Source organism: Pseudomonas sp. GW821-FHT10C09, from assembly GCF_059415465.1.
Window position 1 is genome coordinate 171,619 of record NZ_JBWKNG010000008.1, and the last position, 57,671, is coordinate 229,289.

The window sequence follows — 57,671 nt, forward strand, 5'->3', positions numbered from 1 at the left end:
TGGATCGCACGGTGGTGTGGTCGACCAATCCACAAATGATCGGTATGCGCGTCGAAGGCGACGAAGAACTGGACGAGTCCTTTGAAATGAAGGAAACCGTCTCAACCAGCTATCACCAGATCGACGAGGAACGTCCCGAACAGATGCTGTTGCGCGAGCCCAAATATCTGTTCGTCGAGAACTACATCCCGATGTTCAACGCCGACAAAAGCAAAGTGATCGCGATGGTCGAGATCTACAAGGAGCCGGTGGACCTGGTGGAACGCATCCAGCGTGGTTTCAAGGCAATCTGGATGGCGACAGTGCTCGGCGGCCTGGTCATTTACCTCGGGTTGTTCTGGATTGTGCGCCGGGCCGCGATGTTGCTGCAGAGCCAGCAACAGCAACTGATTACCAATGAGACTTTTGTTGCACTGGGGGAAATGTCATCGGCGGTGGCGCACAGTTTGCGCAACCCGCTGGCAAACATTCGCTCCAGCGCCGAACTGGCCCAGGAAATCGCCAGCCAGAGTGCGCAGAAGAACATCGGCGACATCATCAACCAGGTCGATCGCATGTCGCGTTGGGTCCGGGAGTTGCTGGTGTCGTTGCGGCCCATGAATGATGACTACGAGACGGTCGACCTGGTGCTGGCCATCGATGACACCCTGAGTGCTTTCGATGCGCTGATCAGACGTTCGAACGTGGAGGTGCATTTCACACCTCAAACCTGCCCACCGGTCGTCAGCCAACAGGTGCTGCTCACGCAAATTCTCAATAGCCTGTTTGCCAACGCCCTCGAAGCCATGCCCAAGGGCGGCCACTTGACCGTCGACATTGAACAGCCACAACCCGGCCATGTGCGCATGACCCTCAGTGACACCGGCAAAGGCATGACCAAGCAGCAGCAACAGATGGTCTTCAAGCCGTTCTTCACCACCAAACAAGGCGGGTTGGGCGTCGGCCTGGCCCTGGTCAAACGAATAATGGAGCGTTTCGAAGGCTCGGTCGAGCTGACCAGCCAGGAGCAGGAGGGAACCCGCGTCTGTCTCAATTTTAAAGTGGCAACGGGAGGGGAATATGGAGCACAGCATATTGCTGGTCGAGGATGATGAACTCCTCGCCGAGAATATTCAGACCTACCTGGAGCGCAAAGACTTCGAGGTGACGGTCTGCCACTCTGCTGAAGATGCATTGGAGCAATTGAGTACGTTCGCCCCGGATGTGGTGCTGACCGACAACTCGTTGCCGGGTATGAGTGGTCACGACCTGATCCAGAAGCTGCGCATCAGCGCGCCGGATCTGAAAGTGATCATGATGACCGGTTACGGCAACGTCGAAGATGCCGTGGTGGCGATGAAAGAGGGCGCTTTTCATTACGTCACCAAACCGGTGGCCCTGCCCGAGCTCAAGCTGCTGCTCGACAAGGCGCTGGCCACGGACCGCATGGAGCGCACGTTGTCGTTCTATCAGGAACGCGAAGCGCAGAAGTCCGGCGTGCAGGCCTTGATCGGCGAATCGGCGCCGATGAACTACCTGAAGAACACCATCGCCCAATTGCTCGATGCCGAGCGCCGCATGGCCAACACCGACCTGCCGCCGGTGCTGGTCGAAGGCGAGACCGGCACCGGTAAGGAACTGGTGGCGCGGGCGTTGCACTTTGACGGCCCGCGCAGCAAAGGCCCGTTCATTGAATTCAACTGCGCATCGATCCCGTCCAACCTTGTGGAATCGGAACTGTTCGGCCACGAGAAGGGCGCCTTTACCGACGCCAAGGACCGCCGGACTGGCCTGGTGGAAGCGGCCGATGGCGGTACGTTGTTTCTCGATGAAGTCGGTGAAATGGACCTGATACTGCAAGCCAAACTGCTCAAGCTGCTGGAAGACCGAACCATTCGCCGGGTCGGTGCGGTGAAGGAGCGCAAGGTCGATCTGCGGGTCATCAGCGCCACCAACTGCAACCTCGAACAAATGGTCCAGCAGGGCAAGTTTCGCCGTGACCTGTTCTTCCGGCTGCGGATCATTTCCATCAAGGTGCCGCGCCTGTATGCCCGTGGCGAAGACATCCTGCTGCTGGCCCGGCATTTCCTGTCGATTCACGGCAAACGCTATGGCAAGCCGAACCTGCATTTCAGCGATCAGGCTGAAGAGCTGCTTCTGAGCTACAGCTGGCCGGGCAACGTGCGCGAGCTGCGCAACATGCTCGAGCAAACCGTGCTGCTGGCCCAGAGCGATACCATCGCCGCGCATCAGTTGAACGTCTGCCTGAGCCTGGTGGACGACCCGCCGATGTATCAGCATGAGCCGCAACACCACGAGCCGCGCCCGGTCTACAGCGGCACCGAGTCGATGAACCTGCCGGAAGTCGAGCGCGACATGGTGCGCAAGATGCTCGACAAGACCGACTGGAACGTCACCAAGTCCGCTCGGCTGTTGGGCCTTAGCCGCGACATGTTGCGTTACCGGATCGAAAAACTCGGCCTGGCACGCCCGGATAAGCGCCAGTGGTGAACCTTATTGCAGCACAGGCCCCTGACGACTGAGGCATTCGAGCAGGCAGCCCGGGTCGATGACTTCTTCGTTCACATACACGCCGTGCTCGGCGTCGTACGTGCGAATGAACACCCGGGTGGAGGCATCGGCGATGGTCGGCAAGCGTGAATCGTAGAACACGTGCTCGCTGGAAATCGGCACGAAATCCTGGGGCGAAGTCGGGATGTACGACCCCGGCGGAATGATGTTCATGGAGGGCGGAACCGGGTGAGCAAAGGGCTGGTCGGCTCCGTAATAATTGAATTCACTGCTGTAGTCGGTGGTCGGCGTCAGGCTGTCGTCCGCGTGGGCGACGCTCGCCAGCGTCAGGCAGACAGTGAACAGCATCAGATCGGTTTTTTTCATGGCAACACCTGTGCATTCGGTTTTCGCGCAATTCCCCAAGGTCATTAACTATAGCTGCCGTACGGGTAGCGCGTTCGCCATGGCCGGTTTACAAGATTCCAACAGGTTTTTTCAGCGCTTCGATCTAGACTTGGCCCGGTCAATCAAGACCCGAATCTGGAGCGTGCAATGGAAATGCCGACGCAAGAACAAGCCATCGCCAGCAACCGCGAGGCGTGGAACGATTCCGCCCGACACCACAAAGACACCCGCGAATGGCACGAGATGGTGAGTGCTGTGGGGCAGAGGGATTTTACCTGCCTGGATGCGACGTTGACTGGCGTGCTGGAACAGGTAGGCGTCGATGGCAAGGACGTGGTGCAACTGGGCTGCAACAACGGCCGCGAAAGTCTCTCGCTGTATGCGCTGGGTGCCCGCAGCGTGGTGGGGGTCGATCAGTCGGCTGCGTTTCTCGATCAGGCGCGGGAGTTGGCGTCGCGCTCACCCCATCAGCCTGAATTTATCGAAGCCGATATCCATCATTTACCGACCTCGTTGCATCAGCGTTTCGACGTGGCCCTGATCACCATCGGCGTGTTGAACTGGATGCCGGACATTGGCGAGTTCATGCGGCATGTCGCGCAAACCCTCAAGCCGGGCGGGGCGCTGGTGGTGTACGAAACCCATCCGTTCCTGGAAATGTTCGACCCCGAATCGGCTGATCCGTATCGCCCCGACAGCTCGTATTTTCGCCGCGAGCCGTTTGTGCAGAATCAGCCGATCGTTTATGAAGGCAAGGTCGAGCAGCAGGCTGCGGCGTCCTACTGGTTTGTTCACACCCTGGGAGACATCTTCACCGGTGCCCTCGATGCAGGGTTGCAGATCAGCCACTTCAAGGAATACCCGCACTCGAATCGGGAGGAATTGTATGACCGGTATGAGCGGCAGGTGGCGCAGTTGCCGATGTGTTTTACGTTGGTGGTGAAGCGCTGAGAGAAGTAGTGCCGCTTCCGGCCCCTTCGCGAGCAGGCTCGCTCCCACAGTTTTGATCTTCATCAGGCACAGATTTTGTGTCCGGCGTAGATCCCTGTAGGAGCCGAGCTTGCTCGCGATGGCCGCACTACGGTTTATCTGTCAGCCATCAAACCTTTTTCAGGTGTTCAAATCATCAGCCTCATGCCGTTCAGGCACCTGGCTTTCCTCATCGCCCCACGTACGGTTGACGCGCTGTCCGCGCAGGACCGCAGGGCGCTTGGCGATTTCCTCCGCCCAGCGCTGCACGTGGGTGTATTCGTGTGCAGACAGAAATTCGGCCGCCGAGTACACCTTGTCTCGCACCAGTTGGCCATACCAGGGCCAGACCGCAATGTCGGCGATGGTGTAGTGATCGCCCGCCAGGTAGGCGCTTTCGGCCAGTCGGCGATCAAGGACATCCAGCTGCCGCTTGGTCTCCATCGTGAAGCGGTTGATCGGGTACTCGAGTTTCTCCGGCGCGTAGGCATAGAAATGCCCGAAGCCGCCGCCCAGATAGGGGGCCGCGCCCATTTGCCAGAACAGCCAATTCAAGGTTTCGGTGCGTCCTGCCGCATCGGTGGGCAGGAAAGCGCCGAATTTTTCCGCCAGATACAGCAGGATCGAACCGGATTCGAAAACGCGGATCGGCGGCTTCGCGCTGTGGTCCAGCAATGCCGGGATCTTCGAATTCGGGTTGATCTCGACAAAGCCGCTGGAGAACTGATCACCGTCGTTGATGCGGATCAGCCAGGCGTCGTACTCCGCGCCGGTATGTCCAAGCGCCAACAACTCTTCCAGCAGGATGGTCACTTTCACGCCGTTGGGCGTGGCGAGGGAGTAGAGCTGCAATGGATGCTTGCCGACCGGTAAGGTCTTGTCATGGGTCGGCCCGGCGGTTGGCCGGTTGATGCTGGCGAATTCGCCGCCAGACGGGGCGTTGTGTTTCCAGACCTTGGGCGGAATGTAGGACGCTTTGCTCATGAGACGGACCCCCATTGTTGGCGTGCTGTGATCACAGACTGCAAATGGACAATGCTGTGAACCATGGCAGAAGGTCGTTCAGATGTCACTGATGTCTGGCCTGGAAGATCCCCTGTGGGAGCGAGCCTGCTCGAGAAAGCGGTGTCACTGACACCGCAATGCTTAAGCGAACATCAAGCCTGCGCCGCACTCGTCACCACTGGCCGGCCCGGTTTGCGCAGTGGGTCCAGGCGTGAACCGGTATAGGTGGATTGGCGGTAGAAGCGCCAGCGGCCGAACAGGCCATAGACGTGGGTCACGCGCCCCTGTTCGTGATACCCCATGCGGATGTGCAGCTTGAGGGCCGGGATGTTGTGGGTTTCGCAGGTGTCCACCACCTTGTTGCAGCCTTGTGCCTGCATCGCTTCCCACAGGGCGACCTGGACATCCACCGACAGGCTGGTGCCGAAGTAGGCGCGGGTCATTTCGCCGCCGAATTCAAAGAACTCACCGGGTTTGACCGGGAACCAGCAGCCGTAATAGTGACGGTCGTGATAGTCGCGGGTGCTGCCCCAGATGAACGCGCAGGCGTGGCCTTCGTCGTCCAGGTACATGTGCCCGGTGTGACCTTCGGCGGCAAGTTCGGCCATGGTGCCGACGCGGTCACCAAAATGCTTGGCAAATGCCGTGGCGTTTTCCGGGGTGATGTCCACCTTGCGTAAACCCGAATAGGGACGCAGTTTGTGCGGCGGCACCGGACTGACCAGGTCGCGCTCCATCCACAACAGTTCCCAATGGAAAAACACATAGCGCTTCCACAGGGTGTTGAATGTGCGGCTCAGACCTTTTTGTTTGATGCGTTCGCGAAGCTTGTCGAGTGCGTTCATGAAGCCCTCCTTGACGAAGGAAATGGTCGTGCGTGGATGAATGTAGTGTGGGTATAGATCACAGTGGCCATTTCATGGCGCTGCCATCTCCGGCCTTTTGTTTCAACGTGTGTAACAGTTCAGACACAATTTCAGGCGTCAAAAAACCGTGTTGTTTTTTATTCCAGCACCGCCTCCGCACGCTCGCTGAACGACTTGCCCACCACGGTGTAGGCGACGCGTTCCACCCCCGGCAAACGCTGCTCCAGCAGGGCGCTCAACGACTCGCCCTGATCCAGATAAGCATCGCCAAAATCGGCACCGAGCTGATTGGGGTGCGCGACAATCTCCAGCAACCCATCCAGCGGCGGCGCCGCATTGCGCAGATCAACCGGGGTGCACACATAGTCAGCGGTGGCGCCGGCCAAGTGGTTTAGACGCCGATTGAGCAGCTCCTTGAATACGCGTTTGGGCAGGCTCAGGTTTTGCCCCAGGTTGCGCGCCAGCCGTACCGGCACGCCTTGACGGGCAGCGAAGCGGGCGACGATTTCACCGATGGGCCAAATGTTGTGTACGTGCTGATGGGAGTCCAGATGGCTCGGGCGTACGCCGTTGTCCAGGCAACGCTGCCATTGCGCTTCGAGTTCTTCGAGCACCGCCGCACGATCCCGGCGACTGAGCCAGAGACGGTGGCGGGGCAGGTTGAGGTCGAACACGCCGGCGCTGTCGCAGAACGTCCTGCGGTTCAGAATCGACTGGCTAAGGGGCCGGCCGTAGGTGAGGTTGAAGTGCAGCCCGATCCGCCCTTCGAGCATCGGGTGCCGCGCCATCACACACGCCGCTTCGAAGGCCGGCATGTTGGCCATGGCCGTGGCGGAGCTGATGACCCCGGCCTGGAAGGCCCCGAGGATCACCGCATTTTCGCAGGCACTGAGGCCGAAATCGTCAGCGTTGACTATGACTTGGCGAGGCATGTTCGCTCTCCATGATGGTTTTTGCCGGCTCGACGGCTTTGGCGACTGGCGCGGCAACCGGAGCGGGTTTTACCGCTGCTGCCGCACGCCGGGCTTTCCACTGTTGCCACAAAGGCTTGAGCCGCTGCCAGAAGCGCAACGCCAGGCCCAGGACGAGACCGCTCGGGCGCCAGGAATAGAAACTCCAACGCCAGTGTTCCAGCTGTCCGGTCATGCGTTCGTGCAGTTGATGGCTGGAGTTTTCCAGGCTGACCCGTGAGGCATCGATCCAGCGCCAGTTCTCGTCCAGCCCCCAGCGAATCCATTCTTCCAGCAGTACCCGGCCGCTGCCCAGATCGGCGTATTGCGGCAGAAAGGCCAAGTTGTAATCGTACAGCCGACCTTGCTCCAGCAAGCCGAGGCGGTAGCTGATGCAACGGCCGTCCAGTTCCAGCACGACCACCCGCACCAGTCCTTGTTCGGCGAGGGCGGTGAAGGCGCGGTCCATCCATTGTCGATGACGCTCGTCAGAGAAAATCCCGACGCCTTCGTCACCTTTCCAACTCACCGCTTCGACTTCGCTGATCGCCTGCAGCAACGGGCCCATGGTCGAGGCATCCGGGGTGATCCGTCGAACCTGAGCACCACAGGCGGCGATGCGTTTACGCGCACGCCGCAGTTTGTAGCGCGGGTCGCCGGAGACTTCCTGATGGTCGGCCTCGCTGATCAGGTGCACCGGCACCCGGCAGCTGAGCCGGCGTTCACCGGTCGAGCTGTGGACCATCCATTGCGTCAGCACGCTTTCTTCGCCGACCGGTTCCGACAGCTCATTGAGTTGCAGCAAGGCATGGGGCAAGTGTCTACGGATCTCGACAAAAGCCTTTCGCGTGTCCTCGGCGTCCATGCAGGTGAGTAAGGCGAGACGGTCGGCGAGGGGGTAGCCCAAGTGATGCAGCGTCCGAAACGGCAGCCCGGCGAACCGCTCGACGGACGCCACCAGCGGCAGGCACAACTGCAACTCATTGCCTTCCCAGCCCAGCAGCACGTGCAGGCGCTGCCCGGCGGTCAATGCTTGTTCAGACGCGGCCATCCAGGCCAGCGTGTTGAACGGCGTGTGGTCCGTCACCCGCAGACGCAGCGCTTCGTAAGCCGCTGCCGGGAAGTCAGCGGCGCACAGTGACGTGCGCCATTCCAATCGTGCCGCCATAAGGTCAGGTCGCCGAGGCTGGGACAGGTTCACGGGCCGGTTTGCGCAAGGCATCCAGACGCGAGCCTGTGTAACGGGTTTCGCGGAAGAAGCGCCAGCCGAACAGGCTGTACACGTTCATGATCCGCCCTTGCTCCTGATACCCCATGCGCATGTGCAGCTTGAGGGCCGGAATGTTGTGGAACTCGCAGACATCCACCACCTTGTTGCAACCCTGGGCCTGCATCGCTTTCCACAGCTCCAGTTGCAGGTCCACCGAGAGCGTGGTGCCCCAATACGCGCGGGTCAGTTCGCCGCCGAATTCGAAGAACTCGCCTTCCTTCACCGGGAACCAGCAGCCGTAGTAATGCTTGTCGTTATAGTTGCGCGCCGCGCCCCAAATAAACGCTACCGCGTCGCCCTTATCGTCCAGGTGCATGTGCCCGGTGTAGCCCTCGCGGGCCAGTTCGGCCATGGTCTCAACACGATCACCGAAGTGGCGGGTGAACGCCACGGCGTTCTGCGCGGTAATGGTTTCAACCCGCAGTGGCGGGTACGGCCGTAGCTTGTGTGGCGGCACCGGGCTGACCAGGTCGCGTTCCATCCACAACAGTTCTTCGTGGAAGAACACGTAATGCTTCCAGACTTTTTTCAACGTGGCGCTCAGGCCTTTTTGTTTGATCTGTTCGCTGAGTTTGTGCAAAACACTCATGTTATGTCTCCTGACGGCGGTGGCCGTGGTGGGAGTGATGCATCGCGCGGCAAGGGCCGGCGCGGCAAAGCAATTCAAGGTGTTCATGAGGCGCTCCAGCCCAGAGCGAACAGGGTTTCCCCTGGCAGGTCGAAACTGACGCGCCCGTTCTGGCAGTTGAAAGGCGCGTCGCGGCTGCGGTTGTCCGCGCCGAAGTAACGCAATGAACCCTTGAGCAGCGGGCACGTGGTGCCGGCCAGGTTCACATGCTGCAAACGCTTGCCTTTGTTGACCCCCAACAGGCTGCGTTGCGCGTCGTCGGCCATCGCCAACACGTCGACTTCGAAGGCGTCGTTTTCCACGCGCACCACGTTGGCGAGCCAGTGCTGCTGAATGAACTGCTGGGCAAAGCCCACCGGTTTCAATTCGAAGTGATCGTCACCCAGGACCTTCAACATGCCCTTGGGGTAGTTCGGTTCATCGGCGGCCTGGAACCAGTTGAGCATCTCCAGCAAACCGTCCTGGGACGAGTTGATGACCACAGATGCCCACCACAGCGAGGCGAAATGGGTGTCCTGATCGTAGGGGCTCAGGCTGGAACCGCTGGACATGTTGGTCTGGTCCAGCAACAGGGCTTTGCGTGGCCGGCCCTTGCCGTCGAGGCCGACCAGATCAGCGGCGCGACGCACGCTGTCACGGTAGACCCGGGTCGCCAGCAGGTCGCGAATCATCCATTCGTGCCAGGCCAACGCATCGACGTTGTCACCCGATTCCGCCAGCAAACGCCTGGCCCAATCGATGCCGCGTTTGTCGGCGGCGTTGTCGGCGAACGGGCCGTTGACCAGCCGTGAACTGGCCGGCATGGCGATGCGCACACCAGCCTTGGCATTGGCCGGATCGCTGCGCACTTGCCGGGCCATGCTATTGAAGATGCTTTGGTACTGGGCGTAGCTCGAATAGTTGAGGTTCGGCTCGTCAGCGAAACCGATGTAGTGCGTGCCCTTGCCACCGAGCGCGCGGGTCGAGGCGAGCCAGGCGTCGAGGCCGGCGTTGCTCATGGTGTCGGCGCGCAAATCGGCCTGGCGCTGGCTGCCGGCCAACAGCGTGATGTCCTGATAAATGCCGAAGCGGTCCTGATACACCTGGCGCAACGCATCTTCGTACTGTGGCTTTTTCGCGGTGACGTCAACGAAGGTGTAATAAGCACCCGCTTGCGGCTTGAGCGCATCGAGCACCGCATAACTGGAGGGCGGCGGCATCACGTAGGGCAGGGCGATGCCCAGGTTCGGCGTGGGGCCGAGCACGTCTTTGCTGAGCGTCAGGCGCACATCACCCGCGTCTTCGCGCAACGGTTTTAGCTGCTGCGGGTCCTGCGCGAACAGGTTGGCGGTGCCGTCGAGCCAGAACGCGACTTTGCCGCTGCCTTGCAGGCGCAGGCGCCACACTTGTTCGCTTGAGGTGACCGGTAACTCGACCTGATCGAACTGCCAATAAGCCCGATAAGGTTTCAGCGCGACCGACAACTGTTTGCCGTCGCCCACCCGCTGCGCTTGCAGCGCATTGACACCGCCATGGAACTTGCCGGCCAGCACCGCGTGTTCACCCGGTGCGACCTTGAAAAACAACTCGTCGCCGTCATGGGTTTCGGCGCTGAAATGCACCTTGGCCGGGGCGAACAACGCCACCGTGCTGTCGTCGTGTTCAACCTTGTAGCGGCGAAAGCTGTAACCCGGAATCTCCAGTTGATAGCTGGCGGCATTCGGCGCCAGCGGCCAGCTCTGGGTGCCGCTCAATTCACTGGCGGCGATCTTGCGCTCAGCTTGAAGCTTGCCTTTGCCGTCGAGCAGGTACAGCTGTTCTTCGTTGGCATCCGCCTGCCACGCCGGGGTCCAGCGCACCGTCAGCGTGTCGGGGCGATCCGCTTGCAGGTACAAGCTGCCGTCGCGAATGTCCGCCCAGCGCATCGGCCCGGCGTAGACGTCGACCGAAAGCCCCAGGCTCACCAGCAGGGCGAAATACCTCATGCCGACTTCCTTTGCAGCATCAGCAGCATCGGTGCCACGTCGCTGGGCAGGATGATCAGGGTTTGCCAGACCGGCACGCCGCTCAAGCGGCAGTACATCACCAGCAGTGCAATGGTCACCGCCAGATAAGCGATGGACGACGCGGCCGCCGCGCCGACGATGCCGTACGCCGGGATCATGACCAGGTTCAGTGCGAGGTTGAGCAGGGCACCGAGGCCCATCAACAGTGAGATGGTGCCGGGACGATTCTTGCCCAACAAATCGAGGCGCAGGATGCTTGCGTAGCACAGGCCGAGCAGGCCCGGCAGCAATGCCAGCAACGCTGGATACGCCGGTTGATACGCCGCGCCGAACAGCGTGACGATCAGCCATTCACCGATCACCGCCATGGTCAGGCAGGCGCCGAGCATCACCGTCGCAGTCAGGCGCAGCGCCAGTGGCGTGACCTTGTCGATGCCTTCTTCCTGTTGCAGCAGGCGTTTCATCAGCGGCGTGGTGACCGCTTCCGGCACGATCAGCAGCAACTCGGCGGCGGCGCTGGCCATGGCGTAATGACCGAGCGCGGTACTGCCGAGCAGAGCGCCGATGAACAGGTAATCGGAACGCAGGATCACTTGCTGGAACAACAGGTCCGGATGGCTGCGAGCGCTGTAGCGCAGCAGTTCGTTCTGGCTGGCGCGGTCCCATTGCAACTTCAGCGGCTGATCACGTTTGAGCCAGACCCAGCCCGCCAGCACCACCAGGCTGATCCCCGCCAGCCAACTGATCAACGCAGCTTCGAGGGCCGACTCTTTCCACATCCAGAACAGCGCGAGGAACAGCAACAGCGGCGCGAGGGATTCCACCAGGCGCAAGGCGTTGAAGGCGACCACGCCGCCCGAGGCGTTGTGCAGGGTCAGCAACCCGCTCTTGAGCACGGTCAGCGGCACCGCCAGCAACAACAGCCAGGCGAGGAGCCCCAGTTGCGTGGTGATGTCGAGTTCGCTGCCGAATTCGCGCACCAGCGCCACCACCAGCAAGGTCAACATTGCCGCCAGCAGGCAGCCGAACACCAACACTTGGCTTAGCAACAAACCCATCGGCCGCTGTTTGGCCGCTTGATAACCGACCGCCGAGTTCAGCCCACCGCTGGTGGCGGCGCTGATCAGGTCGGGCAGGGTGCTGAGCAGGGCAAACAAGCCGCGCTCACTCGGGCCGAGAATCCGCGCCAGCAACACGTTGCGCAGTAGCCGCAGCGCAATCATCGCCAGTTTGGTGCCCATGCTCAGGGCCAGGTGCTTGAGGTAATGGCTACGGCTCATGCGCGGGCTCCGCGATACAAACGCCATGACAGCAATTGTGGATTGCGCGCTACGCGTTGACTGACGCCGAAACGCGGCAGGTTCAAAGGGTCATCGCTGCCGCGATAAATCCCGGTGCCGGTGCCCAATGCAAACGGGAAGTCATGCAAGGCGACCTGATCGCGCACCCGCGCATCGTTGTCGCCGTTGGGGTAGCAATAAACCGGCAACGGCCGGTTGCAACCGTGTTGCAGCGCATCGCGGCTGCGGCTCAGCTCTTCATGCAAACGTTGATCGTCGAGGCCGGTCAGGATCGCGTGACTGGCGCCGTGCGGGCCGAAACGCACCAGCCCGGAAGCTTCCAGCGAGCGCACCTGATGCCAGTCCAGCGCCTGGGGCAACGACTCGTCCGGGCAGGCATCGGTCAGTTGGTTCAGCGTCATCGGGCTCAGGCTTTTCAGGCTTTGCAGGAAATGCAGCAGCGCCAGACTGCGGCGTTCTTCATCCAGCTCCGCGAACGGCACCGGCAACGGACAACCGGCCTGTTGCAGGGACTCGATCAAGCGGACTCGGGCGGATTCACCGTGGCTGCCCCACAAGGTTTCACCGATGCTTTCCCACCAGAACCGTTGACGGCTGCCGATGAAATCGGTGGAGAGAAAAATGCTCGCCGGCACCTGGTATTTTTGCAGCAGCGGGTAGGCATTCACCGCGTTGTCGCGCCAGCCGTCGTCGAAAGTCAGGGTGATTTTCGGCCGGTCCGAGCGGATTTTCCCTGGGTGCAGAATCTCCATCAACGGCACACAGTCGAAGTGTTTTTTCAGCCACGCCAGCAAGTGCTCGAACGCCTTGGGCCCGACGCACAATTCATTGCGGTGGGGCAGGGCCGCGGCCTGATCGTCGGCCAGCACCCGGTGCAGCATCAGGATCACGCCGGCGCCTTGCAGCTGACTACGTCCGACCGGCGAATTGAGGTAGAGCCAACCACTGGTGCGCTTTAAGAGTTGTTTGATCGCCATGGCTCAATCCTTTCAACGATTCTGTTCGGGGTTCCACTGGGCGTAGCGCTGGCCGCGCAGGAACTGCCACAAGCCGATGCTCATGCCGGCCAGCGTCACCAGCAGGAACGCGGCGAGGCGAAAGGGCTTGGGCAAGCGGTGTTGCGAATCCAGCAGGCCGGCGATGGCGATGGCATAACCGAACAGTTGCGCGATCAGGCTCAGGCGATAAAAACCGTGGTCGTCCCACAACCAGAAATTGCTCAGCAGCAACGGCAACAACAGGATCGGTGCCAGACGCCGGATCAGCTTGTGGCTGATCAAGGCAATCGAATACAGGCCATGCTTGAGCGGATTGAGCAGCTCGCTGCGCTGCGCCAGGCTTTGCAAGCCGCCGACGGTGACACGCTGGCGGCGACGGAACTGCTTGTCGGCTTCATCGACGCCCTGGTCGATCACCTGCGCCTCGGGCACATAGACGATGCGTTTGAACGCGACGGGTGCGCAGGTGCTGATGAAGAAGTCGTCGTTGACCTCCGCCGGCACGTTCTGGAACAACTCGCGACGCAAGGCCAGCAATGCGCCGTCGGCGGAGACCATGCAGCCGGTGCGATTTTCGACCCGGCGCAGCCAGCCTTCGTAATGCCGATACAGGCTGTCGCCGACGCTCAGGCCACCGCCCGTCACGGGGATCACCATGTGCCCGGCACAGGCGCCGACCTGCGGGTCGCTCAGCGGTGCGAGCAAATGGCCGAGGGTGTCGCGCGACCATTGGTTGTCGGCATCGGTGAACACCAGAATATCGCCGTTGCTCAGCGCCACGCCGGCATTCAGGGTCGCGGCTTTGCCTTGGCGCGGCAGGTCGAGCACGGTGATGCGCGGGTCAATCACTTTGCGTGCGCAGGCCACGGTGTCATCGGTCGAACCGTCGCTGGCCAGAATGATCTGCAGCGAGGCGGGCGTGTAGTCCTGGGCGAGCAGGGTGCGCAACTTGTGTTCGATGTGCCGCGCTTCGTTGTGCGCGGCAATCACTACGCTCACGTTCAGTGGCTCCGGCGCGCCATGACGCCGCGCCGCGAACATCGGCGACAGCAGCGTCAGCAACAAGGGATAACCGAGGTAGGCGTAAACCGGGAGCAGCAGGCACAACCAGAAAATGAATTCAGCCACGGGCGGGCCTCCTGGCATTCCAATGACACAGGCTGAGAACGAGCGCGGCACCGGCCAGGTGCAGACGCACCCAATGCAAGCCCCAGAGTTGCAGGGTCAGGCCGACGTCGCGGTGTTTGCGGCTCTGGCGCAGGCTCATGATCAGCGCCGGCACCGTGGTGATGGCCAACATGACCGCGGCGTGATGCGGAAAGCCGTCGCACAGGGCCGAGACCGCCATCAGATCGAGAAACCACGCTGCCAGCGACAACAGCGGAAAGCGCAGCAGTCGCAGGCTCGCGCCATGGGTGCGGAGCAATTGCACGTGGCTGCTCTGGCGCCACATTTCCTTGCCCATCCACTCGCGCCAGTTCATTTCGTAACCCCAATGCAGGGCCACGCATTCATTGACCGTGAGGTTCCGCGCGCCGGCCTGGTGTTGGCGCAGGGTGAAATCCTTGTCCTCGCCGGTGCGCAGGCTTTCATTGAAGCCATCGACCTTGTCGAACCAGCTGCGTCGCATCAGCAGATTGGAGCTGGGCAGCCAATCCACCGGGCGAGAGCCCTGGGACGAGGGGCGCAGCGTGCGGCGTTGCCAGGCCGTGGCGTACCACGGCGCTGCGGCCGGGGTGTGCAAATCCAGGCCGAACACATCGGCCTGCCCCTTTCTTTCGAGAGCGATCAGTTTTGTCAGCCAGTCTTCAGGCATTTCGACGTCGGCGTCGATGAACGCCAGCCACTCACCGGTGGCAATGGCCGTACCCCGATTGCGCAGGGCGCCGATCAGGATCCCCGGCTGCACCAGCACCTGTGCACCAAACTGCCGTGCAATCTGCGGGCCTTCATCCTGCGAGCCGTTGTCGACCACGATCAGCTCGCAATCGAGACCGGCCGCGTGCGCGGCTTTCTGCGCGGCGAGCAAGGTGCGGGCGATGTGGCGCGCTTCGTTGTACATCGGAATCACAATGCTGATTCGGCTCATGCCTTGGCCTCCCGTGGCGGACTTTCTTCGGCTTTCACACGCAGCACGCTGGTCAGGGCGAGCATGATCCACACGTACTTCTGGTTCGGTGCACTGAGGAACATCAGGAACAGGGTCAACGACAGAAAGCTCATCGCCAGGTGCGTCATCAAGTCCGCTTGCTCGCGGTTGTCTCGCTGCATCCAGAGGCGCCGGGCGCGGATCAGGTTGTACAGGCCGAGGGCGAGCATGCCGACGAACAGCAGGCCGGCCGGAATCCCCAGTTCACTGAAGATTTCCAGGTAGGTGTTGTGGGCGCGGCGGTACAGATCGCCGATTTTGCGGTTGGCCGAAAACGCCTTGGCGTACCCAGTGGTGGCGTAGTGCAGCGGAAAGGTGCCGGGGCCGGAGCCGAGCAGCGGGTTCTCGCGGATCATCGCGCTGCCGACCACGATGTAAGAGGCGCGGCGACCGAGGGATTCGTCCTGACTCTTGGCCCCCGCGCTCAAGATACTCAGGGACTGGATGCGGGCGACATAGCCGGCGGGCATCGCATAAATCGCCAGTGGAATCACGATCACTGCGCCGAGCATGGCAAACCCCAGGTGCCGCGGGCGGATACGCGTCAACTCGGCGCGGTAGTGCCAGGCGCCGATGATCAGGCTGAGAAACAACACCACCAGCCCGGAGCGCGATTCAGTCTTGGTCATGCCGCCGAGCAACAGCACGCAGCAACCACCCCAGACCAGACGGTGCAACAGGTTCGGGCTGCGGATCACCAGCCACAGGCCGAGCGGCACGGCGAAGGCGATCAGCATGGCGAAGGCGTTCGGGTCTTCAAGCAACCCGGCGGCACGCCCCTGATCCTGATATTTGCTGGAGAACATCGCCAGTACGCAGGTCATCGTGACGCTGGCGGTGACCAGTTTGGCGAACAGGTCCAGGTTCAAGTCACGGCCAATCAGCAGGGTAATCACAAACAGGATCAGGCCGACACTCAACTCGCGCAGATGCCCCAATGACATGCCCATGTCATCGGTATTGAGCAGGCTGAGCAGGTACAGCACCAGAAACCAGATCAGGTAGCGCCAGGTATTGCTGCGCAGGCGCTCGGACGGAATCTGCCGCAGGGCCAGTTGCAGCATCAGGATCACTGCCAGCGACGCGCCGAGGAACTTGGTGCCCGACAGTGAACTGTCCTTGAAGAACCCTTCGAACGGCACCAGCGCCGCAATGCCGAGCAGGCCCCAGGTGGGTTTGCGGTACAGCAGCGCGACACCGACCAGGCCCAGCACCGCTCCCGGCGCCAGAAAGGGATAAGGGCTGGCCAGCAAACCGAGGCAGACCAGGCCGAGCAGACTGACGATCGAGAGCGGAAAGATCACGCGCGTGCCTCCCGTGCAGTACGGATATAAAGCTGCGACCAGCGTTCGGCCAGGGCCTTGAGGTCGTAACGGTCCAGTTGGGTACGTTTTGCGTTGTCGATCAATTGCACAGCGAGTGCCGGTTCCGTCAGCAAGGTATCGATCTGGCGGGCGAGGGCGGCGCTGTTGGCGGGTGTTGCCAGCAAGCCGTTGTGCCGGTCTTGCAGCACATCGGGAATGCCGCCGACACCGAACGCCACCACCGGCACTCCGGCCTGCATCGCTTCGAGCAGAATCATTGGCGTGCCTTCGGTGCGCGAGCTGATCACCAGCGCATCGAGTTGGCGCCACCACAGCCCCATGTCGGTCTGATAACCCGGCAAGGTGATGCGCGATTGCAAACCGGCGGCGTTGATCCGTGCCAGCAGCGTCTCGCGTTCAGGGCCGTCGCCGAGCATCACGGCGTCCAGTTGCGGGTGTTGCTGACACAACGGGATCAGCGCATCGAGAAACAGGTCCGGGCCTTTTTCACTGCTCAGGCGCCCGACGTAACCGGCCAGCCAACGCTGACGGTCAACGTTGGGCGAGCACTGCGTGGCGGCGGCGGGCAAACCATTGGGAATCACCTGCAGTTTTTCCGCCCGCACACTGGCCTGACGGCACAGCGTGGCGATGCTTTCAGCGACGCAAACCACACGATTCACCGAGGCGGTGCGGCACAGTTGCAGGCTCAGCCAGGTGTAGAATTTCTGCTTGCGGCTGCGCGGGGTGAACCCGTGCTGGGTGATCACCAGCGGCAAACGCAACAACGTCGCGCCGACCCAACCAAACAACAGGCCCTTGAAATTGTGCGTGTTGATCAGTGGTTCTTCCCCACGGCGCTGACGCAAATGCGTGAGCAACTCCCCCAGCCCCGCGCAACCACGGCAATCCACCCCGGCCTCACGAAACCGTGCGATCAATTCTGGCGGCGCATCGAGAAACAGCACCTGGTGCTGCCCCGGCGTCGCCAGGCAGTGGTCGAGCAGCATCCGCTCAGCCCCATAGAACCCACCGCTGCTGAGCAAATGAATGATCGGCAGGGCGGTGGCAGGGTTGAGCGGCGCGTTCAATTGCGCACCCAATGCACGAGGCTTGGCACGGACCAGTTCTTGTGCGGATTGATCGGCTCGACGTTTTGATCGTTGATCACCAACAGCACCGGCAAGCCCAGTTCGTGGGTGATTTGCGCCGGAGCCTTGAAGCGGTGATCGAAGAACTCACGCACGTAGACCAGGGCAATCGCCAGCAGCAGACCGGTGAACAAGCCGAACGGGATGATCAGGAACGGCTTGGGAAACGCCGCTTCGGTCGGTTCGTACGGTGGGCTCAGGACACGGGCGTTGGACAGGTCGTTGTCGAGCGAGCGGGCAGTGCTGCTTTCGGCAAAGCGCTGGGCGTAGGTCGAGAACGCTGCGTGCAAGGCGTCGATCTCGGTGTCCATCTGCCGCAGTTTGCTCTGGGTTTCCTGCAACTGGTGGATGCGGTTCTTGAACTCGGCAATGCGCGCGGTCTTCTGGTCGATCACCGAGCTGACAATCGCCAGGTCGTTGGTGCGTTCCTGAATCCGGTTGCTCACCACTTTCAAAAACTGCTGACGGGTGCGAGTGATTTGCTCACGGGTCAGCAACATCGGTTCACTGCTCGGCTGGAAGATCGCCAGGTCGTTCATGTAGCGGCTGACCTGATTGGTCAGTGCTTCACCCATCTGTTTGATCTCGCGGTCTTCAAACGCCACGTTGTCCACGGTGGTGGTGAAGGTGTAGGGGAAGGTGTAGTCGTTGAGCTTGTTATTGCTGGCGGCGGCCAGGCTGGTTTTCAGGTAGTCGAGCCAGCGTTGGCTTTGCAGGCGGCGGTCCTGATACAGGTTGAGCGCTTGCTCCTCGGTGTTGATCGCGTTGAGGCGGAAGGTGATTTCCTCCTTCGGATCGGACGAGCCGACGCCTTCGAGCAAGGCCAGCCGGGTGCCTTCAAGGCCATCAAGGCGCACCTGATATTGGTGCTTCTTGGTTTCGTAGAAGGTTTGTGGCAGGTCGATCGATTGCAGTTCCTGACGGCTGGCCAGGTAGTTTTGCAGCAAGGCCGCGACAAACTGCGTGCCCTGATGCGGATCACCGAAGCTGTAGATGATCGAGATCACGTTGGAGCCTGGCAGGGTTTCAATCTTCAGTTTGTCGATGGCTTCCTGGGTCAACGCATCCAGCGTGGTGTCGCGCACCGGATCGGTTTCCATGCCCAGCGCGCTTTTCACCGGGTTGATCACGTACTCACGCAGCGGCGAGGTGATGAAGCGTTTGATCGGTTGCAGCACCAGTGTGTTGAACACGCCGGGGGCAGGGGTGTACTCGCCCTTGTCGCGCAACTCACTGATGGTCTGCCGGATCAGGGCCGGGGAGCGCAGGATATTGCTCTCGGTTTCCATGTCGGCCAGCGATGGCGGAATGAAGGTGGCGTTGTCCACGGTCAGTGACGTGGTGGCGTCACCCTGGGAGAGTTTTTTCGACTGCACGATGACTTGCGCGGTGATATCGAAGCTCTGTTTGAGCATCAGCGGCAAGACCAGGGCGATCACTGCAAAGACCAGGAATACCCGCTTCACCAACTGCTTGTTGGCGAAGAAGATCCTGAAGAACTCGTGCAGGTAGTTTTCCTTTGGATTCATGTCAGGTCACCTGAGAGTTAGTTACTGTTGTCGTCTTTGTTATCGAGGCGGTAGCCAAAGCTCAGGCCCACACCCTGGAACAACACCACGTCGGCCAGTTGCCGTGCGAGTTCACCGGCACTCGCCAGTTTGGTCTTGGGCACGTACAGCATGTCGTCCGGTTGCAGGTAGGCGATTTGCGAGGCATCGCCGGCCAGGGCTTTTTCCACGTCATAACGCACGGCCTTAACCTGATTGCCGTTGCGGCGCATGATCACCACCGAATCGAGCCGCGCCTTGGCATTGCTGCCGCGTGCCAGCGTCAACGCTTCAAGCACCGAGACCGGCCGGCGGATCGGGTAGGAACCCGGCTGACCGACTTCACCCAGCACATAGATTTCGTTGCCGGCGGTGGACTTGAGCAGCACGTCGACGGTCATTCGTCCTGGCAGATCGGCGTAGCGTTTGTTGAGGAAGGTTTCCAGTTGATTGACGGTCATGCCTTGCAGTGGCACGGCGCCGATTTCCGGGAAGCTGGCATAACCGTCGGTGCCCACGGTGATCTCCCGGCTCATGCCGGTAGCGGGGTGGTTCAGGGCACTTTTGAGGTTGGATTCGTTGCTCAGCGGGCTGATGACTTGCACGGTCAGCTGGTTGCGGTTGGGCTGGAACAGCTGTTTGCGCTGATACGCCCGCTGGATTTCCTCACGCGCCTGCTCGCTGGACATCCCGGCGATCTTCACCGAGGTGTTGGCGCCCGGCAGTTCGATGGTGCCGTCGGGCAGCACCAGTTGATTGCCGTTGAGCTGGCTGGCGGCGGTGAAGTTCAGGCCGATCTGGTCACCGGACTGGATGCGGTAGGCGTCCGAGCCGCTGGTGCTGATATGAAAGATCACGTCCAGCACGTCCTGTGGCCGCAAGGTCTGTTCGACCTTGGGCATGTCGGTGGCCTGGGCGTTGGCCGGTGAGGCCGTGAGGATCTGCACCGGCATTTGGGTTTCGGTCGAATTGCTGGTGCACCCTGCAAGCGGCAGCAACAGCAGGACAAGCATTCTGGCGTTCATGGCGTCATCCTTTTCTGGTTGCTTACAGGTTTTTGTACAGCCATTTCGGCATGTAGTACTTGCGACGGTTGAACACGCTGCCGACCATTTTCGCGCCGGCCTGGGTCAGGCGCTGGACCGCGGCTTGTGCCACTTCCCAGCGGGTGTCTTCCGCGCGCACGACCATGATTACGCCATCCACCTGCGTGCTGATGACCAGGGTGTCGGCGGCGGAATACACCGCGTCGCCGTCGATCACCACAAAGCGATACTGGCTGCCGAGCTGATCGAGCAACGGGCTCATGCTTTCGGCGGTCAGGTGTTCATTCCCTCGGGCATAGCGGCCGTTGGGCAAAATGTCGAAGGGCAGGCTGGCGACGTTCACCACACAGTCCTGCAGCATCGGCGGGCTCTGGTTGTTGAACATCAAGTCGCGAAAGCCACGCTCCTTGGTCAACCCCAGTTGTTGCGTGAGGTTGGTCGAGGACTGGCTGGCGTCGACCAGCAGCACCTGGCCGCTGCTCATCTGGGCCAGTTGACTGGCCAGTGCCAGCGCACTGGTGGTGGTGCCCGCGCCGGGGTTGGCGGCGGTCAGCAACAGGATCCGCAGATCTTGATCCAGCACGGTCGAAGTCAGGTTGGACTCGCTCGGGTTGGCGATGCTCAGGCTTTTGGTTGATGAACCGTCCATTTAACTCGCTCCGTGGCCGCTGAATACTTTGAAGGGGGTTTTCAACAGGATCTTCAGATCAAGCAAGAGGCTCTGCTCGGCGATATAGCTGAGATCCAACTCAACGCGCTGGTCGAAGTCGATATTGCTGCGCCCGGAGATCTGCCACAGGCCGGTCATGCCGGGGTAGATGCTCAGGCGTGCAAGGTGGTTATCCTTGTAGCGGTAGGCGTTGAACGAAGTAGGCCTTGGGCCTACCAGGCGCATGTCGCCGGTCACTACATTGATCAGGTTCGGCAGCTCATCCAGGCTGCTGCGCCGCAGGAAACCGCCGATGCCGGTGATGCGCGGGTCCTTGTCGATCTTGAAGTCGATGGCATCGGCGCCGTGTTTGTTCAGGTGCCGCAGGGACTCCTTGAGCTCCTCGGCGTTGGCCACCATGGTGCGAAATTTGTACATGCCGAATGCGCGACCGCGGTAGCCGGTGCGTTTCTGCACGAACATCACCGGCCCCGGGCTGCTGAACTTGATCGCCAACGCCAGGCCCAGCAGTACTGGCGAAATCAACACCAGGATCATCAACGCACCGAGGCAGGCGACCACCCGGTTGGTGCGTGACAGCGTCCAGGGTCGACCGCCGTCACGGCCGGTCATCCAGCCACGCCCCTGCATGTGAATAGCTGCATCCATGCGAATCCGGTGCTCGGGATCGAGGCGTTTGTCCCGGCGCATTTGATTGAGGGGCACACCTTTTTCATGTCCAGTCATAGAGTCCTCCGCTGAAGTTCAGCCGCAAGCGGCGCGTGGGCGATGGGCAGTTCGTAGTAGTCACGGAACCAGGCGATGAAACGCCCGAGTCCTTCATCCAGCTCGATACAAGGCTGAAATCCGGTAGCCCGCGCCAGGTCACTGGCGTCGGCGCAGGTATTGAGGACGTCGCCCGGCTGCAGGGGCAGCAACTCGACGATGGCCTGTTGTCCAAGGTGTTTTTCCAGCAGCGCCAGGTAGTCCTTGAGTTCCACCGGGTGCTGGCCGCCAATGTTGTAGATGCGCCACGGTGCCATGCTGCTGGCCGGGTCCGGTTGCTCGCGGTCCCACTCGGCGTTGGCCTGCGGTGGTCGCTCGATCAGGCGGGCGATGCTTTCGATGATGTCGTCGATGTAGGTGAAGTCGCGCTGGTGCTGGCCGTAGTTGAACAGCTTCAGCGGCTGGCCTTCGGCGATGGCGCGGGCGAACTGGATCGGCGACATGTCGGGCCGGCCCCAGGGACCGTACACCGTGAAAAACCGCAGGCCGGTGCAGGCAATGCCAAACAGGTGGCTGTAGCTGTGGGCCATCAGTTCATTGGCTTTTTTGGTCGCGGCATACAGTGACAGCGGATGATTGACGCCGTCCTGCACCGAGTACGGCGTGTGCTGGTTGGCGCCGTACACCGAACTGGACGAGGCGTAGATCAGGTGTTGAACCGGGTGCCGGCGGCAGCTTTCGAGAATATTGAGGAAGCCGCTCAAGTTGCTGTCGAGGTAGGCCCGAGGGTTCTCCAGTGAGTAACGCACCCCGGCCTGGGCGGCGAGGTGGATCACTACATCGGGTTTTTCACGGACGAACAGGGCTTCGATGGCCGACGCATCGGCCAGGTCAACCGTTGCGAGCTGGAAATGGCCGACCTGCTCTTGCACCCAATCCACGCGATCGCGCTTGAGTTGCGGGTCGTAGTAATCGTTGAAGTTATCGAGGCCGAACACCTGGTGCCCGTCGCGCAACAGCCGCAACACACAATGGGCACCAATAAAACCGGCCGCTCCGGTGACGAGGATCTTCATGGGCGCGGCGCCTCGGGTGCAATGTGTCGCAGACCGATACCGCTATAGTGCAAGCCCGCCGCAGCAACCTGCTCCGGGTTGTACAGGTTGCGACCGTCGACGATTACCCGTGAACGCAACTTGCTCGCCAGCAGGTCGAAGTCGACCACGCGGAAGTTCTTCCACTCGGTGCAGATCACCAGCGCATCCGCATCTTCCAGCGTGTCGTCGCGGGTGGCGCACAAATGCAGGTCTTTGCGATAACCGTAGATACGCCGGCATTCGGACATGGCTTCCGGGTCATAGGCCTGCACCGTCGCGCCTTCGGCCCACAGGGCTTCCATCAGATAACGGCTGGGCGCTTCACGCATGTCATCGGTGTTGGGCTTGAACGCCAGACCCCAGATCGCGATCGATTTACCGGCCAATCCATTCGGGAACTGCGCTTTGAGTTTGCCGAAGAGAATGTGGCGCTGGGTGTCGTTGACGTCGGTGACGCTACGCAACAGGCGCAGCGGCATGCCGTTGTGTTCGGCGGTGTGCAGCAGGGCGCGCAGGTCCTTGGGGAAGCACGAGCCACCGAAGCCGCAGCCTGGGTAGATAAAGTGGTAACCGATGCGCGGGTCGGAACCGATGCCCCGACGTACCGCTTCGATGTCGGCACCCAGCAGCTCGGTGAGGTTGGCCAGTTCATTCATGAAACTGATGCGTGTGGCGAGCATGGCGTTGGCGGCGTACTTGGTCAGCTCGGCGCTGCGGTTGTCCATGAACATGAGCTTTTCATGGTTGCGGCAGAACGGCGCGTAGAGCTCACTCATCTGACTGCGGGCTTCATCATCGAGCGTGCCGACAATGATCCGGTCCGGGCGCATGCAATCGGCGAGGGCGCTGCCTTCCTTGAGAAACTCCGGGTTGGACACCACCCGCACATTCAGCGCGCTCTTGCCGCGGCGCTTGAGTTCTTCGTTGGCGGCGGCGGCCACCTGGTCCGCGGTACCGACCGGCACGGTGGACTTGATGATGAAGGTGCGATCGGCCTCCATATGGTTGGCGATCTGGCGAGCGACACTCAACACATGACTGAGGTCGGCGGAACCGTCTTCATCGGCGGGCGTACCCACGGCGATGAAAATCAGCTCGGCGTGTTCGACCGCATCGCTGGCCTGGGTGGTGAACAGCAGCCGACCGGCCTTGATGTTCTCTTCCAGCGTGCTGGAAAGCCCCGGTTCGCTGATCGGCGGCACCGCTTGTTGCAGTTGTTTTATTTTATTTGGATCAATGTCGACACACAGGACGCGATGTCCGACATCGGCCAGTGCCGCTGCTTGTATCAGGCCAACATAGCCCGTACCAAATACGCTCACGTCCATATTGGCGTGCCTCGTAAGACGGTTGAGATAACAAAAATAAGACTGTCAAAAGGGGTATAGCCCAGCGGTGGGAAAGCGTGTCAGCAAAATGACATTCTTCTGTGGTAGAGAAATCCCATTTTTGGGGGCTAAATGCCATCAAGTGCTTGTCGGTGCTGGATTTGTCGCGGTTTTAAAGGGTTTTAAAGGGATTGAAGAAAACGATGGACGGTCTAGTGCCTTGAAACACTGGGTAAAATTCCCCACATGTGTGTCAGATTTGAGTCAACGTTTTTTTGACGCTTTATGTAAAAGTCCGACAATTCTTGCGCTTTGATGGCCCGGTGCTAGTGTCAAAAAATGGCCGACAATCTATTGGCCAATCGCCCTTCATGAGTACCTAAAGAGAATGATTCGATATCTCAAAGAAGTACTGTTAGTTCTCTATTTACTTAAGAACTACGACTATTACCTCGAACGTTTAAGTGCGATGGGCATCGGTTTTCCGGTGCTTCTTTTCGGCGGCATGTTTATCGCGCTGACCGTGGCTCTGTTCATGACCGCGTATATCCGTCAGACGCTGGTCCGCCATCTGTTCGCCTTGGTGATGTTCGTGTCGGCGGTGTTTTTCGACGTCTATACGCGGGTCACGGCTGATTACTTGACCTACAGCAGCTTCGTGTCGCTGGTGTACTCGGGCGGGTTCATCCAGGAAGCGATCTACCAGTACCGCGATGCAATCATCAGTGGCCTGGTCGGCGGCTTGTTGCTGTTGTTCGGCATCGGCCTCAAGCCGCGTCGGCGCATGCCGCTGCCCGGTGCATTGCTGGTGGCGGCGCCGGTGCTTGGGGTGCTGCTGCTCAGTGCTGTGTTGTTCGTGCGGGCCGGCGAGGGCGCGCGGGGCTTGCCGATCATGTACACGCCGCTGGCCTACCTGAACCTGTTTACCTATGAAGCCTTGCACAACACCGTCGGCCCGCGTGAACCGGTGAGCCTGGCGCGCAACGACCAACCGGTGGGCCACGACATCGTGTTGATCATCGACGAGAGCATTTCCGGCAATTACCTGGACATCAACGCGCCGTTTGGTGTGCACAGCAACCTCAAGGAGCCGCGCGCGGGTGTCGACATTTTCAACTACGGCTATGCCGCCTCGATTGCCAATTGCAGCGCCGACACCAACGTCACGTTGCGCTACGGCGGCACCCGGGCCGACTACATGCGCATCAACACGACGATGCCGTCGATCTGGCAGTACGCCAGGAAGGCTGGTCTGCGCACCGTTTATATCGATGCCCAGCGTACCGGCGGCAATTTGCAGAACCTGATGAACGACGCCGAGAAAAAGGACATCGACGAGTTTGTGCAATTCGACCAGACCAGCGTGCGTGATCGCGACATGGCGGCGGCGGCCAAACTGGTTGACCTGCTCAATGACGGCAAGCCGGAGTTGGTGGTGATCAACAAGGTCGGCGCGCATTTCCCGGTCCACGATAAATACCCTGATGCCTTCATGGCCTATCGGCCGACCTTGCCGCGCGGGCAGTTTGTCGAAGTGGCCGATACCGGCAAGCGTGACGGGTTTAACGGTCAGCCGGATGACTGGGTGCTGTACCGCAATGCCTACAAGAACACCTTGCTGTGGAACGTCGGGGAGTTTTTCTCAAGGGTGTTCGCCCAGGCAGATTTGAGCAACGCGCTGTTGATCTACACCTCGGACCACGGGCAGGACCTGCACGAACGGGGCAATCCCGGGCTCAATACCCATTGCGGCGGTGACCCGGTGGAAGAAGAGGGATTGGTGCCGCTGGTGGTGATCCAGGGCAGTAACTTGAAAACCCTGGACTGGTCGGCGCAATTGGCCGCGAACAAGGATCGCTCCAGCCACTACAACATCTTCCCGACGCTGTTGCAGTTGATGGGGTATGACCTGGCGGGGGTTGAGGCAATGTATGGCAAACCGCTGAGCGTGCCGACGGCCGATGAATTCACCTTTAACTACCGGTTCAATGCGCGGCTGGGGGCGAAGCCGGAGTGGAAGCATATTGATTTGAAGAGCATTGTGACGCCGGCGCAGGCGCCGACGAGTGTGGCGGTGGGGCAGTAAAATTTTTGGTTGGCAGGGCCGGCCCCTTCGCGAGCAGGCTCGCTCCCACATTGGTTTTGCGGCGTGTACAAAACCCTTGTGGGAGCGAGCCTGCTCGCGAAGGCGTCAGCCCATTCACTCGAGATCCGAAGGCTGCGCCCACCGCGTCCGGTACACCCCCGGCGCACACCCCAACCACCGCAAACACGCGCGGTTGAAACTCTGCACATCGCCGTACCCTAACCGATCCGAAATCTCCACCAATTCCAGCTCCGCCGCCTGCAACAAATCCTCCGCCCGGCAGCGCCGGTACTCATCAAGCAGTTCCGAAAAACTCCAGCCCAGCGCCTTCAGTCGCCGTGCCGCCGTGCGTTCCAGCAAGTGATGGTCGGCACAAAACCGTTGCCAGTTGGCGCTGGAGAGGTCGGCGATCAAATGGTCGCTGACTTGCTCCAGCAAGGTCGGCTCGCTGTTGCGCCGGGTCTGCTCGAGCAAGTCCACCAGCGTTTGTTCCAGCTCATGGTTGCCCGGTGTCAGCGCGGTCACGAACAGCTGCGAATCAAGGCGAATCGAATGATGCGCCTGCGCCCATTGCACGGGTGCGCGGAACGCCTGTTCGTGAGCGTGCGGGTTGGCGGTCTTCGGCCAAGCCAGGCCAACGCCCAGCACCGGGTCACGTTCCAGACCGCTGGCGAGAAACTTTCGGCGCAACATGCTGCACAGACTGACGAGGATGTAATCGGTGGTCGGCGCCCCGGCTTTAAGGCTGCCGCAGTCAAGCAGGCGCAACTCGACGCCTGTTTCATCGCGCACGATCCGTGCCTGGAAATGCCCGTTGAAGAACGGGAAAAACCGCTCGAAATACACGCAGGCACTTTCCAGTGAAGCCGCTACGTCGAACAGGTACGTCAGGCCATTGGTGGCGGTGGAAACGAAGCGCCGACCCGCCGCCAGACCCACCAGCGGATCGCCGCTCTGCTCCAGGGCAAAGGCCCAGAAGCGCCGTGAGAGCAGCAGCGGTATACGCATGAACGGCGTGCGCAATTCGAACAGACTGCGGCGAAACAGCGCTTCGATGGTTTCCCGGGCGATGCCTCGGGCCAATAGTTCTTCGATGGCCGGCAACAAGGTCGGCGCATAAAACGCATTGGGTGTTGGTTGATGGCGCAGTGGCTGATCGCTTTTTGTCATGTAGGGCTCACAGCGTGTTCCGGGACTCTGGTTAGGCTGCTCGACGTTAAGCGATTTGCCGGAGCAAGACCATGCTTGATTTACGCCAGCTCGACCTGAACCTGCTGCTCGCCTTCGATGCCATTTACCAGCAACGCAGCGTGACCCGCGCCGCCGAAGTGATGTGCCTGTCGCAACCGGCCATGAGCAACGCGCTGCGACGCCTGCGTGAATTGTGCGGTGATCCGCTGTTCATCAAGAGCCGTCTCGGTGTGACCCCGACATTGGTCGCGCACCGACTGGCGGACTTTGTGCGCGCCGCCCTCGAGTCGTTACGCGATGGGTTGCGGATGATTCCGGCGGCGCGGCAGAACAATCCGTTGTTGCGCATCAGTTGCCTGGATTGCCTGCAACCAGTGCTGCTCGACGCCTTGCTCGAATCCCCGCAGTCCGACTGGCAGGTGCGCTACTTCCAACCGCGCCGCCGCGACGCCTTGCAGGAACTGGCCAGCGGCAAGCTCGACATTCTCATCGACCTCGACCAACCGCTGGCCGGGCTCGCCGGTCTGCACAAACAAGTGCTGCCATCCGACCATTACGTGTTTGCCTACGGCGCCGCGCTCAAGGAACCGCCGCGAACCCTGCAAGCTTATCTGGAGCAACCGCAGATTCAGATCTCCAGTCGCCGCGATGGCCTCAGCCCGGTGGACCTGCGCCTCGGTTTGAAAAGCCTGCGCCGCACGATCGCGGTGCACACGCAAAGCACCCTGGCCGCGAAGCTGATCGCTGATCGGCAACCGTTCGGCATGAGCCTGCCGAGTCGGGTTGCCACGGCGCTGGGGCTGCAGCAAGTGCCGCTGCCGCTGGATGAACCGGTGGAGCTGAAACTGGCGCTGTACATCGAGGGCCGTTATCGCTTTGAACGCAGCCGGGAGGAGGCGATGCATTGCTTGCTGCGTGCGCTGGGTGAACCGCGGGCGATGCTGGCGTTTGCGCGCCGCGCTTAGCGCTGATTGATAGTGAGACGTTACCTGTGGCGAGGGGGCTTGCCCCCGTTCGGCTGCGAAGCAGCCGCAAAATGAGTCCGCAGGGTGAGTCTGAAAAAATGCAGTGGCAGATTTAGGGCCACTCCGTGGCCCAACGGGGGCAAGCCCCCTCGCCACAATTTATCCGTCGGCGGGTTCTAGGCCTTATCCGATGCAAGCAAGCGCTGGTCGACCGCCCGGATCGCTTCCACCATCGCCAGCGCCGCCGGCGTCAGGGAATGACCCGGTCGGCTGACAATGCCGTAGTGCAATTGCAGGCCCGGGTCGTCGCGGGGGATGTCGGCGAAATCGAGCAAGTGGATGTGCCCCTGAACGGCCAGTTCGGCGAGGGCTTCCATGGTCGCGATGCCGACGGCGTCGGAGTGCATGACCACCCGGCGAATCGCATCGAACTGCGCGCATTCGACGCTGGGGTTGAAGTCCGGCTCGCCCTGCACGTCGGCGAGGATCTTGCGGATCATCGGCGGCATCCGTGTGCCGACCACGGCGTAGTCGAGCAGGGCGCGCAGGGACAGGTTTTCACGTGATGCCAACGGGTGACCGGCGCGACAGAAGAAGCGCCCGCGCCGGGGGCGCAGCAGTTGCACCTGATACTGCGGATCGCCGGTGAAGTATCGGGCATCGGCCACCAGGAATTCGATCTGCTGTTCGCGCAGCCACAGCGCCAGTTGCTCCCAGTCGCCGAGGTGGAAACTGGTACGAATCGCCGGGTGCGCCTGGATGAACTCTGCCAGCGCTTCCGGCACCAACAGTTGCGCCGGGTAAGGGCCGCTGCCGAAGTGCAGTTCGCCACCCGTCAGGCCGTTGTATTGGGTCAGCTCGTTGTGCAACGCCTGGCTGCCGGCGAGCAAACGCCGGGCATGTTGCAGCACCAGTTCACCCTGGCCGGTCAGTCGGAACTCGCGGCTGCTGCGCTCCACCAACGCGCAATCGAGGTCCCGTTCCAGGGTCTGGATGCTGCGACTGAACGCCGGTTGACTGAGATTGATCGCTTCGGCGGCGCGACCAAAACTGCGGTAGTCGGCGAGGGCCACGAGGTGGCGAAGCTGGCGTAGGTCCATCATGCGTCTCCTGCATTCGGTGAATACTTTTAATGCATTTGATCGATACCACGACCACTGGCATAACTACAACCCTGTTCACTCGCCGTAGCCTGCCATGCCTGATCAATCGTTCGCTTCCAGCGCCTTCACCCGCACCATTCTCAGCCACGCCCGGCAGTCCGGCCTGTGCCAGGACCAATTGCTGGAACGGGCCGGTATCAGCCTGTCGTGGCTCGATGAGCAGGGCCTGCACATTCCGGCGCACCTGGTCGAAAAGCTCTGGGACGAGTGCGAACGCCTGGGCGTGGGCGCCACGTTTGGCTGTGACCTGGTCAATGGGATGGCGACCACTTGCTTGCAGGGTTTGAACATCTTGTTGGACTCGGCTGCGACCCTGCGCGACAGCCTTGCCTGTTTCACCGGGTTCCTGCCACGCGTCACCAACTATGTGCTGGCCGAGCTGGAGGAGGCTGACGGACAGGCCTGTTTGCACTTGCGCTGGGCGAACCAGCCGCCGCACTTCTTTGGCCTGGATGCCGCGACGTTGACCCTGGTGCGCAACATCGCCCGACGGCTCGGACGAGCGCCGGGGGAGGTGTTTATCGACGTTTACCTGACACCCCGGCAAGCCGCGGGCGAATGGTTGCGAAACGCCGGCATCAACGTGCAAGAAGGGCCGCATCTGTGCCTGATATTACCGTCGGCCTGCCTCGACGAGCCGTTGCTGGGGGCCAATCCGTTCCTGCATCAAAGCATGCTGCGTACCTGGCAAACCACTGCGGCGCACACCACCCGCAGCGACAGCCTGGACATGGCGCGGCACTGGCTGACATCCGGTGATCAACCCATCGAACGCATCGCCGAGCGCCTCGGTTACCGCCAGCCGAGCAACTTCATCCGGGCCTTTCGCAAACAGTTCGGCATCACCCCCAAACAGTTTCGGCTGTCGTTGTAATCGCTGTGCTCGTGATGATTACTTTTTGTCGGCCATCGCTTGCGTGTCGCGGTTGATTGTTGGGCACCGTGTCCGGGCTGAGTAATCCTGACCGGAGCCTAATAATGATAAGAAAAAGCTCGGCCACAGCCGGAGTCCGTCCGCGACTTCACCGGCTTGGCCACACCCGCCCGCAACCGCTTGCGCTGGCGATGCTTGCTGTCTTGACCGGGCCCGCCCAGGCCACTGCTTTTGACATCAATGAAGACTGGAGCCTGTCGACCAAAACCACGCTGACCCTGGGCAGCAGTTGGTCGACGCAGAACCCCGACCATAGCCTGATGACCCGCGCCAACGCGTTGCAAGCCCAAGGCGTGCACGCCAACGGCACCAGCGTCAGCGCCGACGACAACCGGTTGAACTTCGAGAAGGGCGATCCCATCTCGCAGAACTTCAAGGGCCTCACCGATTTCAGTCTCGATGGCCAGGGGCAGGGCGCGTTCATTCGCTTCAAATACTGGTACGACCACGCCTACGAAACCCGTAACGGCCGCTTCAAGGATTTCGACGATTCGGGCTGGGACGACCTGTCGAAGTTCCAGGGCTTCAAGGCGCTCGACGCCTACGTCTGGAAGGATTTCCAGGTGGCCGATCGACCGCTGAACGTGAAGGTCGGCAACCAGGTGTTGTCGTGGGGCGAATCGTTGTTGATCCAGAACGGCATCAACGTGATCAACCCGCTGGACATTTCGGCGTTCAACCGTCCCGGCGTGGAAATCAAGGAAGGCCAGTTGCCGGTGGAGATGGTCTCCTTCAGCTTCGGCCTGACCGACAGCCTCAACCTCGAAGGTTTCTACCAGTACAACTGGCGCGAAAGCGTACTTGATGGTTGCGGCACGTTCTTCGCCAGCAGCGATGTCATCCAGAAGGGCTGCGGGCCGCTGTATTTGAGCCAGGTGCAAACCGATCAACAGATGCAGGCCGCAGGGTTGTACGCCACGTCCCGGGGCAATGAGTCGCCGTCGGACAACGGCCAGTTTGGCTTCGCCTTGCGCAACATCATCCACTCGCTGAACGATGCCGAAGCGGCGATCTACTACATCAACTATCACTCGCGCCTGCCGTATTTCACCCTCAACGCGAAGAACACCAGCCTGCCCGGAACCTTCCCCGGCGGCGTCCAGGCGCCGAGTTATGCGGCGGCGTTTCCGGAAAACATTCACCTGTACGGCATCAGCCTGAACGGCGTCGAACCCAACAGCGGCATCTCGCTGGCCGGTGAGCTGAGCTATCGGCCGAACATGCCACTGGCGATCAACGCACCGGACATCAACGTGGCGGTGATCTCCGGGGCGGGCGGCAGTTCGTGGGTCCAGTTACCGCCGGGATTCAACACCAATAACGGCAGCACCTACGACGGCTGGGTGCGCAAAGGCGTCTGGCAGGCAACCGGCTCGGCTACCCAGGCCTTCGACAACGTGCTGGGCGCCACGCGCCTGAGCCTGTTCGGCGAGGCCGGCGTGGTGCACATCGACGACCTCGGCGATGAGCGTCTGGGCCGCAACGCCGCGTTCGGCCGCAGTGCGCCGCGCAACGGCACGCTGTGCAACACCGTGGCCTCGGGCGTGACGAACCAATACTGCACCGACAAAGGGTTCGCCACCGAGTGGTCGTGGGGTTATCGCCTGCGCGCCAGCCTCGAATACAGCGACGTGCTGCCTGGCATCAACCTGATTCCGGCGGTCAACTGGCGGCATGACGTCTCCGGTTATTCCTACGATCCGCAAGGGCCGTTCCAGGAAGGCCAGCAGGCGTTGGGCGTGAGCCTGACGGGCGTCTACATGAACGACTACAGCGTGGAACTGGCCTACAACGCCTTCTTCGGTTCCAACGACTACAGCACCCTCGACGACCGCGATTTCGCGTCCGTCAGCTTCAAGGCAGACTTCTAAGGAGAACCGTTATGCGTATGCAATTGTGCGTGCTGGCGCTGGCCTGCACCGTCGGCCTGGCCCAGGCCAAAGGCACTGATTCCGCCGCTCTGGGCAAAAACCTGACCCCCATGGGTTCGGAAATGGCGGCCAACGCCGACGGCAGCATTCCGGCCTGGTCCGGTGGCCTGGCGAGTAATGCCGGCAGCGTCGACAGCAAGGGCGGCTACAGCGATCCGTATGCGGCCGAAAAACCGTTGTTCACCATCGATTCGAAGAACGTCGCGCAGTATCAGAAGTTTCTCAGTCCCGGTCAGATTGCGTTGTTCAAGCGCTTTCCCGACAGCTACAAGATGAACATCTACCCGACGCACCGCAGCGCCAACCTGCCCAAGGACATCCTCGCGCAGAGCCGCGACAACGTCGCTAAAACCAGCATGGCCGATGGCGGCAACGGCTTGCACGACTACGCGCGCGGCATTCCGTTTCCGCTGCCCACCGAAGGCCTGGAGGTGATGTGGAACCACATGACCCGCTATCGCGGCGGCAGTTACGAACGTATCAGCAGTTCAGCGCTGGTGCGTGAAAACGGCGCTACCAGTTATGTGCGCAACCAGTCGCTGATCAACTTTGCCGATACCGTGGGTGGGTTGGAGGCGGGCGCCAACATTCTGTTCATGTTCAAGAGCCGCGTGCTGGAACCGGCGCGTTTGTCCGGCGAAGCGGTGCTGGTGCACGAGCCGATCGACCAGGTGGCCGAGCCGCGTTCAGCGTGGCAATACCTGCCGGGCCAACGCCGGGTGCGTCGCGCGCCGATGATCGCCTACGACAACAGCGCCCGTTACAGCAACGGCCTGATCACCGCCGACAACATCGACGGCTACAACGGTGCGCCGGATCGTTTTGACTGGAAGCTGATCGGCAAACAGGAACTGTTCATCCCGTACAACAGCTACAAAATCGGCAGCCACAGCCTCAAGTACGACGAAGTGATCAAGCCCAACCACGTCAACCAGGATCTGGCGCGCTACGAGAAACACCGGGTGTGGGTGGTGGAGGCCACGCTCAAGCCAAGCGCACGGCACATCTACGCCAAACGCCGGTTCTATGTGGACGAGGACAGCTGGCAGATCGCGCAGTCTGACCAGTACGACAGCCGTGGCGAACTGTGGCGCAGCGGCGAACTGCACGCGATTCAGCAGTACGACCATGGCTTCACCTACAACGTGCTGGAAACCTCGTACGACCTGATTTCCGGCCGCTACTACGCCGGTGGCCTGGCCAACGAAGAGACCGAACCGATGCGGGTCGGGTTCGCAGCCAAGACCGACGACTACACCCCGTCGGACCTGCGGCGCTGGGCCAAGTAACCAGGCGCCCCCGCACATCCAATGTGGGAGCGAGCCTGCTCGCGAAGGCGGTGTGCCAGTCAACACATGCACCGGCTGACACTCCCTCATCGCGAGCAGGCTCGCTCCCACAGGTCATGCGGTGTGACCTCAAACCGAGCATCACCGCAAGTCCAAATGTGGGAGCGAGCCTGCTCGCGAAGGCGGTGTATCAGTCAACACATTTACCGACTGACACTCCCTCATCGCGAGCAAGCTCACTCCTACAAGGGGCGGTGTTGTTTTTAGTACCTACCAGGAGATCTGCCGTGCGCTACTGGATATCCGCTCTGGCCCTGGGCGTCAGCCTGGGCACCGTTCATGCTGCCACTCTCGATTCCCCTCAGGCCAAGGCGCTGGCGCAAGAGGCTTACGTCTTCGCCTACGCCACCGTCGAGCACGACAAAGTGCTCACTGCCATTGCTGCCAAACTGCCCTTCAACCGGCTCTACAGCGAGCCGCGATTGCTCGGCCCGCAGGACAACAAAGTGGTGTCGCCGAACAACGACACCTTCTATTCCCGCGCCTTGCTCGACCTGCGCGGCGAACCCATGGTGCTGGACGTGCCGGAGGTAGAAGGGCGCTACTACAGCTTCCAACTGGTCGACATGCGCACCGACAACCTCGACTACATCGGCACTCGTGCCACTGGTAGCAAAGCGGGGCGCTACTTGATCGCCGGGCCGGATTGGCAAGGTGAAGTGCCAAAGGATTTCAGTGGCGTGATCCGCTCGCCGAGTCGCCTGGTATTCCTGCTCGGCCGCACCGAAGTCAAAGGTGAAGCCGATCAGCAAGACGCCGCGAAAGTGTTGATGGGCTATGCGCTGCAACCCTTGTCCAAAGTGATCGCACGCGCAGCACCTGACGCGTTGCCTCCACTGCAGTTGCCCACTTATCAAGACACCAAACAAGGCCCGGCCCAATCCCTGTTCAGCACGTTCAACAGCCTGGCGTCGCTGCACGAGTGGACGCCGACTGAACGCGCAAAACTGCAACGATTCGCCGCCATCGGGGTGAAACCCGGTGCCACGTTCGAGCCGCCAGCGGATTTCAGCGAAGCGATTGCCCAAGGCGCCGAGGCTGGCCGCGAACAGGTCCGTACAGCGTCGAACCATGTCTCGGTGGAACAGCAAGGCTGGTTTCGCTCCCCGACCAATGTCGGCAAATTCGGCGACGATGACCTGACCCGTGCGGCGGTCGCCTGGCGCTACATTTACGCCAACGACCCGGTGGAAGCGGTGTACCCGATGGCGTTGCACGATGCCCAGGGCCAGACGCTGGACGGCACCAAAGCCTATCGCCTGCATTTTCCCGCCGGACAGTTACCGCCGGTGAATGCCTTCTGGTCATTGACCCTGTACGACGGCAAAACCCAATTGCTCGCGGCCAACCCGATCCAGCGTTACGCCCTCGGCGACCGTAGCCCCGATCTGCATTACGACGTTGATGGCGGCTTGACCCTGACCTTGCAATCCACCGCGCCTACGCAACAACAAGGCAACTGGCTGCCGACACCACAAGGCCCGTTCAATCTGTTGTTGCGCCTGTATTTGCCCAAGTCAGGCGCGCTGGACGGCAGTTATCAGTTGCCGACCATTGCGAGGGTTGAACCATGAACCTGATCGTCAGCCGTCGTCGAGTGCTCGGCAGCATGAGTGTTCTGGGAGGCAGTCTGATGTTTCCACGCTGGTTGTTGGCCGCAGAATCCGATGACCTTCGAGCCATCGCACAGGAAGCGTGGATCTACGCTTACCCGATGCTCATGCATTACCAGACTCTGGAAAAACAGCTGCTCAATCCTGCTGCACCGGAATACGTCGGCGGCTTCAATCGCTTCCGTCACTACAGCGAGCTGTATACCCCGAAGAACCGCGAAATCGTCACGCCTAACAACGACACGCCGTACTCCTGGGCCTGGCTCGACCTGCGCAGCGAACCGCAAGTGTTGAGTGTGCCGGCGGTCGATGACGACCGTTATTACGTGCACCAGTTGGTGGACCAGTACACGCACAATTTCGCTTACGTCGGCGTGCTCAGCACCGGGCGTGAGGCGGGGGATTACCTGATCGCCAGGCCGGATTGGCAGGGGCCGACGCCCACGGGCATCAAAGCCGTGCTGCGCAGCGAGACCGAAATCGTCATGGTGCTCGGGCGCACCGGATTAAAAAACGCCGATGACCTGCCGGCGGTTCGTGAGTTGCAGCAGCAATACCGTTTGCGCCCATTGCATGAATACACCGCCAGTCCGGCCCCGGTCGCGCCGCCCGCGATTGATTGGCCTGCGTGGGACAGCAAGAGCGGATTGGGGCCGTCATTCATTGCCGTGCTGAATCAAATCCTCACGCTGTGCCCGACCCAGCCCGCCGAGCAGGCCTTGCGCGCACGTTTCGCCCGTATCGGCATCGTGCCGGGCCAGGCGTTCGATGTCGCTGCGTTGCCGGTGGAAACCCGTCAGGCCTTGATCGCCGGCATTGCCGATGCTCAGGCGCAGCTGCAAACGGCGGTGAGCCAGGTGCGCACCACGCTGGGCCTGTTTGGCACCCGCGAAGCGCTGCATGGCAATTACCTGAATCGGGCGGTCGCCGCGAACGTCGGCATCTACGGCAACAGCGTCGAAGAGGCGTTCTACACCGGCAGTCGCCAGGACAATCAGGGGCAGCCATTGCAGGGCGGGCGGCGTTATCGCCTGCGTTTTGCGCCGGGGCAACTGCCGCCCGCCAGTGAGTTTTGGTCGTTGACGCTGTATGACCTGCCGGACCGACAGTTGGTCGCGAACCCCATTGATCGATATTGCTTGAGCAGCCGCGATCAGTTGCAGGTGGATGCGGACGGCGGGGTGACGCTGGTGATGCAGGCTTCGGCGCCGCAAGAGCCGAGCAATTGGTTGCCGACGCCGGCGAGCGGGGCGTTTACGCTGGTGCTGCGGTTGTATGGGCCGGGACGGGAGGTGATTGAGCAGCGGTGGCGGATGCCTGCGGTCGAAGTGGTTTCCGTGTAGTCCGGACTGACGCCTTCGCGAGCAGGCTCGCTCCCACAGGGGATTTGTGAACGACACAGATCCAGTGTGGGAGCGGGCTTGCTCGCGAAGGGCGCGCCGCGGTCTTAAGGCGTCACGATATTGAACTGCGGACTGAAGCTGTCCACGCTGCCCAACAGCTCCCCAAGCTTCTTCCCGTTGCCCTGCAACTTGATCAACCCTTTCTGAATCGCGGTCGGGAAATCCAGTTGCTTGAGGCTGATCTGCTCCAGCGTCGCCTTGCTCAAACTCACACTGGCATCCGCCGCCGGGTTCAGCCCGGTACGATGAGTCAGCACGCCATTGCGCAGGGTCAGGTTGAAGTCCTTGTTCTGGTCTTCAAAGGTCCAGTTCAACGTCAGGTCATGGCCCACGGCTTTTTCGCTGTCGAGACGAATCGCCAGGTAGTCGAAGAACATGTCCGGCGTCATCGCCCGCATCATGTCTACCGACGCTGAACTGCCGGCATGTTGCGGCACGCCGTTGCGCAGCTCCATTGCCCCCGTCAGGTACATGTTGCGCCAGGTCGCGTTCTCGCTCTGGTAGCCCAACTGCTCTAGAACCTCGGCCTGGGCGTTGCGACCCGGTACGTTGTCAGGTTCGGCAAACACCAACTGATTGCCCAGTTGCGCCGCCCAGCGATAGTCACCCTTGGCCATCGCCGTGCGCATTTTTTCCAGCACTGCGGCGGCGCCACCCATCGCTTCGACCGTGCGTTTGGCGGTTTCCACCGGTGGCAGCGGATTGAGGTTGGCCGGGTTACCGTCATAGAAACCCAGGTAACGCTGATACACCGCCCGCACGTTGAAACTCAAGGAACCGTAGTAGCCACGGGTGTACCACTTCTGATCCAGCGCCCCCGGCAACGTCTTGATGGCGTCGGCGATTTCCACTGACGTCAGGCCCTGGTTCATCAAGTGCAAGGTGCGGTCGTTGAGGAAGGCGTACATGTCACGCTGATCCGCCAGGAACGTGCGAATCCGCTCGCCACCCCAGGTCGGCCAGTTGTGTTGCGCGAACAGCACATCGCTCTTGTCGCCGTAACGCGCCAGGCTGTTGTCCAGATACTCCGACCAGGCCTTGGCATCACGGACTTGCGCGCCACGCGGGGTGAGGAGGTTGTGCATCATTTGCGTGGCGTTTTCGGCCATGCACAACGCGCGCAGTTGCGGCAGGTAGAGGTTCATTTCCGCTGGCGCTTCGGTGCCCGGCGTGAGCTGGAACTCGACCTCGATGCCGGCGATGGTGCGGGTCTCGAGTTCCTTGTCGATCAGGTCGGTCGGCGCAATCAAGGTGACAGTGCCGCCACTCGGTGAACTCTTGCCCAGGCCTGCGTCCAGTTGACCTTTTTCACCGCGTGGCAGCAGGCTGCCGAACTGGAATTGCGCGCGGCGGCTCATGGCGGTGCCCGCGAACACGTTCTCGCTCATGACGTGTTCCATGAACCCGGCGGGCGCGTACACCTTGACCTTGCCGGCCTTGACGTCGGTCTCGTCGATCACCCCGCGCACGCCGCCGAAATGATCGACGTGGGTGTGGCTGTAAATCACCGCCACGACCGGTTTGTGCGCACGGTTCTGGTAGTACAGGTCCAGCGCCGCTTTAGCGGTTTCAGCGGTGGTCAGCGGGTCGATGATGATCAGCCCGTCGTCACCTTCAATGATGGTCATGTTGGCCAGATCCAGCCCGCGCACCTGATAAATCTTCGGGCTGACTTCGAACAGTCCGGCATGGGCATTGAGCTGCGCCAGGCGCCACAGGCTCGGGTTGACCGAGGCGGGCGACTGATCCTTGGCGAGGAAGTCGTACGCCGCTATGTCCCAGATGACCTTGCCGGAAGCGTCTTTGACCTGACCTTTGAACGGCGCGATCAAGCCTTTGCTGACCGATTCGAAATCGGTGCGGTCACTGAAGGGCAGGTGTTGCAGCACGGCGGCATTGAGGGTGGTGGTGATCGCACTGGCATCCGCCGACTCATCGACGGCGTAAACCGGTTGCGTCAGGCATGCGGTGATCAGGCAAGCAAGCAGGCCACGAGGGCTCAAGGTGAAACGAGGCATGGCGTCTCCGTTTTTTATCGTTATGGTTAGACCAGCCTCCGAGGGTAGGGCCGCGGCCGGGGCGGGCGACAATCGTCAACGGACAAAAACCATGCAGGGCCGCTATCCTTGCCTCACGTTTCTTCACGGAATTGCCCATGCTTCAGGTCCAAGGCGTCTTCAAAAGCTACGCCACCCCGCAAGGCCCGCTGCCGGTGCTGCAAGGCGTCGACCTGACCCTGAAACCCGGCAGCAGCCTGGCGCTGATGGGCGAGTCGGGCAGCGGCAAAAGCACCTTGCTGCACCTGATTGCCGGGCTGGACAAGGTCGACCGGGGCAGTATCCGCAGCGGCGAGCATCGGCTGGAGCAGATGAACGAAGGGCAACTGGCCCATTGGCGGCGCACCGAAATCGGCCTGGTGTTCCAGCAGTTCAACCTGATCGGCAGTTTGCGGGTCGAGGATAACCTGGCGTTTCAGGCGCGGCTGGCGGGGCGCCATGACCCGCGCTGGCAGGCGCATCTGGTGCAACGTTTGGGGCTGGGCGATGTGCTGCGCCGCTATCCGGAGCAACTGTCCGGCGGCCAACAGCAACGAGTCGCACTGGGCCGCGCATTGGCGTCCCAACCGAAATTGCTGCTGGCCGACGAACCCACCGGCAGCCTCGATGAAGCCACCAGCGACGAGGTGTTGAAGTTGCTCCTGGAATTGCTCGACGACACGTCCACCACGTTATTGATGGTCACGCACAGCCCACGGGTGGCGGCGCGGCTGGCGGAAAAAGTGGTGTTGCACGGTGGTCGCCTGGCTGGCGCGGACGAGCGCTGAGGTGCGGGTTTTTCGCGAGACGTTGCGGGCGCTGCTGAGCCATTGGCGGCAGCACCCGGTGCAGTTTTTCAGCGTGCTGACCGGGCTGTGGCTCGCCACCAGTTTGCTCACGGGCGTGCAGGCGCTGAACAGCCAGGCGCGGGAAAGTTACGCGCGGGCCAGTCAGTTGATCGGCGGCGAACCGCAAGCCAGCCTCAGCGCGCCCGGTGGCGGGACGTTTTCTCAGGCGTTGTTTGTCGACTTGCGGCGTGCCGGTTGGCCGGTGTCGCCGGTGCTGCAAGGCCGGGTGACGCTCAAAGGCCATGAAGAGCAGCGTTTGCAACTGATGGGCATTGAACCGGTGTCGCTACCGGCCGGCTCATCGGTGGCGGGGCAGGCGTTGCCGATTGAGCAGATTGTCGAGTTTTTCAGTGCGCCGGGCAGTACCTGGATCTCGCCGCAAACGATGCAAGCGCTGGGGTTGCAGGAAGGTGAGCGTCCGCTGAGTTCGAACGGTGAGCCGCTGCCACCGCTGCACGCTCAAACGGACATGGCCCCCGGTTTGTTGCTGGTGGACATCGGCTTCGCCCAGCAGATTCTCGGTCTGCCGGATCAACTGTCACGCTTGCTGTTGCCGAAGGATTTCAGCGCTCCGTTACCCGACACGCTCAAGGATCAACTCCAGCTCAAGACCAGCGGTGAGGAGAACAACCTCGCGCGCCTGACCGAGAGCTTTCACCTGAACCTCGACGCCTTGGGGTTTCTGTCCTTCGTGGTCGGCCTGTTCATCGTCCACGCGGCCATCGGCCTGGCACTGGAACAACGCCGAGGACTGCTCAGAACCCTGCGCGCCTGTGGCGTCAGCGCGCGCATGCTCATCACCTGCCTGACGTTTGAACTCGGTGGTCTGGCGCTGATAGGCGGCCTCGCCGGCGTGGTCAGCGGCTACCTGTTGGCCAGCGTGCTGCTGCCGGACGTCGCCGCCAGCCTGCGCGGCTTGTATGGCGCGGAAGTGGCGGGGCAGTTGAGCCTCAGCCCGTGGTGGTGGCTCAGCGGTGTCGGCCTGAGTTTGCTCGGTGCATTGCTGGCCGGCGCCAACAGCCTGCTGCGGGCGGCACGTTTGCCATTGCTGGCATTGGCCGATCCACAAGCCTGGCATCAGGCCCACGCGCGCTGGTTGCGACGCCAGGGTTGGGTGGCGGCGACGGCAGCGGTGATTGCGCTCGGCGCCTTGATCTGGGGCGACAGCCTGGCCAGCGGATTTGTGCTGATGGCGGCGCTGTTGCTCGGCGCCGCACTGGCGCTGCCCGTCTTGCTCAACGCCGTGCTCAACCTTGTCTTGCAGCGCAGTCGTTCGGTGCTCGGCCAATGGTTTATCGCCGATTGCCGTCAGCAACTGCCGGCCCTGAGCCTGGCCTTGATGGCGCTGCTATTGGCATTGGCGGCAAACATCGGCGCAGGCAGCATGACCGCGGGTTTCCGCGAGACGTTCAGCAACTGGCTCGAACAACGGCTGACCGCCGAGCTCTACGTCAATCCGCAAACCCCGGCTCAGTCCCGTGAGCTGAACATCTGGCTCAAACAGCAACCACAACTCTCGGCGGTACTGCCCAGCTGGCAGGTGTCGATTCAGTTGCAGGGCTGGCCGGCGGACATTTTTGGCGTGATCGATCACCCGACCTATCGTCAGCACTGGCCGCTGCTGGAGGCGTTGGGCGACAACCCGTGGGACCGACTGGCCAAGGACGACGCGTTGATGCTCAGCGAGCAACTGGCCAGACGCCTGAAGGTGCGCCTCGGTGATCACCTGACGATTCCCACGCCGAGCGGCCCGTGGTCGCCGCGTATCGTCGGGATCTACGCCGATTACGGCAACCCCAAGGGCCACTTGTTGGTCAACGTCAACCATCTGCTGCACGGCTGGCCACAGCAGGCGCCCAACCGTTTTAATCTGCGCATTGAGCCCGCATCGATCCCGGCGTTTGTCAGCGAGTTGCAGGCGCGTTTCGCATTGGATGACAACCGCATTGTCGATCAGGCGCGCCTCAAGGGCTGGTCGACGCAAGTGTTTGAACGCACCTTCGCCGCCACGGCCGCGCTCAACAGCCTGACCCTGTGTGTGGCGGGCGTGGCGTTGTTCATCAGCCTGCTGACCCAAAGCCAAAGCCGCCTCGGGCAGTTGGCGCCGCTGTGGGCGCTGGGCGTGACGCGCCGGCAATTGATGCTGCTCAACCTCGGGCAAACCTGGCTGCTGGCGGTGTTGACGCTAGTGCTGGCGCTGCCGCTGGGGATCGCGCTGGCGTGGTGCCTGGATGCGGTGATCAACGTCCAGGCATTCGGCTGGCGTCTGCCGCTGCGGGTGTTTCCGGTGCAACTGTTGCAGTTGATGGGGCTGGCGTTGTTCGCGACGTTATTGGCGTCGGCGTGGCCGTTGTATTCGCTGTATCGCACGCAACCGGCGGACCTGCTGAGGACGTTTGCTCATGAGGATTAAGGTCGGGCTATTTTTATTGGTTTTATTGAGCGGCTGCGACAACTCCGCACCTGTCGACAAAGGCTTCGCCGGTCTCGGCGGCGAGGCGGCAACGTTTACTCCGGTGGTGCCGGGACGAGACTTCAGCTTCCCGGCGGATCACGGGCCGCATGACGGTTTTCGCATCGAGTGGTGGTACGTCACCGCCAACCTCAAGGACGCGCAGGGCCGCGAATTCGGCGTGCAATGGACGCTGTTTCGCAGCGCCTTGAAAGCCGCGCCCGAGGCGGCTGGCTGGGCTAATCAGACGATCTGGCTGGGGCATGCGGCCGTGACCTCGGCGACGGAGCATCACGCGGCCGAACGCTACGCCCGTGGCGGCGTCGGTCAGGCCGGCGTGAGTGTGGCACCGTTCAATGCGTGGATCGATGACTGGCGATTCAGCAGTCAGGGTGCTGATCCGTTAGCGGATGTTCAACTCAGTGCGCGGGACAAGGCGTTCGGTTACCAGCTTCGACTGACGTCCACTCGGCCGCTGGTGCTTCAGGGCGATAAAGGTTTCAGCCAGAAATCCGAACAGGGCCAGGCGTCGTACTACTACAGCCAGCCGTTTTTCCAGGCCAGCGGCTCGCTGGACATCGACGGCAAAACCTATCAAGTCAGCGGCCCGGCCTGGCTCGACCGTGAATGGAGCAGCCAGCCACTGACTGCCAACCAGACCGGTTGGGACTGGTTTTCCCTGCACCTGGACAGTGGCGAACAGGTGATGCTCTACCGCATGCGCAACAAGGACGGCGAGCCTTACCTCACGGGTACATGGATCGACGCCGAGGGGCAGACTCAACCACTGCACGCCGACGACATCCGCCTTACACCGCAAGACACCGCCAAGGTTGCTGGCCGAAAGATGCCGGTGCGCTGGTCGATCAAAATCCCCGGCAAGCACCTCGACATCACTCTCAACGCCCTCAACCCCAACGCGTGGATGGATTTGCGCATTCCGTATTGGGAAGGGCCAGTGCAACTGAGCGGCAGCCATGCGGGGCAGGGCTATCTGGAAATGACCGGTTATTGAGTCGGAACTCTCGGCAGATCGACGTCCTCCTACGTTAACAAACCCGTTCACTGGAGCCCGCCATGAGCGACGACCTCAAACCGCCAGACCTTGCGTCATGGCAACGACTGTTCGACGACAAGGCTTACTGGCAGCAATCCCCCGACGCCCATTACACCGAACTGCTGCGCGTGGCTGACGACTTGCTGGGGCAGGGCGCCATCGACCTCCAGCAGTGGCAAGACTTGAAGGCCAGGGCCGAGCAGTCGCACAAAGATTCACCGGCCGTGAACGTCGCCCAGGAAGTCGATGATCCTGAAGCCTGAGGCGGCCCTGACGTACGAGAAAGTGATGCCTTGCGCGACACCTTGCTGACTTGGCGCAAGGAAAGTGGAAAAAGCACTGACAACAACGAGCCCACTGGGCAAGAAACTGCAAAAACTCTCTGAAGACCGTCTATGCTCATTTGCACACATCGCGCTGACGCCTGAGCCAGAGCGGTCTGCTGCCCTTTATTACCAAGGAATGTATCGCCTATGAAACTCCACGCACTGACCAAAGCCATCTCCCTCGCTACCCTGCTGTCCGCTGTCAGCCTCGGCGCCATGGCTGCCGATATCCCGCTGGCTGGCGTCGTGTTAGAGGATCAGACCACCGCCACCGTCGTCTCGGTCGACGCCGCAAACCATCAAGTCGTGCTCAAAGGGCCTGACGGTAAAGAAGTTTCTGTCCAACTGACCGACAAGGCGAAAAACCTTGGCAACCTGAAAGCCGGCGATCAAGTCGATATCAAAGTCGTTCACGCCGAAGCGGCCTACCTCGATACCGACGTCTCGAAGGCCCTGCCAGGTTCCGCCGAACGCACGGGCGACGTTCGCGCAGCGCCAGGTGCCGCCAAACCGGCTGGTGAAGCTTACCGCCAGGTTGAAGTTCAGCTGAAAATCACCCACATCGACCTGAAGAAAAACCAGGTGACCTTCGAAGGTCCGAAGGGTAAATCCAAAACGGTTGACATCGTAAGGCCGGAAGTTCAAGCCAAACTCAAAGACCTGAAAGTCGGTCAAACCGTTGTCGTCACCTACACAGACATCCTGCAAGTGCATACTCACGCCCCTAAAAGCTGAGTATTGACTCTATAAAATGATTGTTCTTGTATAAGTTTTTTGTACAGGAACAATCAGTTTTATTGTTCTAGGTGGTGAGTTTTGGTGGCGGTTTAAATAGTATTGCAACCGACATTTTGTTAAACATTGTGTTTACAAATTTCATGTTCGCTTAGCGGACATATCCGAAAACTTCTATTAAAATGCCCCCGTTCGCCCAGTGTCACGGCTCTTTACCAGTGCATGGAATGCCGAGGCCATAGCACTGGGCGGACACCTTCTTTTTCAATTGATGACAATGAATATATAAAAACGGGCGATCGTATGATCGCCCGTTTTTTTTATGGGGTTTGTTTTTGTAAGGGTCTGCCAATAACGTCCAGCAAGTCGCAGCCGTCGCGCAGAGGAATTGCAATTACGCGGGCGAAGTCCTGAAGTAGCGCGTTGTCACCGTTGAGCGAATCACCCAAGGACAGAGTTTCCACCAATTGAGTCACGCTGCGGATTCGGTAGGCCGCCGTGTGGGATCAGGCAATCGATGCCGGTCATGGGCATGTATCGAGCCATGGTTGGGCCTCCTTCTCTCAAGATTGGGTGCTGTGTGGGGTTTCGGAGGCATCGCCAGGAGGGTCGAGATTGTCCAGCGCACGGTTTACCAACAATTCACCCACTATCGCCAGTTGCTGGATTGATAGCGCGAGGCTGCGGTGTGAACCTTCGAGTTTGCAGGCCAGGTCGGTGGTCAGGACGTTGAGGGAGGCGAGGGTTTCGCAGGCGTGGCTTAGCAGGGTTTCGGTATCGATGTTGGGGAGGATGGTGAAGACGTGGCTGATGATGGAAAGGGGACGGATTTATTTTCTTTCGTTGAAAATAAATCCGTCCCCTTTGTGCCTTTGTGTTGAAAACGTTTTTGATGTCGCCACAATTTAATCCAATTCGACACGTATTGAAGTTGGTCTTTTTCCATTTTGCTGGAGGTGCGTCAGGGAGTTCCTATATATCAAACACCATTATTATCGTTGGTCTGCTGTTATCAATATTTAAAGCGAAAAGGTCAATGGTGCCGATCGCTATGGGTGTCGTGAAAACCTGGTTAAAAAAGTGATGCCGTCAATATCGTTCCAGAATTTCATAATTACTCTTTGGAGTAGAAGAAGTCTTTTATACTGGGGTTTGCCCGTTTTAGTGCTTTCATACTGTCGTACATTGATCGAAAAGCGAAAAGGAGACAGATTTATTTTCCTTCGTAAAAATAAATCTGTCCCCTTTGTTTGTCTTAGATGCGGCGGTCGTCATAACGCAGAAACAAGGAGCGACCGGGCCGTTGTCGATACGCTGAAAAAAAGGGGGTTGATACCAGTTGATGGGCGTCCCCTTGTTCAGTCCCCTTTTTCACTTGGCGAGTTTTTGTGGCGTGTTCAAGTGGTCAAGTTAATAGCAAAGCGACTCGGTACAGAACGGGCCGTCGTTATTGTTAATTGTTTTCTTCAGTACGAAAATTTTGGATTGAAGATCGTCTGGCCTTTGCATGGAGCTAGCTCGCTAACCTCAAGTTTAGACTCCAGTCGCAGGTAATCTAGAGCTTCTTTGCAAGTCGAAAAAACTCTGGTTTCCTCGTTTAAATACTCTTCCATTGCAATTTTTGAATCAAAAATTTCGCTTACGTATGTTTTGTATTTTTCTTCGTATTTTTGTATTGCAGTCGAAAGCCAAAGAACGTCATTTTGAGCATCTCGCTTTCCTCTGCATCCCACCTGTTTTCCGGCCTCTATCCAGCTGATTATTTTTTCATCCGTATTCATGTCACTCTCCGGTGATGTTGATAACAACTTTTGTGCCGTCGTCTCTTTTTATATTGATATGTGGGTGCTCTCCATGAGCATCTTCAAGTCCGTGCCCCCGGACTCTCCCGAAAAAAGGGGACGGGTTTATTTTTCTTTCGTTGAAAATAAATCTCCCCCTATCTTCTTTACAATTCTTTGGGTTTGATGAGTTTGTTCACGGTTTTTTGAAAGGAAATGTCTCGCCTTCAATAATAATTTGCTCTTCCTGTATAACAACATTTTTTATGCTGTTGACTACTAATTTTAGGTTTTTAGAATTTGGAAATAATGAGTCCAGTAAGTCGAAATATAGATAATCGTTAATAAGGTTGGCGGCGAGGTTCGGTTCGTGTTCAATAAGCTGCTTGAAGCTTGCGTAGTTGGCTTCTTTTAGGTTTTCATTGTCCGCGTATCCTTGTTGGGTATCATCGATTTTGCATTGGTGAATGAAGGAGTTCGCACTTTTTAAAAAATCTTCTGTTAGCTCTTTAAGGCTTATGGTTAATTCATATTCCGTTGTTTCAAGCCCAGGGTTCTCTCCAAAGCCAAGACTTCTATAGCCAATTTCGCTCGGGTTGATGGCCAAGCTTGCAGATCTGAAATTCATGGTGCCGTTCCCGGTAGTAGGAGAGTAATGGTTCCATCTTTATCTAGCGTAATAAATGAAAAGGGGACGGATTTATTTTTTTGCGTGAAATTGAAAAGGGGACGGATTTATTTTCGTTCGCTAAAAATAAATCCGTCCCCTCTATTTTGTTTGACTTAGAAGTAAAAAAACAGCCCGGTCTTGCTTTTTAATGCTAGTTTGTTCAGGGTTATAATTTTTTCTAATATCTCAAATTCAGTGTGTTCGTAAGCGTTTGTTAAAATATTTAGAGATGTGGTTAGTTCGATGTTGCCTTGAATGCTTTCGTCTTCGTTTTCATCTATAAGTTTTCCTAGTGATGAGTTTATTTTTTCAATTACTCCAGATTGCAATAATTTTGCGTAGTGCTCTTCTGGTAATTGAAGTTCCTCAAGGTCACCAAGCAAGCACTCATCTAGATCTAAGCGTTCCATTGCTTCGTAGCTCAACGGGACGGAGATAGTTTTCATTTCATGGCCCTTTATTAAAATGCGTTACTTCATTGTATTCGCTCTGTGTTCTGCCTGCCTGTTTTCCATTGGGTATTTTTTTGTTGCTAGGTACAATGCCCTGTAAATCCCATAGCGAAAAGGGGACGGATTTATTTTTTTTCGTGAAAATAATCCGTCCACTTTTTTAAATATTTGTAGGGTGAAGAGTGGTTTTTGTGCGGTAAGGTTGACAAATAAAGGGTGGGGTAGATCAATTTCGTCTATTGAAATAAATATTATGGAGTCGCCCAGTTTTAATTCGCTGTCTCCATCTTCATCGCTAAATATGAGTTTGGCCGTTTTGCATAGCTTTCCAGAGTCAAAATATAATTACGGTATGCAATCGGTGGGCGGGCTGATGTTTGTGTTCCAAATGAAGTCATCATCAATCTCCATCTCTACATCATATGTCTGATTTTCCTAAAAAGTGGGACTTGAAAAAATTACCTTCCAGTCCCGTAAGTTGAAGAGAGCTCCGCGAAGGTGCCGAGCGCCATAGGTTCTATGTTGTGCTGTATCGTTGCCTTCATCTATTTAGCTCCTAGTGGGGCGCGAACAACAGAGTTATCAACATTTATTGCGTTATTAATTAATCGAGTGTCCCCTTTATTTTCTAGTTGTAGGGGGCTATTGGTTATGCTCGAAAAAATATAGATCTGAATTGGAGTTGCTAATTTTTTTGATTTTTTTCATCTGTGCGTATTGGCTAAGTTCTGTTTCAACTAGTTTTAGGTCTGTGTATTTTTGGTGTTTATCTGGGAATTCACATGCGTAATTGTACAGCCGCCATGCGTCAAACCCATCTGTTCTTTCGTTAGGGCCGTAGTCAAAATCTATACAGAATTCTGGGTATTCGATCATGCAACCTTTGCCATGAAGTTGGTAGCTTATACCGGGGCTTAATTCTCCGCGTTGTTCGATTTTTTTTCACGCCATAACGCTAGGAGAGATCTCGAGCCGAATTGCCTTTCGAGTAAAACTAGCGAGTCCTCTACAGCGGTTAAAAAATCGAAAATTAATGACTCAAGCTCTTTGTTTTTCATCTTCTAGGACGCTCCAGTCTGTCATTGCCAACATTTTTTGCAGAATCTAACACGTCATCAAGGGTTGCGTAGTTTTTGTTTCCGTAAGCTTTTAAGTCTTTTGCCGTGCAGCTGCCGCTCGATGGTGTCCATCTACTATGTAATAAGTGAAAAGGGGACGGATTTATTTTCTTTCGTTGAAAATCAATCCGTCCCCTTTGTTTATTTTTTTTCTGATTTATTTTTTAAATGTTGGTTGGGTGCAAGGAGCTTGATTGAGCGAGAATGTCTACAAATACAGGCAGAGACTGATTCGTTTTATTTAATGAGATTAGTATGATGGCGTCACCTAGCTTCAGTGCGCCACAACCATCTTCTTCGTTAGATATTAATTCGGCCGTTATGTGTAGACTTCCGGAGTTGAAGTGAATTGATGGCGCACAATCACTTGATAGGGTGATGTTTTCACTCCAAATGAAATCATCATCGATGTCAATTTCTACATCATATGCTTGGTTTTCTTGTATTTCTGCACTAGAAAAGAGCGATCTGCCAACTCCGTAAGTTGTGGAAAACTCTACGACTGTTCCGGATGTCGCGGGCTCAATGATGTGGAGTATCGCCACCTTCATCTATTTAGTCCCCAGTGGAGCGCAAACAACAGTTTTGTCGAAAGTCATAATATTATTTAGTAAGTCGAGTGTCCATGTTTCTTTATGGTAGTGATGCTTATTGGGTTTGCTATTTGAAAAGGGGGCGGATTTATTTTCTATCGTGAAGATAAAGCCGTCCACTCTTTTCGTTTTTTTCTGCTGAATAACAGTCTGTGATTATGACACTGAACTAGTAAAGCAGTAACCGAATAATAGGTGAATATTTTTATAAATTCTCAATAGCTTTTGGTATTTCAGCGGCAGATATTTGTCGGAGGTGTATATTTTTTAACAAGATTTCGATGCTGGATCTGTGTTCTACAGAGCAAATTATTTGTGCAACTGAATATGTGTCATTTTCTATGAATCGACCAATAATCGACTCGCGTTCATTACATAGGAAGTTGGCTAGGTGGTCGGATGATACCCCCTTGTCAGTTATGCTGAGTTTTTCCCAGGTTTTCTCTATGTTGGGTTCTGATTTATTCAACAGTAAAAGTGTGTTTCGGTACTGTGTTAGCTCGTTGGGGTTGAATAGGGTGTCTCCTATATTTATGTGTTGTATGTATGAATAAATTTTGGTTTTTTCATTTTTTTTGATTATGTCCGCCGAGTTTAGGTCTTTGGATATTTCTTTTCGTAGGAGTAACTCTTGAACCTTGTATTGCTCAAGAGAGTGGCCTATCGTTCGCCATTTCATTGTTATTGGCCAATTAAGGAGTAAAGCTTCTGCCAGCTTCTGCCAATTCGTCCAAATGTCGGAAATAGATTTGTCAAGTATTGAAAAGGTCGTGAAGTCGGGAGCGGTAGTGCGCGCAGGTTGCTCCCATAATTTTATTCCTGATTCACAAATATATAACGAATTCATAGTTAGTCTTTTTTAAAGTATGTGTGTGAATCTTCTCCAGCCGCAAGCGGCGCCTTTGTTCCTTTTGTTCCGGTAACCTCAGTATTGAAATGAGGACCTTCATTTCCTTTTACATGGCCAAGCGAGTGGTCTCGTATTGTTACAATCTTGCCATTCGCTAGCTGAAACTCATAAACACGACCCAGTACATAGCCTTCTTGGTCGGTTAGTTTTTCCTTGAATGTTCTTGATGGCTGCTGGGAGCGAGGTATGCCTCCAATTTCTTTTGCCTGTCTAAATGCTGCTTTTTTCGTAAGAGTACTTTGATAACCCTTAGGTGGTTCAACGTCACCGTTCGCTACCTTGGAACTACTTGTGTCATCTGCCTTTTTACTAATACCATTTTTTTTATCTTCAAGGCAGCTTAAACCTATCGGATCTACCCACCCCGTAGGGTTAGGCACGTACTGGTAGTTGTTCAGCCCACCCGCAAGCTTGATCGGATCCTGCGTGAGAAACCGTCCAGTCGCCGGATTGTAGTAGCGATGCCGGTTGTAATGTAAGCCCGTCTCGGCATCGAAGTACTGCCCCTGGAAACGTATCGGGTTGTCAATTTGAGCTACGTCGAGTGCCGCAAGGTTGCCATAGGCACGGTATTTCGCCGACCACATAATCTCGCCGCTGTAATCGGTGAGTTCCTCCGGGGTGCCGAGCTGGTCGAGTTGATAGTAGAAGGGGGTTGCTTTAAGCGGGCCTTCGCCGTCGAGCATCGCCAGTGGGCGGAAGCTGTCCGGTTCATAGATGTAAGTGCGATAACGGTTGTCAGCGCTTTCTGCTAGCAAACGTTCATCCTGCCAAAGAAATTCGGTGGTGCTGCCGTCGACGGTTTTTTCGATGCGACGGCCGAACGCGTCGTACTTATAAGACGCGACGCTACCCCCCGGCAGGCTGACACCAATCAAACGGTGCTGGCAGTCATAGCGGTATTCAGTGACGAGTTTCTGCCCGGTGCCGCGACGTTCGCGGGTCAGGTTGCCGTAGGCGTCGTAGTCGTAGTGGCGGTCGCCCTGCATCAGCAGGCGGTTGCCTTTGACGTTGGCCAGGTTTGCGCTGGCTTGGTCACCTTGGCCCAGCAAGTTACCCGCAGGGTCGTGGGCGAAGCTTTCCGGGGTGCTGCCACGGACGTTGATCAGGCGGTCGAGCGGGTCGTAGTGGTAGCTGCGATTGCCTTTGCGGCTGTCGTCGATGCCGGAGAGGTTGCCGTTGGCGTCGTAAGCGTAGCGGCGGCGGAACAGGTTTCGATCTTTTTGACTGACGCTGTGTGCTTGCAGACGGCCTTGTTCGTCGTACTGGTATTGGCTGAGCAGCAGGCCTTGCTGGCGCTGAAGTTCCTGACCGGCGCTGAACTGATGCGTGGTCAGGCGCGAGCCGTTGAGGTCGATGCTGCTCAGTTGGCCGCCGCGCTGATGGCGATAATCGAGCTTGCTGCCGTCCGGGAGGCGGCAGTGGCTGAGCTGTCCAACGCTGTCGTACTCGTAGCGCAGGGTGCCCCAGCCTTGGTGTTCGGTGATCAGGCGGTCTTGCAGATCGTATTCATACGCCAGCGGCCAGTTGCCGTCGTCGACGTTGACCAGACGGCCAAGGGCGTCATAGCTGTAATGGATCTCCTCGCCATCGGCCAGGGTTTTGACCAGTAAGCGGCCAGCAGCGTCGCGCTGATATTCAGTGACAAGTTCACTGCCATCGTCGCCGAACTCGGTTTTCTTCAGCAGTTGGCCGTTGAGGTCGTATTCATAAGCGGTGCGGCGCCCGTCGAAACCGGTTTCTTGCTGGATCAAGCCGTTGGCGTGGTAGTCGAGGTGGTAGTGCTCGCCGCGTTCGTTCTCGATCTCTGTCAGCAGCAATCTCGAGTTGTCGTAGCGATAACGCAACTGGCTGCCGTCCGGATTGATCCGGCGGCTGACCAGATGCAGACCATCGGCATATTCGTAACGCGTCACGCGGCCCAGCTCATCGCGCTCTGCGGTGACGCGGCCGTACGGGTTGTAAGTGAACGCACGGCTGGCGCCGCCGGGCAGGGTGACTTGCGTCAGGCGACTGACGGCATCCCATTGGTAGTGGGTGATCGCGCCGGTTTCTTCCTGACGAGTAATCTGCCGACCCAGTGCGTCGTAGCGATACTTGCGCTGGCCGCCGTCGGGCAGGCGTTCTTCCAGCAATTGACCGAGGTTGTTCCAGCCCAGTTGGTGACGGCTGCCGTCAGGATGACGGATTTCCAGCAGGCGACCCTGACGGTCGTAGCTGTAGTGAGTTTCGTTACCGTGGGGGTCTGTTTGCTGGGTGATATCGCCTTGACGGTTGCGCTCGTACTTCCAGCGAGCTCTGCCGCGTTGCACATCGATGAGTTGGCCATCGAAGTAGTTGTAGCGAGTCGGTTCATCTTCTGGTGGGACAACCGCAATCAAACGTCCGGCGTCGTTGTATTGGTATTCGGTGACGGCGCCCAGCGCGTCTTTTTCAGCGATCAGGCGACCTTCGTCGTCATAGGCTCTTTGCGTTTGCGCTCCGTCGGGGGCGGTCTCGCTGATAAGACGCGCATTTTCGTCATGCACGTAAACCTGCTCGCTGCCATCGGCGTTAAGCACGGTCACCGTGCCCTTGTCGTCCCACACATAGCGCGCTTCAAGTTGCAAAAAACTGGCCCAGTGGCGGATGCAGCGCGCCAATTTGCCTTCGCGTTCCCATTCCCAGTAGAAGCTGGCGCCACCCGCCAGTTGACGTTCGAGAATGACGTGCTGATCGTTGTAGCGATAGTGCTCGCGCTCACCGGCAGCGTTGGTGGCACTGACGAGTTGATTGCGTTCGTTGTAGTGATAGGTGACCAGGGTTTGCACGGTTTGCCATGGATCCTGGCGCCCACCGCGATCATCGTACTCGGCACGTTGCTGCTGGTAGTCGACTGCCGAGATATGGCGATCGTCATAGCGCAGTAACAAGGCACGGCCAGCACCGTTGTCGATGCGCTGAATGCGCCCAACCAAGTCATAGCTGATGTGCAACTGGTTTTCGTAGGCATCACTGATGGTATTCAGACGCCCGGCACGGAAGTGGTAAAACCGTGTTTTTGGGCCGGCTTGAGTCAGGATCAGTTCACCTGGGGCGTCACCAAGATAAATCGCCGCTTCGGCCAGGCTGTTGGTGATCGCCGGACGTTGTTCGGTCGGCATCGGGAAGCGGGTCTGACGGTTTTCATTGTCAGTCCACAGCACGCCTTCATCGTCCAGGTTCAGGCGATGGGACAGTGAATGGCTCCAGCCATAACCGAGACGACTGTCGATTTCGACCGCACTGCTGCGATAAAGACGCGTCCATTCCAGCGGCAAGAGGCCGCCGAGTTCACCATCGGTGAGCGTCAGCAATTCCTCACCGGTTACCATCGACACAGGATCGCGGTCGGTACATGTTTTTTTTGTGCATTGTGCGGGTTGGTCAGCGGGGGTTTTCGATTGGTCGGGAGCGTTGTCGACAGGCTCTTTTTGTTCGATGCGGGTGGTGTTGTCTTTCTTTCCGCGTGCATGGATCTGCGCGTCGGTCTCCACCTTGCCGCCTGTAACCTTTGGCTTTTTCTTCGGCGCTGTTGCCATGGTTGCGGGCTTGGGGGCGGCAATTTCGACGCTGGCTTTGCGTGCCTGATTGACCGCTGAATTGCCGTTGAGCAGTAACGGCCTGGCAGCTTCAGTGTGGACCGCCGCGTTCTTCTTGCTGATTTTCATCAGCATGCCGGTGAAGTCTTCGATCAGTTTCAGCACCTTGCCACTGTTTTGCGTGGCTTTCAGCGCCTTGGTGCCGACACGTACTGCCAAGCCGAGACCACCGGTCATTACAACGCCGACCAGAATGTTCAGCAGGACTTCGGTGGTCAGTTGAGACAGCACTTCCGTGCAGGTCTGCGGAGGCAGCATTTTGACCCACGCCACGATTGCGGCCATGTAGATCCACATCAATGGCTCGTCACTGGCGATCAACAGGGCGGTATGAATCGCTTCCGCCGAGGCGTTGTAGATGCGCTTGATTTCTTCCTCGGTGAAGAACTTCTTGAGCTTTTCATAATTCTCCCGAGGATGCGCAACCAAGTCGTAGAGGCTTTTGATATCGCCCCACAAACCCATGATCGCTTTCATAAAGCCTTTCCACTCGGCTTCCAGGTCTTGCATGACACGGCCAGCCATGGACGCGTTGTTATGTTCCTGCCACAACGGCAAAAAGTCGGTGGTCCACTGGGTTTGTAGCCAGCCGCTCAGATCGCCGATAACGCCCTGATAGGAATTGAACAGCGTGTCGATCTGCGCTGGGGTAGTGTTGGGGAAAAACGTGATTTTGTATTGTTGGTTCGGTGTGAGATTCGCAACTTCAAGAATCCCACTAGGACCAATCGTTGCGGTGATCGCCTGACCTATTTCATTTTTACCGAACAGCTTGCCATCGGCCACAGGTGCCAATCGAACCGGTGTATTACCGATAGGGACAAAGCGCGCAGACTCGAAACTGTGTACCAGTTTGAGCTTGCCATTGGCTGGGCAGTTTGCGTAAAGGTCGACTTGCTCTTTGCTGTCTTTGTCCTGAGTACCGACTTCGTCGCCGACCTGAAATTGTTGTTCCGCATCCAAGGCACCGCCATACCAGGCTTCGGCATGGCTGCGATAGTCAGCAATACACTTCTTGAAATCACTGATGATGACCTGAGCGTCGGGTTGTTTTGCTGTGAGGTTCCCGACAATGGAACCCATTAAAATGCTCATACGGTCACCTCATTTTCCAAGTAGGCCTTCAGCAGCCCTGTGTAGTTTTCTTCCGTGAGTGGGGTGCGTTTTACAAAGCGCGCCACTTTTTGCTGCAGGTTGGATTCTGGGACCGAGAAATACAGCTCGGCGTGATCCTCTTTCAGCCACTGCATCATGTTGCCGATCACGGTGGATGGGTTTTTCGTTGTCAGGCCATCCAGCAACCCCTTCGGCACCTCCCACCAAGGCCAATCCTTCGCCTTCGGCACCGTCCTCGGCCCAACTTCCAAACTCTTGCCATTAATCAAATACCGATCAAACACCGGCAGCACTTCCCCGGCCGCATCGCCCAATCCTTCCAGAATCGGAAAAATATGCCGCCCATCCCAGAACCGAAAAAACACCTCAGTCCCATCGGGCATGCGCACTTGGGTCAGGCTGCGAAGGTGTTCGAACACCACCTCGGGTGTGCTGGTTGAAACCGCCAGCCAACCCCAGTCCTGAGCGTCCGTTTCGGCAATCCACGGTAGAAAACCGGAGTTGGGTTTCAGCTCGACGAGGTAGGGCATGACCTGTTGCCAGCCCGCGTAGGGAGTTCCGCCCCAGATTGGGGTGGCCTGGGTTGTCGGTTCATTCTGATAAAGCGTCTTGAGCGCATCGGCATCGCTGGCGGCGCTGACGATCAGATACAGGTGTTCGCCCGTTTGCAGCGGGCACTCGGATAACCAGGCCTGAGGGGAAATGCTTTCAGATGTCACAACTGTCGTCCTTGATGAGCGAATCTAAAAACTCATATCCGCTTCAATATTTTCTTCGTAAGTCGAGAGCAGCGTTTCAACGCTTTTGTTTCCGGAGTATTTCTCCTTCAACTGCTTCAGCTGCTGATCGGTACCTTTGCAATATTTGTTTATATCGCTGATGACACGATCGAGATTCCCCGGGTCGGCAGGGTCCGGCTCAGGAATATCGCCACGCAGAGAGTCACAGTTGTCTCTACTTTTGATGTAGCTGGAGACGTCAGGGGGCACGGAGCCATCGCTTTCCGCTGCACAAGAAATCAACGGTAGATTCAGTGCAAGAAGTAACAAATAAGGCGTAATTTTGCCCATTTTAATGTCCGTCATTTGACCAGTGAGGTTTGTCACTACTTCCCCCTACAAATTTGATCACGCCATAAGAAGCACCAACAGTGTGAAGCTCACTGTTCATGCCGGTTTTGGGCGCCGAGCTTATACTGACCGCCGTTCCAGAGGCATTGTTAATCGCTAGCGTGCCGGTCCAACTGATATTCATGTCTATCGCCAGTTTCTGGGTATGTCTGGAATTAAGCGCCGGGGCGACGTTAAGTCCGTTGATCCCGTAGCCACTCACCATGGCCCTCGCACCCTGCACAGAAGCTGCCTGGTCATATGCGCCAGAGGCAGAAATGTGAGCCCATTTAATTTTGATAACGTCACCCGGATAACTAGGCACTTGTTGTGGGTCGAAGCCGGTTTTGACGATTTTCCAGGACCAGTGCATCAAATAGGCTCTTTCCGGAGGGCGATACGTCGCGGAAATATGTACAGCTCCGCCAGCAGCTTTGACTGCATCGAGGAACTTGCTCACAGCTTCACGAAATGGAGATGCAAGTGCGGACACACTGGCGCTGCCCAGGAATCTTCCTACCCATTGCGCGCCGCTCGGCTCGTCCGCTGAGACGCTAACAGCTACAGGCGTCTGATCCGCAGTCGGAGTTAGTGTCGCTTGTAGAGTCGCCATAGTAGGGGGCCTCGATAGTGGCTTTTTCGGGTTTGTTGGATGAGACTTTTTGTGTCCGTCCGTTACTGTCGGTAACGCCGCCAACAACAAGTCCAGATTCAAGCTTGATTTGGTAAGGGGTATTCGGCTTTGGTTTGCCTGTTGCTTCGTCATTTATGACGAACACTAAATCGTGGGTAGTGTTTTCAGAATCGAGGGTAGGTTTTTCTATATCGCATACACCCGCCTTGCATCGTTCACACTCTTCACAAAACGGCGCATTACGTTTCAACGTATTCACCTGAGCCGGTGTCAGTACCGCCCCTGCCTTGTCAGCATCCGCCTGTTTCAACACACCCGGCATCAACGGCGCAGCCCCGGTCCCGCTGCCCGGACTCCCCCCGGAGTTCATGTTGATCACCGGCCCGCTCAGGGTCACGCCGCTGGCGTCGATCTTGATGAAGCTGCCGCCACCCTTGAGCGTCACTTCGCTTCCCGCTTCGAGCACGACTTTCATGCCGCTGCTCAGGTGGATTTCCTGGCCGGCTTCGATGAACTGGCCGGTGCCGATCTTGATGTGCTGGTTTGCACCCACGGTCAGGTGGTCATTGGCGCGTGCTTCGACTTTGCGGTCGGCGTACACCGTGTGGTGTTCTTCGGCCTTGAATTCGCTGTAGCTGTTTTGCTCGACAGTGTCGTGGCGTTCGTTGCCGACGCGGATTTTCTGGTCGTGCTCGACGTTTTCGTCCCAGTCGCGCTGGGCGTGCAGGAAGATTTGTTCCTGGCCCTTTTTGTCCTCGATGCGCAGTTCGTTGAAACCACCGCCACCGGGGGAGCTCAGGGTCTTGAAGGTGCTGCGGGTCTTGTTCGCCGGCAGCGGATACGGGACGACGTTTTCCTTGTGATACAGGCAGCCGCTGATCAGCGGTTGGTCGGGGTCGCCTTCGAGGAAGGTGACGAGCACTTCCATGCCGATGCGTGGAATGGCGATGCCGCCGTAGTGGGCGCCGGCCCAGGCGGAAGAGACGCGCAGCCAGCAGCTGGTCTTGTCATCGGCCTGGCCTTCGCGGTCCCAGTGGAATTGCACTTTGACGCGACCGTATTCGTCGCAGTGGATCTCTTCACCTTTCGGGCCGGTGACCACGGCGCTTTGGCTGCCGAGGATCCGTGGCTTGGGATGTTGCAGCGGCGGGCGATTCGGCACGTCCCATGGCGTCGCTTGAAAACGGTTGCGATAACCCTGATGGAAGTCATCTTTCAATGCCGTGGTGTGGCTGGTCACCGACTCCTCCAGCACTTGCGGCTGTTTGCCTTCGTGGAGGATTTCGGTGAGCAGCCACAGGTCGTTCCATTTGGCTTTCGGGTGTTGGGTCAGGGCCAGGAAGTGGCCGCTGACCAGTATCGGCTGATCGCTTTTGCCTTCGGCGAGCTGGAAGTCGCTGCGGTGACGTTCGAGGGCGCGTTTGGCCAGGTGCTTGCCGCGTTCGCGGTCGAGGAAGCGACCGGGGTAGTCGTAGTCTTCGAGGTCGGGCAGGGCGTCGCCACGGTTTTCGCTTTCGAGGGTGATGCGCGGTTTTTCGAAGTCGTAGTCGCGGCGGGTGGTGCGGCTGGTGCGGGTTTCCAGGCGCAGGTCGAAGCGCTTGATCACCGGGTCGTTGGCGACCATGCCGGAGTCTTGCTGGTAGGCCACGGGTGCGAGTTTCGGGAACACCGTCTGGTCATCGCCGAACACCAGTTTGTGGGCCGTGGCGCTG

At 58.7% G+C, this 57,671-nt stretch carries 47 protein-coding genes and 2 pseudogenes (2 of these 49 only partly in view); 15 read left to right on the plus strand and 34 right to left on the minus strand.

All coding sequences use genetic code 11. The features are described from left to right. A protein-coding gene (locus AC07N8_RS10430) for a sensor histidine kinase (protein ID WP_493143406.1) crosses the window boundary here: on the plus strand, positions 1 to 1,091 show its 3' portion. 403 nt of this gene lie to the left of the window's left edge; 1,091 of the gene's 1,494 nt are visible here — the last part of the coding sequence; its start codon lies off the left edge, out of view; its stop codon occupies positions 1,089 to 1,091. Next, entirely contained in the window at positions 1,060 to 2,490 is a 1,431-nt protein-coding gene (locus tag AC07N8_RS10435; protein ID WP_483839966.1) for a sigma-54-dependent transcriptional regulator, read from the plus strand. Before AC07N8_RS10430 ends, AC07N8_RS10435 begins: the two co-directional genes overlap by 32 nt. 3 nt (positions 2,491 to 2,493) lie before the next feature. Here AC07N8_RS10435 and AC07N8_RS10440 read toward each other — a convergent pair whose 3' ends face one another. Beyond that, positions 2,494 to 2,877 (minus strand): hypothetical protein, encoded by a 384-nt coding sequence (locus AC07N8_RS10440; protein ID WP_483839965.1) that lies wholly within the window; start codon positions 2,875 to 2,877, stop codon positions 2,494 to 2,496. 168 nt (positions 2,878 to 3,045) lie between these two features. Here AC07N8_RS10440 and AC07N8_RS10445 point away from each other — a divergent pair, with 168 nt between their 5' ends. Then, positions 3,046 to 3,849 carry a class I SAM-dependent methyltransferase gene (locus AC07N8_RS10445; RefSeq protein WP_493143408.1) on the plus strand — a complete coding sequence of 268 codons (804 nt, stop codon included), beginning with the start codon at positions 3,046 to 3,048 and terminating at the stop codon, positions 3,847 to 3,849. Between the two features lie 159 nt (positions 3,850 to 4,008). Here AC07N8_RS10445 and yghU read toward each other — a convergent pair whose 3' ends face one another. The 18 genes from yghU to AC07N8_RS10535 all read right to left on the minus strand — a co-directional run bounded on the left by yghU (position 4,009) and on the right by AC07N8_RS10535 (position 23,867). Beyond that, the gene (yghU, locus tag AC07N8_RS10450) at positions 4,009 to 4,851 is read right to left on the minus strand and encodes a glutathione-dependent disulfide-bond oxidoreductase (protein WP_493143410.1); all 843 of its coding nucleotides are present in this window, start codon (positions 4,849 to 4,851) and stop codon (positions 4,009 to 4,011) included. 173 nt (positions 4,852 to 5,024) lie between these two features. Beyond that, entirely contained in the window at positions 5,025 to 5,717 is a 693-nt protein-coding gene (locus tag AC07N8_RS10455) for a GNAT family N-acetyltransferase (protein ID WP_483839962.1), read from the minus strand. Positions 5,718 to 5,875: 158 nt separating this feature from the next. Continuing rightward, complete coding sequence (locus AC07N8_RS10460; protein ID WP_483839961.1) at positions 5,876 to 6,670, minus strand: ChbG/HpnK family deacetylase; 795 nt, start codon at positions 6,668 to 6,670, stop codon at positions 5,876 to 5,878. Beyond that, entirely contained in the window at positions 6,642 to 7,856 is a 1,215-nt protein-coding gene (locus AC07N8_RS10465) for a GNAT family N-acetyltransferase (RefSeq protein WP_493143413.1), read from the minus strand. Before AC07N8_RS10465 ends, AC07N8_RS10460 begins: the two co-directional genes overlap by 29 nt. 4 nt (positions 7,857 to 7,860) lie before the next feature. Continuing rightward, a complete protein-coding gene (locus AC07N8_RS10470; protein WP_493143415.1) occupies positions 7,861 to 8,547 on the minus strand; it encodes an N-acetyltransferase in 687 nt (228 codons plus the stop codon). A gap of 83 nt (positions 8,548 to 8,630) precedes the next feature. Next, complete coding sequence (locus tag AC07N8_RS10475) at positions 8,631 to 10,550, minus strand: hypothetical protein (RefSeq protein WP_493143417.1); 1,920 nt, start codon at positions 10,548 to 10,550, stop codon at positions 8,631 to 8,633. Then, a complete protein-coding gene (locus tag AC07N8_RS10480) occupies positions 10,547 to 11,851 on the minus strand; it encodes a lipopolysaccharide biosynthesis protein (protein WP_483839957.1) in 1,305 nt (434 codons plus the stop codon). Before AC07N8_RS10480 ends, AC07N8_RS10475 begins: the two co-directional genes overlap by 4 nt. Next, positions 11,848 to 12,849, minus strand: coding sequence for a polysaccharide deacetylase family protein (locus AC07N8_RS10485; RefSeq protein ID WP_483839956.1), 1,002 nt, complete (start codon positions 12,847 to 12,849; stop codon positions 11,848 to 11,850). Before AC07N8_RS10485 ends, AC07N8_RS10480 begins: the two co-directional genes overlap by 4 nt. A gap of 12 nt (positions 12,850 to 12,861) precedes the next feature. Next, on the minus strand, positions 12,862 to 13,998 hold the full coding sequence (locus AC07N8_RS10490) for a glycosyltransferase (protein ID WP_493143418.1): 1,137 nt from the start codon (positions 13,996 to 13,998) through the stop codon (positions 12,862 to 12,864). Then, on the minus strand, positions 13,991 to 14,959 hold the full coding sequence (locus AC07N8_RS10495) for a glycosyltransferase (RefSeq protein WP_493143419.1): 969 nt from the start codon (positions 14,957 to 14,959) through the stop codon (positions 13,991 to 13,993). Before AC07N8_RS10495 ends, AC07N8_RS10490 begins: the two co-directional genes overlap by 8 nt. After that, entirely contained in the window at positions 14,956 to 16,323 is a 1,368-nt protein-coding gene (locus AC07N8_RS10500; protein ID WP_493143420.1) for an O-antigen ligase family protein, read from the minus strand. The genes AC07N8_RS10495 and AC07N8_RS10500 overlap by 4 nt, the downstream gene beginning before the upstream one ends. Beyond that, entirely contained in the window at positions 16,320 to 17,426 is a 1,107-nt protein-coding gene (locus AC07N8_RS10505) for a glycosyltransferase family 4 protein (RefSeq protein WP_493143421.1), read from the minus strand. Before AC07N8_RS10505 ends, AC07N8_RS10500 begins: the two co-directional genes overlap by 4 nt. Next, on the minus strand, positions 17,411 to 19,003 hold the full coding sequence (locus tag AC07N8_RS10510) for a GumC family protein (RefSeq protein ID WP_483839951.1): 1,593 nt from the start codon (positions 19,001 to 19,003) through the stop codon (positions 17,411 to 17,413). The genes AC07N8_RS10505 and AC07N8_RS10510 overlap by 16 nt, the downstream gene beginning before the upstream one ends. A gap of 17 nt (positions 19,004 to 19,020) precedes the next feature. Next, a complete protein-coding gene (locus AC07N8_RS10515; protein ID WP_483839950.1) occupies positions 19,021 to 20,046 on the minus strand; it encodes a polysaccharide biosynthesis/export family protein in 1,026 nt (341 codons plus the stop codon). 22 nt (positions 20,047 to 20,068) lie between these two features. Beyond that, the gene (locus AC07N8_RS10520) at positions 20,069 to 20,716 is read right to left on the minus strand and encodes a CpsD/CapB family tyrosine-protein kinase (RefSeq protein WP_483839949.1); all 648 of its coding nucleotides are present in this window, start codon (positions 20,714 to 20,716) and stop codon (positions 20,069 to 20,071) included. After that, positions 20,717 to 21,463 (minus strand): sugar transferase, encoded by a 747-nt coding sequence (locus AC07N8_RS10525; protein WP_493143423.1) that lies wholly within the window; start codon positions 21,461 to 21,463, stop codon positions 20,717 to 20,719. Next, positions 21,460 to 22,518, minus strand: a complete 1,059-nt coding sequence (locus AC07N8_RS10530; protein WP_483839947.1) for an NAD-dependent epimerase — start codon at positions 22,516 to 22,518, stop codon at positions 21,460 to 21,462. The genes AC07N8_RS10525 and AC07N8_RS10530 overlap by 4 nt, the downstream gene beginning before the upstream one ends. Beyond that, positions 22,515 to 23,867, minus strand: a complete 1,353-nt coding sequence (locus tag AC07N8_RS10535; protein WP_493143424.1) for a UDP-glucose dehydrogenase family protein — start codon at positions 23,865 to 23,867, stop codon at positions 22,515 to 22,517. The genes AC07N8_RS10530 and AC07N8_RS10535 overlap by 4 nt, the downstream gene beginning before the upstream one ends. A gap of 388 nt (positions 23,868 to 24,255) precedes the next feature. On the opposite strand from AC07N8_RS10535, the gene AC07N8_RS10540 reads away from it, so the two are divergent. After that, the gene (locus AC07N8_RS10540; RefSeq protein ID WP_493143426.1) at positions 24,256 to 25,953 is read left to right on the plus strand and encodes a sulfatase-like hydrolase/transferase; all 1,698 of its coding nucleotides are present in this window, start codon (positions 24,256 to 24,258) and stop codon (positions 25,951 to 25,953) included. A 114-nt stretch (positions 25,954 to 26,067) separates the two neighbouring features. On the opposite strand, the gene AC07N8_RS10545 is transcribed toward AC07N8_RS10540, so the two are convergent. After that, positions 26,068 to 27,123 carry an AraC family transcriptional regulator ligand-binding domain-containing protein gene (locus AC07N8_RS10545; protein WP_483839944.1) on the minus strand — a complete coding sequence of 352 codons (1,056 nt, stop codon included), beginning with the start codon at positions 27,121 to 27,123 and terminating at the stop codon, positions 26,068 to 26,070. A gap of 71 nt (positions 27,124 to 27,194) precedes the next feature. Between AC07N8_RS10545 and AC07N8_RS10550 the strand changes: the two genes are divergently transcribed. Further along, positions 27,195 to 28,109, plus strand: a complete 915-nt coding sequence (locus AC07N8_RS10550; protein WP_483839943.1) for a LysR family transcriptional regulator — start codon at positions 27,195 to 27,197, stop codon at positions 28,107 to 28,109. Positions 28,110 to 28,285: 176 nt separating this feature from the next. On the opposite strand, the gene AC07N8_RS10555 is transcribed toward AC07N8_RS10550, so the two are convergent. Beyond that, entirely contained in the window at positions 28,286 to 29,212 is a 927-nt protein-coding gene (locus AC07N8_RS10555) for a LysR family transcriptional regulator (protein WP_493143429.1), read from the minus strand. A 94-nt stretch (positions 29,213 to 29,306) separates the two neighbouring features. Between AC07N8_RS10555 and AC07N8_RS10560 the strand changes: the two genes are divergently transcribed. From AC07N8_RS10560 to AC07N8_RS10580, 5 genes are all read left to right on the plus strand, one after another. Next, positions 29,307 to 30,146: an AraC family transcriptional regulator gene (locus AC07N8_RS10560; RefSeq protein WP_483839941.1), complete on the plus strand. Its 840-nt coding sequence runs from the start codon at positions 29,307 to 29,309 to the stop codon at positions 30,144 to 30,146. Between the two features lie 104 nt (positions 30,147 to 30,250). Next, positions 30,251 to 32,077: a DUF1302 domain-containing protein gene (locus tag AC07N8_RS10565; RefSeq protein WP_493143432.1), complete on the plus strand. Its 1,827-nt coding sequence runs from the start codon at positions 30,251 to 30,253 to the stop codon at positions 32,075 to 32,077. A gap of 11 nt (positions 32,078 to 32,088) precedes the next feature. Then, positions 32,089 to 33,426, plus strand: coding sequence for a DUF1329 domain-containing protein (locus AC07N8_RS10570; RefSeq protein ID WP_483839939.1), 1,338 nt, complete (start codon positions 32,089 to 32,091; stop codon positions 33,424 to 33,426). A gap of 287 nt (positions 33,427 to 33,713) precedes the next feature. Further along, the gene (locus tag AC07N8_RS10575; RefSeq protein ID WP_493143434.1) at positions 33,714 to 35,060 is read left to right on the plus strand and encodes a DUF1254 domain-containing protein; all 1,347 of its coding nucleotides are present in this window, start codon (positions 33,714 to 33,716) and stop codon (positions 35,058 to 35,060) included. Continuing rightward, positions 35,057 to 36,442: a DUF1254 domain-containing protein gene (locus tag AC07N8_RS10580; protein ID WP_493143436.1), complete on the plus strand. Its 1,386-nt coding sequence runs from the start codon at positions 35,057 to 35,059 to the stop codon at positions 36,440 to 36,442. The genes AC07N8_RS10575 and AC07N8_RS10580 overlap by 4 nt, the downstream gene beginning before the upstream one ends. A 104-nt stretch (positions 36,443 to 36,546) precedes the next feature. Here AC07N8_RS10580 and AC07N8_RS10585 read toward each other — a convergent pair whose 3' ends face one another. Beyond that, positions 36,547 to 38,520, minus strand: coding sequence for an alkyl/aryl-sulfatase (locus AC07N8_RS10585; protein ID WP_483839936.1), 1,974 nt, complete (start codon positions 38,518 to 38,520; stop codon positions 36,547 to 36,549). Positions 38,521 to 38,657: 137 nt separating this feature from the next. Between AC07N8_RS10585 and AC07N8_RS10590 the strand changes: the two genes are divergently transcribed. The 5 genes from AC07N8_RS10590 (at position 38,658) to AC07N8_RS10610 (ending at position 43,956) form a co-directional block, all read left to right on the plus strand. Continuing rightward, positions 38,658 to 39,326: an ABC transporter ATP-binding protein gene (locus AC07N8_RS10590; protein ID WP_483839935.1), complete on the plus strand. Its 669-nt coding sequence runs from the start codon at positions 38,658 to 38,660 to the stop codon at positions 39,324 to 39,326. Position 39,327: 1 nt separating this feature from the next. Next, positions 39,328 to 41,799: an ABC transporter permease gene (locus AC07N8_RS10595; RefSeq protein ID WP_493143438.1), complete on the plus strand. Its 2,472-nt coding sequence runs from the start codon at positions 39,328 to 39,330 to the stop codon at positions 41,797 to 41,799. After that, positions 41,789 to 42,853, plus strand: a complete 1,065-nt coding sequence (locus AC07N8_RS10600; protein ID WP_493143440.1) for a lipocalin-like domain-containing protein — start codon at positions 41,789 to 41,791, stop codon at positions 42,851 to 42,853. Before AC07N8_RS10595 ends, AC07N8_RS10600 begins: the two co-directional genes overlap by 11 nt. 62 nt (positions 42,854 to 42,915) lie before the next feature. Continuing rightward, the gene (locus tag AC07N8_RS10605; RefSeq protein WP_483839932.1) at positions 42,916 to 43,158 is read left to right on the plus strand and encodes a hypothetical protein; all 243 of its coding nucleotides are present in this window, start codon (positions 42,916 to 42,918) and stop codon (positions 43,156 to 43,158) included. Between the two features lie 210 nt (positions 43,159 to 43,368). Next, positions 43,369 to 43,956: a hypothetical protein gene (locus AC07N8_RS10610; RefSeq protein ID WP_483839931.1), complete on the plus strand. Its 588-nt coding sequence runs from the start codon at positions 43,369 to 43,371 to the stop codon at positions 43,954 to 43,956. 320 nt (positions 43,957 to 44,276) lie between these two features. On the opposite strand, the pseudogene AC07N8_RS10615 reads toward AC07N8_RS10610, so the two are convergent. The 12 genes and pseudogenes from AC07N8_RS10615 to AC07N8_RS10670 form a co-directional block, all read right to left on the minus strand. Continuing rightward, positions 44,277 to 44,502 (minus strand): annotated as a pseudogene (locus AC07N8_RS10615) (hypothetical protein). A gap of 17 nt (positions 44,503 to 44,519) precedes the next feature. Beyond that, positions 44,520 to 44,768 (minus strand): annotated as a pseudogene (locus AC07N8_RS10620) (DUF6124 family protein); the annotation flags it as partial. A 654-nt stretch (positions 44,769 to 45,422) separates the two neighbouring features. After that, positions 45,423 to 45,737: a hypothetical protein gene (locus AC07N8_RS10625; RefSeq protein ID WP_483839930.1), complete on the minus strand. Its 315-nt coding sequence runs from the start codon at positions 45,735 to 45,737 to the stop codon at positions 45,423 to 45,425. 196 nt (positions 45,738 to 45,933) lie between these two features. Next, a complete protein-coding gene (locus tag AC07N8_RS10630; RefSeq protein WP_483839929.1) occupies positions 45,934 to 46,365 on the minus strand; it encodes a hypothetical protein in 432 nt (143 codons plus the stop codon). 155 nt (positions 46,366 to 46,520) lie between these two features. Further along, positions 46,521 to 46,853 (minus strand): hypothetical protein, encoded by a 333-nt coding sequence (locus AC07N8_RS10635; RefSeq protein WP_493143443.1) that lies wholly within the window; start codon positions 46,851 to 46,853, stop codon positions 46,521 to 46,523. Positions 46,854 to 47,501: 648 nt separating this feature from the next. Next, entirely contained in the window at positions 47,502 to 47,795 is a 294-nt protein-coding gene (locus AC07N8_RS10640) for a DUF6896 domain-containing protein (RefSeq protein WP_493143490.1), read from the minus strand. Between the two features lie 346 nt (positions 47,796 to 48,141). Beyond that, positions 48,142 to 48,528 carry a hypothetical protein gene (locus AC07N8_RS10645; protein ID WP_493143445.1) on the minus strand — a complete coding sequence of 129 codons (387 nt, stop codon included), beginning with the start codon at positions 48,526 to 48,528 and terminating at the stop codon, positions 48,142 to 48,144. An 891-nt stretch (positions 48,529 to 49,419) separates the two neighbouring features. Beyond that, entirely contained in the window at positions 49,420 to 54,195 is a 4,776-nt protein-coding gene (locus AC07N8_RS10650) for an RHS repeat-associated core domain-containing protein (RefSeq protein ID WP_493143447.1), read from the minus strand. Further along, positions 54,192 to 54,935, minus strand: coding sequence for a DUF4123 domain-containing protein (locus tag AC07N8_RS10655; protein ID WP_493143449.1), 744 nt, complete (start codon positions 54,933 to 54,935; stop codon positions 54,192 to 54,194). Before AC07N8_RS10655 ends, AC07N8_RS10650 begins: the two co-directional genes overlap by 4 nt. 24 nt (positions 54,936 to 54,959) lie before the next feature. After that, entirely contained in the window at positions 54,960 to 55,286 is a 327-nt protein-coding gene (locus AC07N8_RS10660; RefSeq protein ID WP_140668876.1) for a hypothetical protein, read from the minus strand. Between the two features lies 1 nt (position 55,287). Further along, entirely contained in the window at positions 55,288 to 55,698 is a 411-nt protein-coding gene (locus tag AC07N8_RS10665; RefSeq protein ID WP_493143451.1) for a hypothetical protein, read from the minus strand. A 181-nt stretch (positions 55,699 to 55,879) separates the two neighbouring features. After that, positions 55,880 to 57,671, minus strand: partial view of a type VI secretion system Vgr family protein gene (locus AC07N8_RS10670; protein ID WP_493143452.1) — the 3' portion only. The gene runs 515 nt beyond the window's last position; only the last 1,792 of its 2,307 coding nucleotides appear in the window; its start codon lies off the right edge, out of view; the stop codon is at positions 55,880 to 55,882.

Excerpts from the sequence above, each read along its gene's own strand:
- AC07N8_RS10660 (WP_140668876.1), bottom strand. The coding sequence starts at position 55,286 with ATGGGCAAAATTACGCCTTATTTGTTACTTCTTGCACTGAATCTACCG.
- AC07N8_RS10605 (WP_483839932.1), top strand. The coding sequence starts at position 42,916 with ATGAGCGACGACCTCAAACCGCCAGACCTTGCGTCATGGCAACGACTG.
- AC07N8_RS10510 (WP_483839951.1), bottom strand. The coding sequence starts at position 19,003 with ATGAATCCAAAGGAAAACTACCTGCACGAGTTCTTCAGGATCTTCTTC.
- AC07N8_RS10645 (WP_493143445.1), bottom strand. The coding sequence starts at position 48,528 with ATGAAGGTGGCGATACTCCACATCATTGAGCCCGCGACATCCGGAACA.
- AC07N8_RS10545 (WP_483839944.1), bottom strand. The coding sequence starts at position 27,123 with ATGACAAAAAGCGATCAGCCACTGCGCCATCAACCAACACCCAATGCG.
- AC07N8_RS10585 (WP_483839936.1), bottom strand. The coding sequence starts at position 38,520 with ATGCCTCGTTTCACCTTGAGCCCTCGTGGCCTGCTTGCTTGCCTGATC.
- AC07N8_RS10475 (WP_493143417.1), bottom strand. The coding sequence starts at position 10,550 with ATGAGGTATTTCGCCCTGCTGGTGAGCCTGGGGCTTTCGGTCGACGTC.
- AC07N8_RS10565 (WP_493143432.1), top strand. The coding sequence starts at position 30,251 with ATGATAAGAAAAAGCTCGGCCACAGCCGGAGTCCGTCCGCGACTTCAC.
- AC07N8_RS10465 (WP_493143413.1), bottom strand. The coding sequence starts at position 7,856 with ATGGCGGCACGATTGGAATGGCGCACGTCACTGTGCGCCGCTGACTTC.
- AC07N8_RS10470 (WP_493143415.1), bottom strand. The coding sequence starts at position 8,547 with ATGAGTGTTTTGCACAAACTCAGCGAACAGATCAAACAAAAAGGCCTG.
- AC07N8_RS10610 (WP_483839931.1), top strand. The coding sequence starts at position 43,369 with ATGAAACTCCACGCACTGACCAAAGCCATCTCCCTCGCTACCCTGCTG.
- AC07N8_RS10525 (WP_493143423.1), bottom strand. The coding sequence starts at position 21,463 with ATGACTGGACATGAAAAAGGTGTGCCCCTCAATCAAATGCGCCGGGAC.
- AC07N8_RS10635 (WP_493143443.1), bottom strand. The coding sequence starts at position 46,853 with ATGAAAACTATCTCCGTCCCGTTGAGCTACGAAGCAATGGAACGCTTA.
- AC07N8_RS10445 (WP_493143408.1), top strand. The coding sequence starts at position 3,046 with ATGGAAATGCCGACGCAAGAACAAGCCATCGCCAGCAACCGCGAGGCG.
- AC07N8_RS10600 (WP_493143440.1), top strand. The coding sequence starts at position 41,789 with ATGAGGATTAAGGTCGGGCTATTTTTATTGGTTTTATTGAGCGGCTGC.
- AC07N8_RS10455 (WP_483839962.1), bottom strand. The coding sequence starts at position 5,717 with ATGAACGCACTCGACAAGCTTCGCGAACGCATCAAACAAAAAGGTCTG.
- AC07N8_RS10625 (WP_483839930.1), bottom strand. The coding sequence starts at position 45,737 with ATGAATACGGATGAAAAAATAATCAGCTGGATAGAGGCCGGAAAACAG.
- AC07N8_RS10665 (WP_493143451.1), bottom strand. The coding sequence starts at position 55,698 with ATGCACTGGTCCTGGAAAATCGTCAAAACCGGCTTCGACCCACAACAA.
- AC07N8_RS10520 (WP_483839949.1), bottom strand. The coding sequence starts at position 20,716 with ATGGACGGTTCATCAACCAAAAGCCTGAGCATCGCCAACCCGAGCGAG.
- AC07N8_RS10435 (WP_483839966.1), top strand. The coding sequence starts at position 1,060 with ATGGAGCACAGCATATTGCTGGTCGAGGATGATGAACTCCTCGCCGAG.
- yghU (WP_493143410.1), bottom strand. The coding sequence starts at position 4,851 with ATGAGCAAAGCGTCCTACATTCCGCCCAAGGTCTGGAAACACAACGCC.
- AC07N8_RS10555 (WP_493143429.1), bottom strand. The coding sequence starts at position 29,212 with ATGATGGACCTACGCCAGCTTCGCCACCTCGTGGCCCTCGCCGACTAC.
- AC07N8_RS10630 (WP_483839929.1), bottom strand. The coding sequence starts at position 46,365 with ATGAATTTCAGATCTGCAAGCTTGGCCATCAACCCGAGCGAAATTGGC.
- AC07N8_RS10650 (WP_493143447.1), bottom strand. The coding sequence starts at position 54,195 with ATGAGCATTTTAATGGGTTCCATTGTCGGGAACCTCACAGCAAAACAA.
- AC07N8_RS10440 (WP_483839965.1), bottom strand. The coding sequence starts at position 2,877 with ATGAAAAAAACCGATCTGATGCTGTTCACTGTCTGCCTGACGCTGGCG.
- AC07N8_RS10530 (WP_483839947.1), bottom strand. The coding sequence starts at position 22,518 with ATGAAGATCCTCGTCACCGGAGCGGCCGGTTTTATTGGTGCCCATTGT.
- AC07N8_RS10580 (WP_493143436.1), top strand. The coding sequence starts at position 35,057 with ATGAACCTGATCGTCAGCCGTCGTCGAGTGCTCGGCAGCATGAGTGTT.
- AC07N8_RS10560 (WP_483839941.1), top strand. The coding sequence starts at position 29,307 with ATGCCTGATCAATCGTTCGCTTCCAGCGCCTTCACCCGCACCATTCTC.
- AC07N8_RS10540 (WP_493143426.1), top strand. The coding sequence starts at position 24,256 with ATGATTCGATATCTCAAAGAAGTACTGTTAGTTCTCTATTTACTTAAG.
- AC07N8_RS10480 (WP_483839957.1), bottom strand. The coding sequence starts at position 11,851 with ATGAGCCGTAGCCATTACCTCAAGCACCTGGCCCTGAGCATGGGCACC.
- AC07N8_RS10460 (WP_483839961.1), bottom strand. The coding sequence starts at position 6,670 with ATGCCTCGCCAAGTCATAGTCAACGCTGACGATTTCGGCCTCAGTGCC.
- AC07N8_RS10570 (WP_483839939.1), top strand. The coding sequence starts at position 32,089 with ATGCGTATGCAATTGTGCGTGCTGGCGCTGGCCTGCACCGTCGGCCTG.
- AC07N8_RS10515 (WP_483839950.1), bottom strand. The coding sequence starts at position 20,046 with ATGAACGCCAGAATGCTTGTCCTGCTGTTGCTGCCGCTTGCAGGGTGC.
- AC07N8_RS10495 (WP_493143419.1), bottom strand. The coding sequence starts at position 14,959 with ATGAGCCGAATCAGCATTGTGATTCCGATGTACAACGAAGCGCGCCAC.
- AC07N8_RS10535 (WP_493143424.1), bottom strand. The coding sequence starts at position 23,867 with ATGGACGTGAGCGTATTTGGTACGGGCTATGTTGGCCTGATACAAGCA.
- AC07N8_RS10550 (WP_483839943.1), top strand. The coding sequence starts at position 27,195 with ATGCTTGATTTACGCCAGCTCGACCTGAACCTGCTGCTCGCCTTCGAT.
- AC07N8_RS10590 (WP_483839935.1), top strand. The coding sequence starts at position 38,658 with ATGCTTCAGGTCCAAGGCGTCTTCAAAAGCTACGCCACCCCGCAAGGC.
- AC07N8_RS10485 (WP_483839956.1), bottom strand. The coding sequence starts at position 12,849 with ATGGCGATCAAACAACTCTTAAAGCGCACCAGTGGTTGGCTCTACCTC.